The sequence below is a fragment of the Pseudomonas sp. BN417 genome, from assembly GCF_029871205.1.
Classification (GTDB): Bacteria; Pseudomonadota; Gammaproteobacteria; order Pseudomonadales; family Pseudomonadaceae; genus Metapseudomonas.
Genome location: NZ_SSOJ01000164.1, coordinates 1 through 56,159 on the forward strand (window position 1 = coordinate 1; position 56,159 = coordinate 56,159).

Sequence of the window (56,159 nt, forward strand, 5' to 3'; positions counted from 1 at the left end):
CCCGGCGAGTCTCTTTTGGCAGTCGCCCCAAAAGAAACCAAAAGGGCTTGCCCCTGCATCCGGGTTTGGCTTCGCCAAACTTCCCTCGCTCCATCATTGCTCCGGGGGGCCGGCGTGAGGGGCCATCCCTGGCCCCGCACGCCTCTCGCGGCATCCATGCCGCTCGTCCCCCTGCGCAACGCTTCCGCTCGGCCTGCTGACGGGGCAGAGTCGCTGCCCCACCTCTTGTGCACAGGTTCAGGCAATGACCAGGCGTCAGGATTACCGCGCCCTGTCAGGCGCGAGTCACCCCTCGCCCGCTTGCGGGAGAGGGGCTGGGGCGGGCCGCGTTCGGATGAGGGATGTATCAGCAAGCGCGGAGGCCTGAAAGACCCGTGCTAGACACTTCTGTTCGGTATCGCAACAGCTAACGCAGACATAGCCAATTCATTCACTGAGCAGGCCGCGGGCCTGCCTTGTGGACGGCATGAGGGCTGCTGCGCAGCCCTTCGCGATTGAAATCGCCCCCACAGGAAAAGCGGCGCCTCTGCCTGGAAATGCGAAAGGCCGCGCGAGGCGGCCCTTTTCGCTTGCGGGAACCCCTTCAAGGCATCATCGCGAAGCCTACGCCGAAGCGGTTCCAGGCGTTGATGGTGGCGATGGCCAGGGTCAGGTTGACGATCTCGGCCTCGCTGAAGTGCTCGCGCAGGGCGTCGTACTGGTGCTGCGGTGCATGGCGCTCGGCCAACTGGGTCAGGCTCTCGACCCAGGCCAAGGCGGCGCGCTCGCGTTCGCTGAAGAAATCGGTTTCCTGCCATACGACAAGAGTCTGCAGGCGGGCTTCGGTTTCACCGGCCTTGCGTGCGTCGTTGGCGTGCATGTTGACGCAGAAGGCGCAGCCATTGATCTGCGAGGCGCGCAGGCGGATCAGTTCGAGCAGTGAACTTTCCAGGCCGGATTTGGCAAGGGCCTGCTCCAGCCCAGCCATGGCTTTGTAGGCTTCGGGTACCTGTTCGGCCCACTTGATTCGTGCGCTCATCAACCATTCTCCAAGTCGTCCCGCGGGCTGCGGGGAATTGGGCTACGTTAGCCCGGCACCGATTCGCGCCGAATAGCCAATTCAGCCGAAACCTGGCAGGCCAATGGACGACCCTTGGTCGGTTGCACTGGCTCGGAAGGTTCGCTGTGCTATATCCGGAAGTGAGCAAGGCGCGAGCCGACCTTTCGTTGAACTTCCCTGCCACGCCCGCCGGGCCGGCTGACCCCGTGGCCCCGGGCCTTCAACTAAGAGGTATGCCCCATGAGCACCCTGCAATGCGTCCACCGTAACCACACGATATTCGCCGACGTCGTCGAGCATCCGGGCATTCCCACGCCCTATGCCGGCGGTTGCCGGATCACCGCACCCGACGGCCAGACCACCCGCCGCATCGCGCTGCCCATGGAGCACGCCTTCCTCGCTGACCTGGAGAAGGCACAGCACGCCTCCATCGCCCACGGCAAATGGCTGGTGGACCAGTGCCTGGATGCAGGGCGCGAACTCTTCCTGAGCAAGAGCGCCTGAAGCCGCGGGGCAGGGAGGCCCCTTGTCATGCGCGGCTGCGCCCCCATCTTGGTGAGGCGCAGTAAATGCGCGGACAACCTGCAAGGAGCAACCCCCATGACCGATTCCAATCCCGAACTCGCCAGCGTCAACAGCCGCATCCTGGCCGAAGGCGAGTGCCTGCCCGCCGTGACCCTCAAGGACGGCAGCCGCGTCCAGACCGGCACCGTGGCCGCCATGCTGCAGAACGTCGCACGCTACAACCGCGGCGAGCGGGGTGAAGTAGAGCGGGCGCTGGAGCTGGCCGTGCCCACGCTGGTGAAAGTCGGCCTGTTCGAGCTGTTCAGTCCGCAGGAGTGGGCGGCGGGCGACAACCCCGGTCGCCGCTTCGTCGGTCTCAAGGCGCAGGCCTTCCTCGACCGCGGCGAGGCCTGATCAAGCAGCCTCGTCACGAGGTTGATGCTCGCGACAGATCAGTTCGATGGATGGGCGGCTCAGGGGCTCCCGGGTCAGCCCGCAGAAGGGCTCGCCATCCCTGTGCTGGTGGAAGCGGCAGGTCTTGCACAGGCCGAAACCCGGTACCTTGACTTGGCGCTGCACGGTCCGCAGCAACTCGCCCAGCAAGCGTTCCAGCTCCACGGCATCCTGGCCCATCTCGGCGGCGGCCTTGGCCAGGAAGTCCGGCGGCGTCACCGCGGCCAGCAACTCCCGCGCTGCCGGTGTCAGCGCCAGGTGCACGCTGCGCTTGTCGTGAAGGTCCTGGCGCTTCTCGATCAAGCCCCTGGCTTCCAGGATCTTCAGCGATTGCGACACCGTTCCCTTGGTCAGCCCCAGGTACTCGGTGACCGCCAGCGGCGTGTCCGAGTAATGGTTGCAGCGCGCCAGGTATTCCAGGGCGCTGAGCTGCACAGGCTGCAGGTCGGCCAGGAGCGGGTGCTCCCGGTGCCAGATGCGCATCAGGCTGGTCAGTCGTTCGAACAGGTCGAATAGGGTGCTCATCTTTACCTCCGTCGTCAGATAGTATCGAGTAAAAACTATGTTGACAAAGGAGTTCGCTGGGGTAGCCTGATGCATGTATCGATTCGATACTAATTTGACCGGGAGATTGAAGATGACTACCGCTCGCTACTACCACGCCGGATGCCCGGTTTGCGTTGCCGCTGAACACACCCTTCTCGACCTGCTGGCTCCCGAGGTGAAGGTGGAAGTGGTGCACCTGGGCGAAACCTCGGCCCGCGTCGCCGAGGCCGAAGCCGCCGGGGTGCAGTCGGTCCCCGCCCTGGTGGTGGGTGGCCAGGTGCTGCATATCAATTTCGGCGCCGCCCTCGCCGATCTGAAGTAAGGAGCGGGACATGTACCAGCCCCTGGATTGCGACCTGCACGACCTGCTGGAAATCGCCTGTCTCTATCGCTACCTCGTGCGCGTGGAACTGGTGGACGGTGGCGGCTTCGAAGCCAGGGCGCTGACCACCCATACCAGCGCGGAGAAGGAGGAGTTCTTCGTGCTGGAGGTGGAGGATGGCCCCTGTTCCGTGCGTCTGGACAGGCTGCTGGCGATCACGCCGCTCGATCCGGGCGCGCGTTTCGGCCGGGTGGAACTGGCGGGGAAGGTCTGCGCGCTGTAGAGACGGCAACGAGTAGAATGCGCCGCGCGTACCGAGGGGCCGGCACATTGGCCCTGGTGCGCACGGCGCACCCTACAGGGGATCGCCGGTAAGCCTCGCGGGATTGGCTCCGGAACCCGTGCTTGAGCTAGCCTTCGCAGGCCAGCCGCCACAGGACCCGCCGTTGAACATCGATACCCGCATCAAATTCCGTCACCTGCTGTGCTTCCTCGAAGTCGCCCGCCAGGGCAGCCTGGCCCGCGCGGCGGACCAGTTGGCGGTGAGCCAGCCGGCCATTTCCAAGACCCTCAAGGAGCTGGAGGAAATCCTCGACGCCAGCCTTTTCGATCGCGGCAAGGGCGGGGCCAGCCTGACCGAGGCGGGGCTGGCCTTCATGCGCTACGCCGGCCCTTGCGTACAGGCCCTGCGCGATGGGGTGAACAGCCTGCGCGAGGGCGAGTACGCCGCCGGCGCCGTGCGCCTGGGCGTGCTGTCCACGGTGGAAGGCCTGTTGCTGCCGGAAGTGGTGAAGCGCTTGCACCAGCGGCACCCCTCGCTGGTGGTCAGCGTGCTCACCGGACCGGGCGCCTACCTGCTGTCGCAGTTGCGGGTGGGCGAGCTGGACCTGGTGGTGGGGCGGATGACCGACAGCCCGGAAATCCACGGCCTGACCTTCGAGCACCTCTACAGCGAATCCATGACCCTGGTGGTCCGTGCCGGTCATCCCTTGCTGGAGGAGGGCGCCGACCGCCGCTCCCTGGACGGTTTTCCCCTGGTACTGCCGCTGGCCGGCACCACCATCCGCAAGCATGCCGACGGTTTCTTCGTGCAGAGCGGCATCAGCCCGCCGCGCCAGCGCCTGGAAACCCTGTCACTGGCCCTCAGCCGGCGCTACGTACTCAACGGCGATGCCGTGTGGATCGCGCCCCTGGACGCGGTGCGCCTGGACCTGGGCAAGGGCGAGCTGGTCGAGTTGGACCTCGGCTTCAAGGAGCCCGGCGGCTCGGTGGGCATCTGCAGCAACGCATCCCTGCCGCTGTCGCTGGCGGCCCAGTGGGCGGTGGAGACCCTGCGGGAGGCTGCCCTGGACTATCGCGAAGGGCGCCTTGCATAACCATATGGTTATGGGTGGCGGGCAGGATTTCAATTTTCGATCCGCCGCCATTGGACGACACTGCGACCCACGGCCCGCTGCCCTGGTATTGACGGGCCGCCCGACAACTCCAAGAAGAGGAAACCGTGATGTCCGATGCGGAACACAGTCGCTTCGTCATTCGTGACCGAAACTGGCACCCGAAAGCCTTCACCCCCGACTACAAGACGTCCATCGCACGCTCCCCGCGCCAGGCGCTGGTGAGCATCCCACAGTCCATCTCCGAGACCAGCGGCCCGGATTTCTCCCACCTGAAGATGGGCCAGCACGACAACGACCTGCTGCTCAACTTCAACAACGGCGGGCTGCCGATCGGCGAGCGCATCATCGTTTCCGGCCGGGTCTTCGACCAGTACGGCAAGCCGGTGCCCCACACCCTGGTGGAGATGTGGCAGGCCAATGCCGGCGGCCGCTACCGTCACAAGAACGACCGCTACCTGGCCCCGCTGGACCCGAACTTCGGCGGCGTCGGCCGTGCCCTGACCGACAGCGAAGGCAACTACTGCTTCCGCACCATCAAGCCCGGCCCGTACCCCTGGCGTAACGGCCCCAACGACTGGCGCCCGGCGCACATCCACTTTTCCATCAGCGGGCCGTCCATCTCCACCCGCCTGATCACCCAGCTGTACTTCGAAGGCGACCCGCTGATCCCGATGTGCCCCATCGTCAAGTCGATCGCCAACCCCGAAGCGGTGCAGACCCTGATCGCCAAGCTCGACATGAGCATGGCCAATCCCATGGATTGCCTGGCGTATCGCTTCGACATCGTCCTGCGCGGCCAGCGCAAGACCCACTTCGAGAACCGCTGAGGAGAGACCAGCATGCCTATCGAACTGCTGCCGGAAACCCCCTCCCAGACCGCCGGCCCTTACGTCCATATCGGCCTGGCCCTGGAAGCGGCCGGCAACCCGACCCGTGACCAGGAAATCTGGAACCGGATGGCCAAGGCCGACGCGCCCGGCCAGCAAATCCTGCTGATCGGCCGCGTCTTCGACGGCAACGGCCACCTGGTGCGCGACTCCTTCCTGGAGTTCTGGCAGGCCAACCACCAGGGCGAATACGACGCCGCCTTCGACCTGGAAAAGCCGTTCAACTGCTTCGGCCGCACAGCCACCACCTTCGACGCCGGCGAATGGACCTTGCACACGGTCAAGCCGGGCGTGGTGAAGAACGCCGCCGGCGTGCCCATGGCGCCGCATATCAACGTCACGCTGTTCGCCCGTGGCATCAATATTCACCTGCAGACGCGCCTGTACTTCGACGACGAAGCCCAGGCCAACGCCGCCGACCCGGTACTCAACCTGATCGAGCAGCCGCAGCGCCGCGAGACCCTGGTGGCGCAGCGCTGCGAAGTGGACGGCAAGCTGGCCTATCGCTTCGACATCCGTATCCAGGGAGAAGGGGAAACCGTTTTCTTTGACTTCTAGGGAGCGGGAACCCGCATTCGATGCGCTGGACGAAGCCGTCGGCCAGCGCATCGAAAGGCACTTCGAGACCCTGCTGGAGGCCCGGGGCTACCGGGCCGACGCAGCGCAACGCACAGCCATTGCCCGGCTCGGGCAATGGCTGGAGTCGTTTCTGGCGGGGAGAAAGGGCTGGCTGCGGCGTCGGCCCGCAGGCATCTACCTGTGGGGTGGAGTGGGGCGCGGCAAGAGCTTCGTCATGGATGCCTTTTTCGCCGCCGCGCCGCTCAAGACCAAGCGCCGCGTGCACTTCCATGCTTTCCTCCAGGAACTGCAGGCACGCATGCAGGCTTTTGCCGGCCAGCCCGACCCGCTGGCCCTGGCCGCCAGGGCGCTGGCGGTAGAGACGCGATTGCTCTGCTTCGACGAATTCCACGTGCATGACATAGGCGATGCCGTCCTGCTCGGGCGCCTGCTCAAGGTGCTGGTGGAGGAGGGCGTGGGCCTGGTCTGCACCTCCAACTACGATCCTGACGGCCTCTGCCCCAATCCGCTCTACCGCGAACGCTTCAAGCCAGCCATCGCGCTGATCGAGAAGCGCTTCGAGGTGTTCGCGGTGGATGGCGGCGAGGACTACCGCCAGCGCCGTGGCGAGCTGGAATCCTGGGGTCGCTACTGCTGGCCGCTGTCGGGCTTCGCCGCGGGCTGGATCGAGCGCCAGCTGGGCCTGACCACTGCCGCCGACCGGGATGTGGAGGTGGCGGTCAACCACCATCCCCTGAACCTGCGGGCCATGGAGGGAGGGTGCGCCTGGCTGGACTTCGACGAACTGTGCCGCAGGCCGCATTCCAGTGCCGACTTCCTCTGGATCTGCCAGCGCTTCCGCCACCTGGCCATCAGCGATGTGCCCTGCCTGGGGGAAGAGCCCATCGACGTGCAGCAACGCTTCGTCAACCTGATCGACATCGCCTACGACGCCCGGACCCGGCTGCTGCTGGCCAGCGAGGCCAGCCTGGACGACCTGTGCCGAGGCAAACCCCATATGGACTTTTCCCGCACCCGCAGCCGGTTGCAGCAGTTGAAACCGCTGCAGCCGGACGATGGGCACTGAACACTGAAGAGCCCTCAATGCTCCAGATACTTGGTATTACCGCGCCGATCTTCATCCTGATCGGCATTGGCTTCCTGTCCGCCCGTGGGCGGTTGCTGGGACCGGAACAGGTCCTCGGTCTCGGCAGGTTCGTCATCACCTTCGCCCTGCCGGCCCTGGTGATTCGTGCGCTGCTGGAAAAGCCCCTGGACGAAGTGTTCGACGCCACCTACCTGCTGGCCTACGGCATAGGTTCCCAGGTGGTGTTCTGGGGCGGTTTCCTGTTCTCCCGCCTGGTACGCAAGGACAGCCTCAGTGGCAGCGCGCTGAGCGGCCTGGGCATGTCGGTCTCCAACAGCGGCTTCGTCGGCTACCCGATAGTGGCCATGGTGCTGGGCTCCCCGGCGGCGGTGGCCCTGGCCCTCGGGATGCTGGTGGAGAACCTGCTGATGATTCCCCTGGCCCTGGCCATCGCCGAACTGGGGCGGCAGAACGGAGGAGGGCTGCGCGCCGCCTTGCTGGATACCTTCATGCGCTTGTTGCGCAACCCGGTCATCATCGCCATCAGCATCGGCCTGGCGCTGGCCCTGCTCGGGGTTCGCCTGCCCGCCGTGCCGGCCAAGGTGGTGGAGATGCTGGCCGCGGCTTCGGCGCCGGTGGCGCTCTTCGTCATAGGTGCCAGCCTTTATGGCCTCAAGGCCGGCGGGCTGGCGAAGGACGTGGCGCAGCTCGGTATCGGTAAGCTGTTGCTGCATCCGCTGGCGGTTTGGCTGAGCTTTCAACTGTTGCCGCCGGTGGAGCCGGTTCTGCGGGTGGCCGGGGTGCTCTTCGCCTGCGCGCCGATGATGAGCATCTACCCCATCCTCGGTCAGCGCTTCGGGCTCGAAGGCCGCTGTGCCGCGGCGCTGGTGGTCTGCACGGTGCTGGCCTTCGTCACGATCAGCAGCTTTCTCGGATTGCTGGTCTAGTGCCCGACGCGGTTGCCACGCTGACTATCCTCTAAGGGGCATCCGCACGACCGTGCGGCCCACACTGGCAGAAGGAGGCGATGATGAGCAAACGATTGAGCGAGGAAGGTATGGACCTGCTGTTCCGCGAGGCACGTACCTACAGTGCCTGGCTGGAAAAACCGGTCAGCGACGACACCCTGCGCCAGCTCTACGACCTGATGAAATGGGGCCCCACCAGCGCCAACTGCTGCCCGGCGCGCATCCTCTTCCTGCGTACGGAGGAGGCCAAGCGCCGGCTCCTGCCCGCGCTGGCGCCCGGCAACGTGGACAAGACCATGGCGGCGCCGGTCACGGCCATCATTGCCTACGACGTCAAGTTCTACGAGCAGCTGCCCAAGCTCTACCCGCACACCGACGCCCGTGCCTGGTTCGCCGATACCCCGGAGCTGGCGGGCATCACGGCACGGCGCAACAGCTCGCTGCAGGGCGCCTACTTCATGCTCGCGGCAAGGGCATTCGGACTGGACTGCGGGCCCATGTCCGGCTTCGACAACGCGCTGGTCGACCATGAGTTCTTCCCGGCCGACGGCCAGGGCAATGCCTTCCAGCTGGAGCACTTTCCGGACAGCCATGTGAAGACCAACTTCATCTGCAACCTGGGCTATGGCGACCCGTCCAAGCTGCATCCGCGCTCGCCGCGCCTGGAGTTCGACGAGGCCTGCAAGCTGCTGTAGGGCTTGGGAGTTGTGGGGGCGATTTCAATCGCCAAGCAGACCGCAGGTCTGCCCATCGGATTGGCAGGGGCAGCTGCACTGCCCTTGGCGAATGAATTCGCCCCCACATGGCACGCCGGGGTATTGGCTTCTGCCGGGGGAGGGAGGATTGCGGCTGCGCCTCATGAGCGAAGCCGTTGCCGGGCGCCGAGGTACCTGATCAAACCGGGGCGCCGCCAGGCCGCGCAAAAGTACGAGCCGAGGCCGGCAGGGTCAATTGCGATAATCGAACTTTGGTTCGATAATCGGCCGCAGTTGCCGTGACCGCGATCCAGCAAGGACAACAAGAATGACCGAAGAACAGCGTGCCACCCTGCCACCCCTGGCCCCGCCCATCATCGCTTCGCCGGCCAAGCGCATCGAAGCCTTCACCGGCGACCCCAACTTCATGACCTCCCTGGCCCGGGGCCTGGCGGTGATCCACGCCTTCCAGGAGCGCAAGCGCCACCTGACCATCGCCCAGATCAGCCACCGCACCGAGATTCCGCGCGCCGCCGTGCGCCGCTGCCTGCACACCCTGATGAAGCTGGGCTATGTCACCACCGACGGGCGTACCTATTCGCTGTTGCCCAAGGTGCTGACCCTGGGCCATGCCTACCTGTCGTCGACCCCGCTGGCGGTCACTGCGCAGCCAATCCTCGACCGCCTCAGCATCCAGCTCCACGAAGCCTGTTCCATGGCCACCCTGGAAGGCGACGAGATCCTCTACATCGCCCGCTCGGCAACGCCCAACCGCCTGATCTCGGTGGACCTCAGCGTCGGCAGCCGTCTACCGGCCTACTGCACTTCCATGGGCCGCATCCTCCTGGCGGCGCTGGATGACGCGGCGTTGGACGACTACCTGGAACACGCCGACCTGCAGGTGAAGACCAGTCGCACCGTGCATACGCAGGAAGGCCTGCGCGCCAGCATCGAGGAGATCCGCCGCCAGGGCTGGGTGATCATCGACCAGGAACTGGAAATGGGCCTGCGTTCGGTGGCCGTGCCGGTGCGCGATTCCGCCGGCCAGGTGCTGGCGGCCCTCAACGTCGGCACCCATGTCGGCCGGGTCAGCCGCCAGGAGCTGGAAACCCGCTTCCTGCCGGCACTGCTGGAGGCGAGCAAGGACCTGAGCACGCGGTTGTTTCACTAAGCTTCCGCAGGACTGCTTTTTTGTGGGGGCGAATTCATTCGCTAAGGGCAGCGAAGCTGCCCCCTGATTTGCCTCGGGGCAGACCTGCGGTCTGCTTAGCGATTGAAATCGCCCCCACAAGGAGCAGCAATGCCCGACAGGCATCCCCCGGACAAACATCGTTCGACTATCGAACGCTTTGCCGATTATCGAATTGAACCACCCGCCGACTCTTCGTAACGTCTGCACAGCCGTGCCACCAGCCAGCGCGGCCAATAACAACAATGAGAGTCAGCCCCGGCAGCAGCCTGTCGCTTCCGGGCAAGCCCTCATTCCTGTCCAGTCCGAGTCTTCCCCGTCAGAGGCCGCATAGAACGGCCCGCATGCGGAGGAGGGCCCATAACAGGAATCTTGCATGACCAGCCCAGCCCACCTGCCGTCCGCCGGCACACTCGACGTTCAAGCCTTCATCAACGCCCAGCCGCTTTCCGCCTATCAGTGGCGCATCGTGCTGCTGTGCTTTCTCATCGTTTTCCTCGACGGCCTGGATACCGCCGCCATGGGCTTCATCGCCCCGGCGCTGACCCAGGACTGGGGCATCGACCGCGCCAGCCTCGGCCCAGTGATGAGTGCCGCACTGATCGGCATGGTCTTCGGCGCCCTCGGCTCCGGCCCCATGGCCGACCGTTTCGGCCGCAAGGTCGTACTGGTGACCGCGGTCTTCCTGTTCGGGCTGTTCAGCCTGATCTCCGCTTTCAGCGCCAACCTCGAACAACTGCTGGTACTGCGCTTCCTCACCGGCCTCGGCCTGGGCGCCGCCATGCCCAACGCCACCACCTTGCTCTCCGAGTACACCCCCGAACGCCTCAAGTCGCTGCTGGTGACCAGCATGTTCTGCGGCTTCAACCTCGGCATGGCCTCCGGCGGCTTCGTCTCGGCGAAGATGATCCCGGCCTTCGGCTGGCACAGCCTGCTGCTGCTCGGCGGCCTGCTGCCGCTGCTGCTGGCCGTGGTGTTGCTGCTCTGGCTGCCGGAGTCGGCGCGTTTCCTGGTGGTGCGCAACCGTGGCGCGGACAAGGTGCGCCAGGTCCTGGCGCCCATTGCGCCCGGCGAGGTGGCGGTGGCCAGCGGCTTCAGCGTGCCGGAGCAGCAGACCGTACAAAGCCGCAACGTATTCCAGGTGATCTTCTCCGGCACCTACAGCGCTGGCACCCTGCTGCTCTGGCTGACCTATTTCATGGGCCTGGTGATCGTCTACCTGCTCACCAGCTGGCTGCCCACGCTGATGCGCGACAGCGGCGCGAGCATGGAACAGGCCGCCTTCATCGGCGCACTGTTCCAGTTCGGTGGCGTGCTCAGCGCCGTGGGCGTGGGCTGGGCCATGGACCGTTTCAACCCGCACAAGGTGATCGGCATCTTCTACCTGCTGGCGGGCGTCTTCGCCTACTGCGTGGGCCAGAGCCTGGGCGAGGTGACCCTGCTCGCCACCCTGGTGCTGCTGGCCGGCATGTGCGTCAACGGCGCGCAATCGGCGATGCCGTCCCTGGCGGCGCGTTTCTACCCGACCCTGGGCCGCGCCACCGGGGTGTCCTGGATGCTCGGCATCGGCCGCTTCGGCGCGATCCTCGGCGCCTGGATCGGCGCGACCCTGCTGGGCCTGGGCTGGAATTTCGAACAAGTGCTGACGGCGCTGGTGGTGCCTGCCGCCATCGCCACGACGGCGGTGATCATCAAGGGGATGGTCAGCCACGCCGACGCCACCTGAGCCTCGGTCGATGATCTGTAACCGTTTATCTCTACCCGAGGCATGCAGGAGAAGGGTCACATAGAATCGCGGTAACGGTCCGCGGGCGCTTGCCGGAAATGGCCTGACGCCCGCGGCATACAACAACTAGAAGAGTGCCTGCTGATGGATAGTCGCCTGCTGAGTGAGCGCAGTAGGGTGTTCGAGCGTGCGGACCCCTATGCGGTGTCCGGATATGTGAACCAGCATGTCGGCTCGCATTGCATCCGGCTGCCCGCCGCCGGCCATCCCCAGGCCAGCCTGAACCACCGCAAGTTCGCCAACCTCGACCTCTGTCGCATCAGCTATGGCGGCAGTGTGCGGGTCACCTCGCCGGCGCTGGAAACCATCTACCACCTGCAGATCCTTCTCAGCGGCCATTGCCTGTGGCGCGGTCACAAGGAAGAGCACTACCTGGCGCCGGGAGAGCTGTTGCTGATCAACCCCGATGACCCGGTGGACCTGACCTACTCGGACGACTGCGAGAAGTTCATCCTGAAGATGCCGACCACGCTGCTCGATTCCATCTGCGACGAGCAACGCTGGCACCGGCCGAGCTCCGGTGTTCGTTTCCTGCAGAACAACTACCGGCTCGACGAACTGGAGGGCTTCGTCAACCTGCTGGCCATGGTCTGCCAGGAGGCTGAGGCCAGCGAGCCGCTGTTGCGGGTGCAGGAGCATTACGCGCAGATAGTCGCGAGCAAGATGCTGACCCTGATGAAGACCAACATCAGCCGCGAGGGCCTGGGCTGCCAGGCGGCCTCCTTCGATCGCATCCTCGCCTACATCGAGCACAACCTGAAGCAGGACATCAGTAGCGAATTCCTGGCCCGCCAGGCGAGCATGAGCCTGCGTTCCCTCTACGCGCTGTTCGAGCGCCACCTGGGCACCACGCCCAAGCACTACATCCGCCAGAAGAAGCTGGAACGCATCCGCGCCTGCCTGGCCGACCCCAGCTGCAACGTGCGCAGTGTCACCGAGCTGGCCCTGGACTACGGCTTCCTGCACCTGGGGCGATTCTCCGAGAGCTACAAGGCCCAGTTTGGTGAACTGCCGTCGGATACCCTCAAGCGGCGGGGGCTGTAGCTCACAGCTTTCTGTGGGGGCGAATTCATTCGCCAAGCAGACCGCAGGTCTGCCCTGAGACATTGATGGGGCAGCTGCGCTGCCCTTAGCGAATGAATTCGCCCCCACAAGGTTATGAGCCGCACCCCGTACCACCGCCTCGCTACAACCACCACCCTTCTGCAAAAAACGGATAGCGATCTGCAAAAAGCGGATATTGCCGTTCGCCGCGCATCCCTAACCTGACCTGGCCTGAACAATAACAACGGAGGCCCTGGCCATGTCCCTGGGATTCGACTTTCTGAATTCGCTGCTTGATGAAGACAAGGAGAAGGGCATCTACCGCTGCAAGCGGGAGATGTTCACCGACCCGCGTCTGTTCGATCTGGAAATGAAACACATCTTCGAAGGCAACTGGCTGTACCTCGCCCACGAGAGCCAGATTCCCGAGAAGAACGACTACCTCACCCTGACCATGGGGCGCCAGCCGATCTTCATCGCGCGCAACAAGGACGGAGTGCTGAACGCCTTCCTCAATGCCTGCAGCCACCGTGGCGCACAGCTGTGCCGGCACAAGAGCGGCAACCGTTCCTCCTACACCTGCCCCTTCCACGGCTGGACCTTCAACAACTCCGGCAAGCTGCTGAAGGTCAAGGACCCGGCCGAGGCCGGCTACCCGTCCAGCTTCAACTGCGAAGGCTCCCACGACCTCACCAAGGTCGCCCGTTTCGAGTCCTATCGCGGCTTCCTCTTCGGCAGCCTGAACCCCGACGTCAAGCCCCTGGTCGAGCACCTCGGCGAGTCGGCGAAGATCATCGACATGATCGTCGACCAGTCCCCCGAGGGCCTGGAAGTCCTGCGCGGATCAAGCAGCTACATCTACGAGGGCAACTGGAAGCTGACCGCCGAGAACGGCGCCGACGGCTACCACGTGAGCTCCGTGCACTGGAACTACGCCGCCACCCAGAACCAGCGCAAGCAGCGCGAGGCGGGTGAAGAGATCAAGACCATGAGCGCCGGCGCCTGGGCCAAGAACGGCGGAGGTTTCTACTCCTTCGACCACGGCCACTTGCTGCTCTGGACCCGCTGGGCCAACCCCGAGGACCGTCCGCTCTACGAGCGTCGTGACGAGCTGGCCCAGGATTTCGGCCAGGCCCGCGCCGACTGGATGATCGAGAACTCGCGCAACCTCTGCCTGTACCCGAACGTCTACCTGATGGACCAGTTCAGCTCGCAGATCCGCATCGCCCGGCCGATCTCGGTCAACCAGACCGAAATCACCATCTACTGCATCGCGCCCAAGGGCGAGAGTGCTGATGCCCGCGCCAAGCGCATCCGCCAGTACGAGGACTTCTTCAACGTCAGCGGCATGGCCACCCCGGACGACCTGGAGGAGTTCCGCTCCTGCCAGCTGGGCTACCAGGGCAGCCGCGGCTGGAACGACATGTCCCGCGGTGCCGAGCACTGGGTGGAAGGCGCCGACGCCGCCGCCCAGGAGATCGACCTGCACCCGCTGCTCTCCGGCGTGCGCACCGAGGACGAAGGCCTGTTCGTGCTGCAACACAAGTACTGGCAGGAAACCATGCTCAAGGCCGCCGCGGCCGAGCAGCAACTGATCCCCGTGGAGGCCGTGCAATGAGCATCACTTACGACGCCGTGCGCGACTTCCTCTACCGCGAAGCGCGCTACCTGGACGACAAGGACTGGGACAACTGGCTGGAGCTGTATGCCAGCGACGCCACGTTCTGGATGCCGTCCTGGGACGACCGCGACGAGCTGACCGAAGACCCGCAGACCGAAATCTCGCTGATCTGGTACGGCAACCGGGGCGGCCTGGAAGACCGGGTGTTCCGCATCAAGACCGATCGCTCCAGCGCGACCATGCCGGACACCCGCACCTCCCACAACATCAGCAACATCGAGATCCTCGAAGTCGCCGATGGCCTGTGCCAGGTGCGCTTCAACTGGCACACCCTGAGCTTCCGCTACAAGACCGTGGACAGCTATTTCGGCACCAGCTTCTACACCCTCGACGTGCGCGGCGAGAGCCCGCTGATCAAGGCGAAGAAGGTGGTTCTGAAGAACGATTACGTACGTCAAGTCATCGACGTCTATCACATCTAGGGTGGTCGCCATGTCCCATAAAATCGCACTGAACTTCGAAGACGGCGTCACCCGTTTCATCGACGCCAACCCCAGCGAAACCGTGGCCGACGCGGCCTATCGCCAGGGCATCAATATCCCGCTGGACTGCCGCGACGGCGCCTGCGGCACCTGCAAGTGCTTCGCCGAAGCCGGCCGCTACGACATGGGCCAGGACTACATCGAGGACGCACTGAGCGAAGAGGAAGCCGCCCAGGGCTACGTGCTCACCTGCCAGATGCGCGCCGAGAGCGACTGCGTGGTGCGGGTCCCGGTGTCCTCCGAGGTCTGCAAGACCCAGCAGGCCAGCTTCGAGGCCAGCATCAGCGCCGTGCGCCAGCTGTCCGACAGCACCATCTCGCTGTCGATCAAGGGCGAGTCCCTGAGCAAGCTGGCCTTCCTGCCGGGCCAGTACGTCAACCTCCAGGTGCCGGGCAGCGAGCAGACCCGCGCCTACTCCTTCAGCTCCCTGCAGAAGGACGGCGAAGTCAGCTTCCTGATCCGCAACGTGCCGGGCGGCCTGATGAGCAGCTTCCTTACGGGTCTCGCCAAGGCCGGCGACAGCATGACCCTGGCAGGCCCGCTGGGCAGCTTCTACCTGCGCGATATCCGCCGTCCCTTGCTGCTGCTGGCCGGCGGCACCGGCCTGGCGCCCTTCACCGCGATGCTGGAGAAGATCGCGGAAGAAGGCAGCGAACACCCGCTGCACCTGATCTACGGCGTGACCCACGACCATGACCTGGTGGAGATGGACAAGCTCGAGACCTTCGTCGCGCGCATCCCCAACTTCACCTGGAGCGCTTGCGTGTCCAGCCCTGAGAGCAGCTACCCGCAGAAGGGCTACGTGACCCACCACATCATGCCTGCACACCTCAACGAAGGTGACGTGGATGTCTACCTGTGCGGCCCGCCGCCCATGGTGGAGTCGGTGAACCAGTTCATCCGTGACCAGGGCATCGCGCCGGCCAACTTCTACTACGAGAAGTTCGCTGCCAGCGCTGCATGAGTCACCCCTCTCCCTTCAGGGAGAGGGGCCGGGGGAGAGGGTGCTGCCGTTGATGGCTCTCTCCCCAGCCCTCTCCCGCAAGCGGGAGAGGGGGCCAACAACTTTGGGGTGCATTGCCATGAACAACAGATTCCAAGACAAGGTCGCGCTGGTCACCGGCGCGGCGCAAGGCATCGGCCGCCGGGTCGCCGAGCGGCTGGCGGAGGAGGGGGCACGCGTGGTGGTGGTGGACCGCTCCGAGCTGGTCTTCGAACTGCAGGACCAACTGGGGCAGGGGGCCGAGGTGCTGGCCCTGACCGCCGACCTTGAACAGTACGCCGAATGCCACCGGGTAGCCGCCGCCGCCGTCGAGCGCTTCGGCCGCCTGGACATCCTGGTCAACAACGTGGGCGGCACCATCTGGGCCAAGCCCTTCGAGCACTACCAGGAGCACGAGATCGAAGCCGAAGTGCGGCGCTCGCTGTTCCCCACGCTCTGGTGCTGCCATGCCGTGCTGCCCTACATGTTGGAGCAGGCCGCAGGCGCCATCGTCAATGTTTCCTCCATCGCCACGCGCAGCGTCAACCGCGTGCCCTACGGCGCGGCCAAGGGTGGGGTGAACGCGCTGACCGCCTGCCTGGCCTTCGAGAACGCCGGCCGTGGCATCCGCGTCAACGCCACCGCACCGGGCGGTACCGAGGCACCGCCGCGGCGCATCCCGCGCAACGCGGCCGAGCAGAGCGAGCAGGAAAAGCTCTGGTACCAGCAGATCGTCGACCAGACGGTCGACAGCAGCCTGATGAAACGCTACGGCACCATCGACGAACAGGCCGGCGCGATCCTCTTCCTCGCCTCGGACGACGCCTCCTACATCACCGGCGTGACCCTGCCGGTGGGCGGAGGTGACCTGGGCTAAGCAGCAACAGCCAGTCCGTAGGATGGGTGGAGCGGAGCGATACCCATCAAGTCCGCGGCGATGGGTATCGCCGGGCTCCACCCATCCTACGGGTACCACGAAGTTACGGCGGCAAACGATCCAACGGCCGGGCACCGTCACGCGCCCGTCCCTGCGGTTTCTACACAACAAAAACAAGAGACTGATGCCATGCGAAAACTCGACGTACACGAGATCATCGACAATGCGCGCTTCACCCCCTTCCAGTGGATGGTGATGTGCTGGTGCGCACTCCTGCTCATCTTCGACGGCTACGACCTGTTCATCTACGGCGTGGTCCTGCCGGTGCTGATGAAGGAATGGGGCCTGACCCCGCTACAAGCTGGCGCCCTGGGCAGCTATGCGCTGTTCGGCATGATGTTCGGCGCCCTGGTGTTCGGTTCCCTGGCCGACAAGATCGGGCGCAAGAAAGGCATTGCCATCTGCTTCGTGCTCTTCTCCGGTTTTACCGTGCTCAATGGCTTCGCCAGTTCCCCCACGGAGTTCGGCATCTGCCGCTTCATGGCCGGCCTCGGCATTGGCGGGCTGATGCCCAACGTGGTGGCGCTGATGAACGAGTACGCGCCGAAGAAGCTGCGCAGCACCCTGGTGGCCATCATGTTCAGCGGTTACTCCCTGGGCGGCATGCTCTCGGCGGGCGTTGGCATCTACATGCTGCCGCGCTTCGGCTGGGAAGCCATGTTCTTCGCCGCGCTGCTGCCGCTCCTGCTGCTGCCGCTGATCCTCTGGTACCTGCCGGAATCCGTCGGCTTCCTGCTGCGCCAGGGCCGTGTCGACCAGGCTCGCGCCATCCTCAAGCGCATCGACCCGCAAGCCGCCATCGGCGACAAGGACGAACTGGTGCTGAACGAGGTGAAGGTGCAGGGCGCCCCGGTGCTGGAACTGTTCCGTGAAGGCCGTGGCCTGCGCACGGTGATGATCTGGGTGGCCTTCTTCTGCTGCCTGCTGATGGTCTACGCGCTGAGCTCCTGGCTGCCGAAGCTGATGGCCAACGCCGGCTACAGCCTGGGCTCCAGTCTGTCGTTCCTGCTCGCCCTGAACTTCGGCGGCATGTTCGGCGCCATCGCCGGCGGCTTCCTGGGTGACCGCTACAACCTGCCCAAGGTGGTGGTGGCCTTCTTCGTAGTGGCGGCGGTTTCCATCAGCCTGCTGGGCTTCAAGAGCCCGACCCCGGTGCTCTACCTGCTGATCGCCATCGCCGGCGCCACCACCATCGGCACGCAGATCCTGCTCTACGCCACCGCCGCGCAGTTCTACGGCCTGGCCTTCCGTTCCACCGGTCTCGGCTGGGCATCGGGCATCGGCCGCAACGGCGCCATAGTCGGCCCGCTGCTGGGTGGTGCGCTGCTGGGCATCAACCTGCCGCTGCAGCTGAACTTCATGGCCTTCGCCATTCCCGGCGCCATCGCCGCCCTGGCCATGTGCTTCGTTCACCAGGCGCAGTCCAAGGCCGCGCCGCTGGCGACCGCCGCTTAGGGCTGATCCCGTTCGCGACTCTGGCCTGGAGGCAGCATGCGCACCTTGTTCAAGGACTGTTCGTTGTCCGCCGTGGTGGCGGGTTTCATCGCCACCATGATTTCCTACGCCGGTCCCCTGGTGATCGTGTTCCAGGCGGCGGAGAGCGGCGGCATGCCGGCCGAGCTGCTGTCCTCCTGGGTCTGGGCCATATCCATCGGCAGCGGGGTGCTGGGGATCGTCCTCAGCCTGCGCTACCGGGTGCCGGTGATCATCGCCTGGTCGGCGCCGGGCTCGGCGCTGCTGGTGTCCATGCTGCCGGGCATCAGTGCGGGCGAGGCGGTGGGGGCCTATGTAATGGCCAACGCCATCATCCTGCTGGTGGGGCTTTCCGGCGCCTTCGACCGCATCGTCGGCAAGCTGCCGGCGGCGATCTCGGCGGCCATGCTGGCGGGCATCCTGTTCAGCTTCGGCACCCGCCTGTTCACCTCCCTCGAGGACGAGCCGGTGATGGTGCTGGCGATGTTCCTCACCTACCTGCTGGTGCGGCGCCTGTCGCCCCGCTACGCGGTGATGGCGGTGCTGCTGGTGGGCTGCACCATCGCCGCCAGCAGTGGGCAGCTCGATGGCTCGGCCCTGGTGATCGGTTTCGCCACGCCGGAATGGGTGACCCCGGCATTCACCTGGCATGGCCTGTTCAATATCGCCCTGCCGCTGGTGATGGTGGCCCTGACCGGGCAGTTCGTGCCAGGCGTGGCGGTGCTGCGCAATGCCGGCTACCCGACGCCGGCCAGCCCCATCATCTCCGCCAGCGGCCTGGGCAGTCTGCTGCTGGCGCCCTTTGGTTGCCATGGGCTGACCCTGGCTGCCATCACCGCGGCTATCTGCACCGGCCGCGAGGCCCATGAAGACCCGTCCAAACGCTATGTCTCCGGCGTGGTGGGCGGGGTGTTCTACCTGTTGCTGGGCATCTTCGGCGCCACCCTGGTGTCGATCTTCACCGCGCTGCCCAAGGAGCTGATCGCCGCGCTGGCGGGACTGGCGCTGTTCGGTGCCATCGCCGGCGCCCTGGCCGGGTCCATGGAGGTGCCGGAGGACCGCGAGGCAGCCCTGATCACCTTCCTGGTCACCGCGTCGGGCATGTCCTTCCTGGGCCTGTCGGCGGCGTTCTGGGGGCTGATCTTCGGCATCGTCGCCCATCTGCTGCTGACTGCGCGCCGCGCGCCCAAGGCAACTACGGAGCAGGAGGAGGTACTTGGAACCCAATCCCTGACCAAACCCGGCGCCTGACCCACTGCGGGAGCTGTCCGCAGCCGGCGCCAAGCCTCCCCCCTTGCGTGCAGAGCCCCGACAGAGGGCCACGGGGGAGTTTTGTCCCAATAAAAACAAGAGTGACATCATGACCAACAACACGAGCAAGCTGTGTGTACTGCTTTCCGCCGGTGTGGGCGCTGGCCTGGCCCAGGCCGCCGAGTCGGGTTTCATCGCCGACTCCACCGCCACCCTGCAGGCGCGCAATTATTACTTCAGCCGCGACTTCTCTGACATCGTCGGCCCGAACAAGCAGTCCAAGGCCGAAGAGTGGGCCCAGGGCTTCATCCTCAACTTCAAGTCCGGCTATACGCCGGGCCCGGTGGGCTTCGGCATCGATGCCATCGGTACCCTCGGCATCAAGCTCGACAGCAGCCCCGACCGGGTCAACACCGGCCTGTTGCCGGTGCAGGAGGATGGTGAGGCGGCCGACGACTACAGCCGCCTGGGCGTGGCCGGGAAGATGCGCCTATCGAAGACCGAGCTGAAAGTGGGCGAGCTGCAGCCCAACCTGCCGGTGCTGGTGTTCAGCGACATCCGCCTGCTGCCGCCCAGCTACCAGGGCGCCAGCATCACCTCCAGCGAAATCGCCGGCCTCCCCCTGCAGGCCGGCCACCTGAACAGCACCAGCCTGCGCAACGAGGCCGGCGACGACAGGATCCAGGCCATGCTCGGCCACCTGCCGCAGCGCCAGGCCTCCAGCGACGCCTTCAACTACGCCGGTGGCGACTATGCCTTCAACGCCAATCGCACCACCCTGAGCGCCTGGTACGCACAGCTGGAGGACATCTACGACCAGCGCTTCTTCGGCCTCAAGCACAGCGAACCGGTGGCGAACTGGGTGCTCGGCGCCAATATCGGCTTCTTCGACTCCAGCGAGGACGGCAAGAAGCTGATCGGCGAGATCGACAACCAGGCCTTCTACTCGCTGCTCTCGGCCAAGCGCGGCGGCCATACCTTCTATGTCGGCTACCAGGCCCTCTACGGCGACAGTTCCTTCCCGCGGGTGTTCGCCAACGTCAGCCCGCTGGGCAACGAGGTACCCACCTACGAGTTCGCCTTCGCCGACGAGCGTTCCTGGCAGGTGCGCTACGACTACGACTTCGCCGCCCTCGGCATCCCCGGCCTGGTGGCCAGCACCCGCTACATCACCGGCGACAACGTGGATACCGGCCAGGGCTTCGAGGGCAAGGACTGGGAGCGCGACCTGGATATCAGCTACGCCTTCCAGAGCGGTTCCCTCAAGGGCCTGGGCGTGCGCGTGCGCAACGTCACCGCGCGCTCCAACTACCGCACCGATATCGACGAGAACCGGCTGATCCTCTCCTACACCTGGACACTGTTCTAGTTTCGAGCGCCGCTGCCCGGCATGGGCGCGGCCTGCTTTACCTGTAGGGGCGATTTCAATCGCCAAGCGGGCCGGAGGCCCGCCCTGTTCAGGCCCAGAGGGGGCAGCTGTGCTGCCCTTGGCGAATGAATTCGCCCCTACAGACCTTTCTTTCACGCGGCATTGTGACCGTAGGTTGGGCTGAGCTCAGCGAAGCCCAACAGAACCGTGCGCCTTCGTTGGGCTTCGCTCCGCTCTGCGCCAACCTACGAGGAGTTCCCCTGATGTCCCGCAAGTTCCTGGCCACCTTGCTGCTCGGCAGCGGAGGCCTTCTTTGTATCTCCGCCTTCCTGCTGGGCAATGCCTGGCTGTTGGCATTGGCCCTGGCCGGCATCGATGCGCGAGAGGGGATGGAGCATGTCAGCGGCTCCACCCGCGCCGGCCTGGAGAAGTCCGCCGCAGCCCTACAGATAGGCATTCACCCCCGGACAGGGCCAATGTGAGGGCTGGAGGACGGCCGATAGCAAGGCACACATCTGTTCGATAACCGCACGAATAGTCGATTATCGGATTGTTTGAGGGGCAGGGCAGGGGTACTTTTTCCTCACCCGGCGCCAAAACGCCCTGGACAACAACACGAGATCTACCATGGCTGAAATCCTGTCTCTCCGCGAAGCCGTCGAACGCTTCATCAACGATGGCGACAAAGTAGCCCTCGAGGGCTTCACCCACCTGATTCCCACTGCCGCGTCCCACGAAATCATTCGCCAAGGCAAGAAAGACCTGCACCTGGTGCGCATGACCCCCGACCTGGTCTACGACCTGCTGATCGGCGCCGGCTGCGCCCGCAAGCTGACCTTCTCCTGGGGCGGCAACCCCGGCGTGGGCTCGCTGCACCGCCTGCGTGACGCGGTGGAGAAGCAGTGGCCGCGCGCCCTGGAGATCGACGAGCACAGCCATGCCGACCTGGCCAACTCCTACGTGGCTGGCGCCTCGGGCCTGCCGTTCGCCGTGCTGCGCGCCTACACCGGCTCGGACCTGCCGAAGGTCAACCCGAACATCAAGTTCATCAACTGCCCCTTCACCGGCGAGCAACTGGCCGCGGTGCCCTCGGTGCGTCCGGACGTCACCGTGATCCACGCGCAGAAGGCCGACCGCAAGGGCAACGTGCTGCTCTGGGGCATCCTCGGCGTGCAGAAAGAAGCGGCCCTGGCGGCCAAGCGCTGCATCGTCACCGTGGAAGAGATCGTCGACGACCTGAACGCGCCGATGAACGCCTGCGTGTTGCCGACCTGGGCCCTGACCGCTGTCTGCCTCGTGCCCGGCGGCGCCCATCCGTCCTATGCCCATGGCTACTACGAGCGCGACAACCGCTTCTACCAGGCCTGGGACCCGATCGCCCGCGACCGCGAAACCTTCACCGCCTGGATCGATGAATACATCCGTGGCACCGAGGATTTCGCCCAGTTCCAGCAGAAAATTGCGGAGGCCAAGTGATGAGCGCTCAATCCACCCGTGACTACAGCACCAATGAAATGATGACCGTGGCGGCCGCCCGCCGCCTGAAGAACGGCGCCGTCTGCTTCGTCGGCATCGGCCTGCCGTCCAAGGCCGCCAACCTGGCGCGCCTGACCTCGTCCCCGGACGTGGTGCTGATCTACGAATCCGGCCCCATAGGTGCCAAGCCGACCGTACTGCCGCTGTCCATCGGTGACGGTGAGCTGGCCGAGACCGCCGACACCGTGGTCCCCACCGGCGAGATCTTCCGCTACTGGCTGCAAGGTGGCCGCATCGACGTCGGCTTCCTCGGCGCCGCCCAGGTCGACCGCTTCGGCAACATCAACACCACCGTGATCGGCGACTACCACCAGCCGAAAGTGCGCCTGCCCGGTGCCGGCGGCGCCCCGGAGATCGCCGGTTCCGCCAAGGAAGTGCTGATCATCCTCAAGCAGTCCCACCGCACCTTCGTCGACAAGCTGGCCTTCATCACCTCTGTCGGCCATGGCGAGGGCGGCGATCACCGCAAGCAGCTGGGCCTGCCCGGCAAAGGCCCGGTCGGCATCATCACCGACCTCTGCATCATGGAGCCGGAAGCCGGCACCAACGAATTCGTCGTCACCTCGCTGCACCCGGGTGTGACCCGTGAGCAGGTAATCGCAGCCACCGGCTGGCCGATCCGCTTCGCCGCCGAGCTCAAGGAAACCGTGGCGCCGAACGACGAGGAACTGACCGCGCTGCGCGCCCTGGAAGCCCGTACCGCCGCCGCCCACGGCCAGCAAGGGGGTGAGGAATGAGCCGCGAGGTCTACATCTGCGACGCCATCCGTACGCCCATCGGCCGCTTCGGCGGTGCCCTGGCGCCGGTACGCGCCGATGATCTGGCTGCCGTGCCGATCAAGGCCCTGGTGGAGCGCAATCCCCAGGTCAAATGGGATCAGGTGGATGAAGTCTTCCTCGGCTGCGCCAACCAGGCCGGTGAAGACAACCGCAACGTGGCGCGCATGGCGCTGCTCCTGGCCGGCCTGCCGGAAACCATTCCCGGCGTGACCCTGAACCGCCTCTGTGCCTCGGGCATGGATGCAGTGGGCACCGCCTTCCGCGCCATTGCCGCGGGCGAGATGGAGCTGGCGATTGCTGGTGGCGTGGAATCCATGTCCCGTGCGCCCTACGTGATGGGCAAGGCCGACAGCGCCTTCGGCCGTAGCCAGAAGATCGAGGACACCACCATCGGCTGGCGCTTCATCAACCCGCTGATGAAGGCCCAGTACGGCGTCGACGCCATGCCGCAGACCGCCGACAACGTCGCCGACGACTACCGGGTTTCCCGTGAAGACCAGGACGCCTTCGCCCTGCGCAGCCAGCAGCGTGCAGGTGTCGCCCAGGCCGCAGGCTTCTTCGCCGAGGAAATCGTCCCGGTGGTGATCAAGGGCAAGAAGGGCGAGACGGTGGTCGATCAGGACGAGCACCTGCGTCCCGACACCACCCTCGACGCCCTGGCCAAGCTGAAGCCGGTCAACGGGCCGGACAAGACCGTCACCGCCGGCAACGCCTCGGGCGTCAACGACGGTGCCGTGGCGCTGATCCTGGCGTCCGCCGAAGCGGTGAAGAAACATGGCCTGACCCCGCGCGCGAAAGTGCTGGGCATGGCCAGCGCCGGCGTCGCGCCCCGCGTCATGGGCATCGGTCCGGTACCGGCGGTGCGCAAGCTGATGGAGCGCCTGAACCTGGCCATCGGCGACTTCGACGTGATCGAACTGAACGAAGCCTTCGCCGCCCAGGGTCTGGCCGTGATGCGTGAACTCGGCATCGCCGACGACAGCGCCAAGGTCAACCCCAACGGCGGTGCCATTGCCCTCGGCCACCCGCTGGGTGCCAGCGGCGCGCGCCTGGTCCAGACCGCCCTGCACCAGCTGGAGAAATCCGGCGGCAAGATCGGCCTGGCGACCATGTGCGTGGGCGTAGGCCAAGGCCTGGCCCTGGCCATCGAGCGGGTCTGACGCCATTGGTGCGCGCGGCACACCCTACCGTAGGGTGCGCCGTGCGCACCGGCCGTTCCACACCACAAAGGCTGGCCCTGCACAGCCGGCTGCTATAAAACGAATCACCATCCCGATTTCTGGAGCACTGGCTTGAACAGCCCGAGCAACCAACTCTTCGATGCCTATTTCACGGCACCTGCCATGCGCGCGGTCTTCTGCGACCAGGGCCGGGTGCAGGGCATGCTGGATTTCGAGGCCGCGCTGGCTCGCGCCGAAGCGAGCGTGGGCCTGATTCCCGCTGACGCCGTGGCGCCCATTGCCGCCGCCTGCCAGGCCGAACTCTATGACTACGCCGCCCTGGCCCAGGCCATCACCAGCGCCGGCAACTCCGCCATCCCGCTGGTGAAGGCGCTGGGCAAGCGCGTCGCCACCCAGAGCAGCGAGGCCGAACGCTACCTGCACCTGGGCGCCACCAGCCAGGACGCCATGGACAGCGGCCTGGTGCTGCAACTGCGCGCCGCCGCCGAGCTGCTGGAGCAGGACCTCGCCGGCCTGGCCCAGGCCCTGGCCGTGCAGGCCGAGCGCTTCGCCGATACCCCCTTGGCGGGCCGCACCTGGCTGCAGCAGGCCACCCCCGTGACCCTGGGCATGAAACTCGCCGGGGTTCTGGGCGCCGTCACCCGTCACCGCCAGCGTCTGGCCGAGCTGAAGCCGCGCCTGTTCTGCCTGCAGTTCGGCGGCGCCTCCGGCAGCCTGGCCGCCTTGGGCGAACAGGCCTGGCCGGTGGCCGAGGCCCTGGCCCGCGAGCTGGATCTGGACCTGCCCGACCAGCCCTGGCACACCCAGCGCGACCGCCTGGTGGAGTTTGCCAGCCTGCTCGGCCTGATCGCCGGCAGCCTGGGCAAACTCGGCCGCGACCTCAGCCTGCTGATGCAGACCGAGGCCGGCGAAGTCTTCGAACCCTCGGCGCCGGGCAAGGGTGGCTCCTCCACCATGCCGCACAAGCGCAATCCGGTGAGCGCCGCCGTGCTGATCGGCGCAGCGACCCGCGCTCCGGGCCTGGTCTCCACCATGTTCGCCGCCATGCCCCAGGAGCACGAGCGCAGCCTCGGTCTCTGGCATGCCGAATGGGAGACCCTGCCGGAACTCTGCTGCCTGGTTTCCGGCGCCCTGCAGCAGGCGCTGCTGATGGTGCCCGGCCTGGAAGTGGACGCCGCACGCATGCGCCACAACCTCGACCTGACCCAGGGCCTGGTCCTGGCAGAGGCGGTGAGCATCGCGCTGGCCCAGCGAATCGGCCGCGACGCCGCCCATCACCTGGTGGAGCAATGTTGCCGCCAGGCGGTGAAAGAGGGCGCCCATCTGCGCCAGGTGCTAGGCGCCAATGCCGAAGTCACTGCACAACTTTCCGCCGCCGAGCTGGACCGCCTGCTCGACCCGGCCCATTACCTTGGCCAGGCCCGCCGCTGGGTCGAACGCGCCGTCACCGATCACAACAATTTTTCGAGCTAGGAGCTTTCCATGCCTGCCGTACGTCTCGCCGATGGCGACCTGAACTACCTCCTCGAAGGCCCGGCTGGCGCGCCGGTGCTGGTGCTGTCCAACTCCCTGGGCACCGACCTGCACATGTGGGATGCGCAGATCCCGGCCTTCACCCAGCACTTCCAGGTGTTGCGCTATGACACCCGCGGCCATGGCCAGTCCGTGGTCAGCGAAGGCCCCTACAGCATCGAGCAGCTGGGCCGTGACGTGCTGGCCCTGCTGGATGCGTTGGACATCGCCAAGGCGAGCTTCTGCGGCCTGTCCATGGGCGGCCTGATCGGCCAGTGGCTGGCGATCAACGCTCCCGAGCGCATCCAGCGCCTGGTGTTGTGCAACACCGCCGCCAAGATCGGCAGCCCGGACGTCTGGAACCCGCGCATCGACACCGTGCTCGCCGGCGGTGCCCAGGCCATGCGCGACCTGCGCGATGCCTCCATCTCCCGCTGGTTCACCCCTGAGTTCGCCGAGGCTGAGCCGGCCCAGGTCGAGCCCATAGTCGGAATGCTCGCGCAGACCTCGCCCGCGGGTTACGCCGCCAACTGCGCGGCGGTGCGCGATGCGGATTACCGCGAGCAGCTGGGTGCCATCCGCGCGCCGACCCTGATCGTCTGCGGCAGCGGCGACCCGGTGACCACCACCGAGCATGGCCGCTTCATGCAGGAACGCATCCGTGGCGCCGAGCTGGTGGAGTTCCATGCCGCGCACCTGTCCAACGTCCAGGCTGGCGACGCCTTCAGCCGTCGTGTGCTGGATTTCCTGACCCAGTGACCCCGCTGGTGCGCACGGCGCACCCTACCGCGATGTAGGGTGCGCCGTGCGCACCGCGAACTCGATCCGGAGCCGAAGATGGACGAGAAAGAACGCTACGAAGCCGGCATGCAGGTCCGCCGCGCGGTGCTGGGCGACGCCCACGTCGACCGCAGCCTGCAGAACCTGACGCCCTTCAATGAAGAGTTCCAGGAGATGATCACCCGTCATGCCTGGGGCGATATCTGGACACGTCCGGGCCTGCCGCGCCATACCCGCAGCCTGATCACCATCGCCATGCTCATCGGCATGAACCGCGAGGGCGAACTGAAGCTGCACCTGCGCGCGGCGAAGAACAATGGCGTGAGCCGCGACGAGATCAAGGAAGTGATCATGCAGAGCGCGATCTACTGCGGCATTCCTGCCGCCAACGCCACCTTCCACCTGGCCGAGGCCGTGTGGGACGAGCTTGGGGTGGAATCGCTGCAGGGCTGATCCGCCGCAAGACCAGACGCCGCCCGGACCACGCATCCGGGCGGCGTCTTTTGTGTGGGCAAGAGAAGCCTGTGGGGCGCTCATCCCGAGCAGTGATCCTTCCGCGTGCCCGGCCCCTGTAGGAGCGAATTCATTCGCGAAGGACTGCGCAGCAGTCCCATCGGAGCCTGAAGGGCAGGCCTTTGGCCTGCTTTCGCGAATGAATTCGCTCCCACAAGAGGCGCAAGGGCTCAGGCGACCCCGGCCACATGCTTCCCGGCGATATAGCCGAAGGTCATCGCCGGCCCCAGGTTGATCCCGCCGGAGGGGTAGTGCCCACCGAGCACGCTGGCCATATCGGTACCCGCGGCATAGAGGCCGGGAATGGGTCGGCCGGCGATATCGAGCACCCGCGCGTTACCGTCGGTACGCAGGCCGGCGAAGGTACCGAAGCAGCCCGGCTGCACTTTCACCGCGTAAAAGGGACCCTGCTCGATTGGCGCCACGCAGGGGTTGGGGCCGGTATGCAGCGCGTCGCCGTTCCTGCGGTTGAACGGCGTGCTGCCCCGGCGGAAGGCCGGATCCTGGCCCTGGCGGGCATGCTGGTTGAACTCGGCGACCGTATTGGCGAGGCCCGCCGGGTCGATGCCGCATTCACGGGCCAGCTGCTCGATACTGTTGCCACGCTTGAGGTAGCCATTGCGCAGTTGCGGCCAGAGCGGCACGGGCGCCGGGCGGGCAAAGCCCAGCCCGTAGCGGCGCTGGAAGCGGTGGTCGCAGATCAGCCAGGAGCAGGGCTCTTCGCCCTCCGGCACCGCTTCGAGCATGGCGGCGACATAGTCGTAGTAACCGCCGGCCTCGTTGACGAAGCGCTTGCCATTGGCGAGCACGCCGATGATCCCCGGCTTGCCGCGGTCGATGATGTGCGGGAAATGGCCGACCGTGCCGTCGGGGTAGGGCACCCTGGATACCGGTGCCCAGGCCACCGGGGACTTGAGGTCGTCGGCCACCACGCCACCCGCGGACTCACCCAGGCACAGACCGTCGCCGGAGCAGGCGAGCGGGGGCAGGGCGAGGTTGTCGTGGCCGCTGGCATCGCGGGGGAACATGGCCTTGCGCCGGGCGGGGTCGTTGGGGAAGCCGCCGGCGGCGAGCACTACGGCTCCGGAGCGAATGGTCAGTTCGGCGCCATCCCGTTCCACCACTGCGCCGCGTACCTGGCCATTCTCGATGATCAGCCGCCGGGCCGGCGCCGACTCCAGCAGCCGCACGCCCAGGTCGTCGGCGGACTTGGCCAGGCGCGCCACCAGCGCCACGCCATTGACCAGGTGCATGGCGCGGCCATAACGGGCCAGGTGGTAGAGGTGGGCGGTGAAGCGTCGGGTGACATGGGTGAATGCGTGCAGCGAGCGGGTCATGCCGAGGAAGGCGGCGAGGTCGGCACCGGCCATGATCGGCATGCCTATGAAAGAGGTCTCGCGCATGGTCTTGCGCAAGCGTGGCAGCAGGGCGCCGACTTCGCGGGCGTCATAGGGGGCGGCAATCACCTGGTGGCCACCGGTGGCGGCGCCGGGCGTGTCGCCATGCATATCCGGGATGCCGTTGCCGTCGACGAACTGCAGGGCGGTGTGCTGCTCGAAGAAGCCGACCATTTCCGGACAGGCTTCGAGGAAGGCATCCACCATCTCCGGCCGGTACTGCTCACCCAGCTCATGACGCAGGTAGGTGCGTGGCTGTTCGATGTCTTCTTCGATGCCGGCGCGGCGCGCCAACGGGTTGCGTGGCACCCACATCCAGCCGCCGGACCAGGCGGTGGCGCCGCCGAATACCGGATCCTTCTCCACCAGCACCACCTTCTGCCCGTGATGGGCAGCCGTAACCGCAGCGGCAAGGCCTGCCGCGCCTGAGCCTATGACCAGCAGGTCGCAATCGAGGCTGTGTTGGGTAGGTATTTCGGCCGGCATCGCGCTATTCCTTAATTTGTGGAACATGGTTCCATATTCTATGGCTGCCATGGACTGCGACCAAGGTCATTCACCGGCAAGTGGCCGATCAGCGAACACAAAGGCTGGATTCGCGCAGATATCGGTAGGGTGCGCCGTGCGCACCAGCTAGTCCGCGCAGGAACACTGGTGCGCGCAGCGCACCCTACGTGGAGCCGGCCGGCAGAGCCCACAAAAAAGCCCGCCAGATGGCGGGCCGAGGTAGTCGAAGCACGCTTACCAAAGATTCAGAGCAACGAGAGCGGGTAGGAGATGATCAACCGGTTCTCGTCGAAGCTGGTGTTGCTGCCCCAGTCACGGCGCATGCTGGAGTTGCGCCACTTGAAGCTGAGAGCCTTGAAGGCGCCGGACTGTACGACGTAGGCCAGCTCGCTTTCGCGGCCCCATTCCTCGCCATCGCGTACCGCGCCGACATGCACGTTGTCACCGCTGATGTAGCGGTTCATCAGGGTCAGGCCGGGTACGCCGAGGGCGGCGAAGTTGTAGTCGTGGCGCAGTTGCCAGGAGCGCTCGCCGGCGTTGTCGTAGCTGGAGTTGTAGCTGTCGTTGGCCAGGGTGCCGCCGCTGGTGCCGTTGACCCGCATCCAGGCGTCGTCGCCGCTGACCTTCTGCAGGCCGACATAGAAGGTGCTGGCACCGTACTTGGCGGAGAACAGGCCGGACCAGGTGTGGTTGTCCAGGTCGCCGGCGCGGGCCGAGCCGTCTTCCTTGCCGGTGAAATAGCCGAGGGTGGCGCCCAGGGTCCAGTCGCCGATTGGCTGGCTGTGCACCAGTTGGACGAACTGCTGCTCGTAGATGTCCTTCAGTTGGGCGTTCCACAGGCCCACCAGGGTCCGGTCGTCATTGAAGCTGTACTCGCCACCGACGAAATTGAAGCGATCGGAAGTGAAGGCGGCTCGGCCGTTCATGAACATGTCTTCCATGCTCGCGTCATTGCGTGGGCTGTTGCCGCGGAACTGGCCGCCATAGAGGGTCAGTCCGTCGATTTCCTTGGAGGTCAGCTGGCCACCTTCGAAGGTCTGCGGCAGGGAGCGGCCATCGTCGGAGCGCAGGATCGGCAGCACCGGCATCCATTCGCCCACCTTCAGCTCGGTGTTGGAGATGCGCATCTTGCCGGCCACGGCCAGACGGCCGAAGTCGTCGGCGGGGCGGCCGTCGTCATGCACCGGCAACAGCTGCGTGCCCTTGGTGCCACGGCCGCCATCGAGCTTGACCGAAAGCAGGCCGAGCATGTCGACGCCAAAGCCCACCGTGCCTTGGGTGAATCCGGAGCGGGCGTCGAGGATGAAGCTCTGGGTCCATTCCTCGGCCTTGCCCTGGGTAGCGGAGTCGTCGACGAAATTGCGATTGATATAGAAGTTGCGCAGATTCAGGGTCGCCGTGGCGTCTTCGACGAAACCGGCCTCCTCGGCGGCCTGGGCGGGCAGGGTGCCCAGCGCGACTGCGGCGGCGAGGAGGCTCGGGGCATAGCGGAGTGCCTGGCGGCGGCTGGTGGATTTCATGCTCGATCTTGCCTCTGTGATTGTTGTTTTCAGGTGCGCAAAAAGCCCTTCGCGGCGTTTGCGCGAATGCGAGTCGGTCGGGGTTTCGGCGGCGCTAGCGGGCTTTGCGCAGGGCGCTCCGGCGCTGCAGGCAGCGGAGCAGGCGGTCGCGCAGGGAGTCGTCACCGGCCAGTTGGACCAGGTCGATGGAGGCGAACGGCGAGCAGTTGTCGAAGGCATACCCGGAGGCGGGTGGCGAGGCATGGGATGGTTGGGGCTGGAGCATCGCTATGGACCTTTCTTGTATTTATGGCGAGAGGAGCGAAGCGTTGCTGGGGTCGCAGGCTGGTTGCGGCAACGCTTCGAACCTGGGACTGATAGTGAAAGCTGCCGCCGCGGTGTTCAATTCATCCAAAGCGCTTCTGTTCGATAATCGAACTAAAACTAACTGGTCCGTACATTTTGTCCCGAAGCTGGCTGAACGAGCGGCTGCAGTTCCAGGTTTCTAAGGGCAGGGCTTGTCTTCTAGAATCGGCGGACACTCTTCAGGATCATTGCCCATGGCCGGTAGCCAGATCGAACGCGCATTCAACCTTCTCGAACGCCTCACCAGCGACCCCCGCGGGCTGCCCATGCAGAGCCTGGCGGATGAGCTGGATATCCCCAAGAGCGCGACCCACCGCATGCTCGCCGAGCTGATCCGCCTCGGTTACGTGCGGCAGAACGAGGAGAACAGCCGTTACCAGCTGTCCACCAGGCTGGTGGCCATGGCTTTCCGCTATCTGGCCAGCAGCGGGGCGGACATCGTCCAGCCGATCCTCGATCGCCTGGCCCAGGAAACCGGTGAGCTGGTGCGCCTGGGCGTGATCGACGGCGACCGCCTGACCTGGATAGTCAAATCCCAGGGCGCGCGCTCCGGCCTGCGCTACGACCCGGACATGGGCCGCGACGCACCGCTGTTCTACACCGCGTCCGGCCACGCCTGGCTGGCAAGCCTGAGTGATGCCGAAGCCCTGGTGCTGGTGGAGCGCCAGGGCGTGGCCGACCCGGCGGACTTCGGCCCCAACGCGCCGCGTTCCAATATCGAGCTGCTGGAGCGCCTGCGCCAGGCCCGCGAGCATGGCTATGCCTGGGTGGTGGAAAGCTCGGCGGTTGGCACTTCGGCCCTGGCCGCCGTGGTCCGCGACCCGCGCAGTGGCAAGGCCATAGGCGTGCTCAGCGTCGCCGGCCCCAGTGCGCGCCTGCCGGAGGATCGCATGCACGAACTGGCGCCGCATCTGGTGGAAGCCGCAACTGAGCTCTCGGCCGCGAGCCAGGCTTCCGAGTTCTTCGTCTGAGCTCTGCATAGGCGGTGAGACCCTCCAAATTGTGGGGGCGAATTCATTCGCTATGGGCAGCGTAGCTGCCCCCTTGGGGACTGGATGGGCAGGCCTGCGGCCTGCTTAGCGATTGAAATCGCCCCCACAGAGAACCTTCTCCTCCTGCACCTCCTCAGCTCAGGACGCGTGATCGATCCGCAGCTCATTTTTCTCTTGCGATAATCTGGAACCAGGTTCTAAATATTGTAAGTCCAATTGTGGAACTGGATTCCGAGAAGAACCATGACCGATCGCATTTTCTCCCTTGCCGCCCTGACCGTTCTCGAACTCTCGCCACCGGACATGGTGGAAGTGGCCGCGCGCACCGGCTACAGCCATGTCGGCCTGCGCCTGGTGCCGGCCACGCCCGAGGAGTTCCACTTCCCGCTGGTGGCCGACGCCGGGCTGCGGCGCCGGACCCTGGAGCGCCTGCGGGACACCGGTGTACGGGTGATGGATATCGAAATCCTGCGGCTCAAGGCGGAGACCCGCGTGACCGACTTCGAACCCGTGCTGGCGGCTGGAGCTGAGTTTGGTGCCACGGACGTGCTGGTGGCCGGCAACGATGGCGACGAGGCCCGCCTGACCGACAACTTCGCGGCCTTCTGCGATCTTGCCGCCCTCTACGGCATCCACCCGAGCCTCGAGTTCATGCCCTGGACCGATGCCCGCGACCTGACCCAAGCGGTGCGCATCGTCGAAAACGCCGGCCGCACCAATGCTGGAGTGCTGGTGGATGCCTTCCACTTCAACCGCTCCGCCTCGCGGCTGGAAGACCTGGCCGAGGTGGCGCCGGCGCGCCTGCGCTATGCGCAGCTCTGTGACGTGGCCGGGCCGCGCCCGGACGACATGGATGAGATCCTCCGCCAGGCACGCAACGAACGACGCTTCCCCGGCGATGGCGACAGCGACCTGCTCGGCCTGCTGCGCACCCTGCCGGCGGACATCCCGCTGAGCCTGGAGATCCCCACCCGCCAGTTGATGGAGCAGGGCGTCAGCGGCCTGGAGCGTGCCAGGATCGCAATGGAAAAGGCGCGGACGCTTCTCGACCGGATCTGAGATTTCACCCTTCACGCGGCCGGCTGGGCCGCGTTCTTTTGAGACTCTGATGAGCGCCAATACCCCGCTGTCCGGAACAAACCAACCGCTGCGGGGCATCCTGCTGGTGGTCCTGGCCACCTTCCTTTTCGCCGGGCATGACGCCCTGTCCAAATACCTCGGCGGCCTGTATCCGGTGGTGATGGTGGTCTGGGCCCGCTACCTGGTGCACACGCTGCTGATGGCCGGCATCTTCTTGCCCCAGGCGGGTCTTCGCGTACTGCGGAGCCGCCGGCCGCTCCTCCAGGGGCTGCGGGCGTTGAGCCTGCTAAGCACCAGCCTGTTGTTCACCGCCGGGCTGCAGTACATCCCGCTGGCGGAGGCCACCGCGGTCAACTTCCTCGCCCCGGTGCTGGTGACCGCGCTCTCGGTGCCGTTGCTGAAGGAAAGGGTTAGCGCGGGCCAGTGGGCGGCGGTGGTGATGGGCTTCGTCGGCGTGCTGGTGATAGTCCATCCGGGCGGCGAACTCTTCACCCCGGCCATCCTGCTGCCCTTCGGATCGGCCATGGGCTTCTGCTTCTACCAGCTGCTCACCCGCAAGCTGGCCGCCCACGACAGCCCGACCACCAGCAATTTCTTCGCCGGCCTGTGCAACACCCTGGTGATGAGCGCGGTGGTGCCCTTTTTCTGGCAACTGCCGAGCCTGGGCAATGGCCTGCTGATGCTGGCCCTGGGCGGCGCGGGCATGACGGCGCACCTGCTGCTGACCCAGGCTTTTCGCCTGGCCGCTCCGGCACTGCTGGCACCCTTTGGCTACTGCCAGATCGTCTTCGCCGGGCTGCTCGGCTTGTTGATCTTCGCCCACACCCCCGACGCCACCACCCTGGTGGGCATCGCCATCATCTGCCTGAGCGGACTGGGTGCGGCCTGGATGCAGCGTCGCGGATGACGAGCGCTGTTCAGGCCCTGCAGGGTCTGGCGAACAAGAATGCCCGGATCCGCTGGACCCTCCTCGAGTGGCGGTGCCGCTCCAGACTGAGCGGCACCGCCAGCCAGCCTCAGCGAACGCCGTCCTGGCGCAGTTTCGCCGGAGTGAAGTCGCTCGGTTGCAGAGCGATATTGAAGTCGTAGGGGACTTCTTCGTTGGTCAGGGTGCCGATCGTGTAACGGCCGGAGATCAGGTCGTATAGACCAATACCGGCCGACCAGACCAGTGGCTGATCGTAGTAGTTGATGCTAAAGGCTTCGCCAACCCGCCAGAGGGTGTCGCGGTTGTCGTAGTGATCGGAAACCAGGATCTGGTAGCTGTCCTCGTCCAGGTAGAGATCACGCTGCTTGTAGACATGCCGGACGCCCGTCTTCAGGACCCCGCGGACATGCCAGACGCGATGCAATTCGTAGCGCGGCAGGTCCGCATTGACGTGCCCAGGCTTGATGATGTCGCTGTACTTGTTGCTCTTGGCGGCGAAGCGATAGTTGTTGTACGGCACGTACATCTCCTGCTTGCCCACCAGTTGCCAGTCGTAGCGATCCGGTGATCCGGAGAACATATCGCCGTTGTCATTGGTGGCCATCCCGTCCGAGGAAGGGTTGTCATAGGCGTAGTTGGGCATGCGCCGCACGCGACGTTGGCCGGTGTTGTAGGACCAGGCCAGGCGTGGGTTCTTTACCTGGTTGATGGGCTCATGGACCAGGGTCTCCTGCCCCGCCTTGCGGGCCGGGGCGAGGATCGACTGGCGGTAGTAGAGCAGGACGTTTCCGTTCGCCTTGCCGTAGTCGGAGACGTCCCGGTTGAACATGGCGACCTCCATCACCTTGTTCAGCTGATAGTCGCCATTGAGCTGCGGCTGCGCACCGGCGTAGTAGCGTTTGACGCCCTCTCCGCGATATCGCATCAGATGGTTCCACACCAGTTCCAGGCCCGAAGAGGGAATCGGGAACGGCGCAGCGTTCTTGGTATCGGCAACTCCGTTGCCGTCTTCGATCAGCTTGGCGTTGAGCGCATTCTCCTTGACCATTGCGTATACGGCGTCCGGGTAGGAGGCCGAGCGGTGCGTCGGGTACACCTGCATTTTCCGGCTGTTCGGGTAGCGCTTGAGCAGTGCCAACTGACCCGGGCTGAGTTTGTCGCGGTACTCCTCGGCATTGGCGGCCGTGATGGTGAACAGCGGTTTGTCGGCGGCAAAGGGGTCCTGGTAGCCGCCCGCCGGATCCAGCGCATCGTTGCGCTGGGAGAGGCCACCATCCCAGGCCGGAATGGTGCCGGCGGCATTACCCGCCCTCTCCGCACCGAGCGGGGTGAGGTCCTGGCCGAGACGCGCGGCCTGGGTGGTGTCCACCTGGGCTTGCAGCAGCGGGGAAGCCAGCATCGCGACAGCCAGGAGACAGGGATTGAAGCACTTTGAACCGAGCATGATGCCTCCTCAGAAGCTGTACTTGACGTTGAAGGAAAGGAAATCGCGGTCGCCGTTGTCGCCACCGGTGTAGTCGACGTAGCGCACACCGACGGTGAACTGGTCCTGGTAGATGGCGTCGACGCCCAGGGACGTGCTCCAGGCTTCTTCGTTCAGTCCGTTGGTCAAGCTAGGCGCGACGCCATTGAAGGTGCGCCCATGACTCACGCTGGGGACCAGGCTGAAGATGTTGAACACGTTGTTGTAGGTCAGCGAGAGGCCGGCGGTGGCGCCGTAGGCGCTGCTGGTGACTTCGCCGTAGTCGACGTCCGACTCCAGCCCCATCACGCGGCTGGCGACCACTTCGCCCTGCAGGTTGGCCGCGTCGGCGCCCAGCACCGCGCCGATGTTGCGGATGGTGCCCAGCGAGAGCTGGTACATCTCCTTCTCGCGGAAACCGTCGATGTGCGTGCCGGCAGGCCTGCCCGCCGGATTCGACAGGGCTGCGCGCAGGAGCGCCGAGGGCGACAGGGCGATGGGCGCGTTGGGCCGATAGGTCAGCTCACCGAACAGTGACTGTCCGCTGAAGAAACCGTCACCGCCGATCGTGGTGTTGAAGCTGGTGCCGTACAGTTCACGGTGCTCCAGGTACTCGGCATGGTAGGTGGCGGTGCTGGGGATCGGGACGGGCCCCAGCTTCTGCGCCACGGTGGCGCCGACCTGCGGCAGCTGGGCGCTGTAGCGCAGGTGATAGAAACCGAATTCGGTATCGTTCAGCGCCGGAACGTACCAGCGCAGCGCCACGCCGAGTTGCGCTGCGTCGTCGGCATCGACGTCCGACGTACGCGGCACGAACTGGGCGCGCGGTGCGCCCGGCACCGATGGGTTGTCGAAGGCTCCTGCGGCCACGTAGTCGCAGCCCTCACCGATGAAATCGTTGCTGGAGAAATAGGTGCCGCAGACGTCGACCTTGGTTGCCTCCCAGGCCCAGCCTGGCTGGTAGTAGGCTTCCACCGTCAGGCTATCGCTCAGCTCATAGGAGCCGTAACCCATGAAGGTCGGCAGGAACGCCTCCTTCAGCTCCGACCCCGGCGCCCTCAGCGCGCCCAGGTCGAGCGGGTTGGTCGCGCCGATGCCGTTCTGGTAGAAGAGGCCTTCGCCCCAGTTGATGACCTGACGCCCCAGGCGCGCGTTGAGATTGCGCTCACTGACGGTCCAGCGGCCATAGACGAAGGCATCCAGCAGGTCGATGGAGGAGCCGGCCTGGTCCAGGCCATCGCCGGGGATCTGCCGATGACGCCGCTCGTCATCCTCCAGTTCGAAGTCGTAAAAGGCGCGGCCACGGACGAACAGGCCATAGGAATCGCGGTACTTCAGGCCCAGCTCCGAGACGACCTTGGCCACCTGGGAAAAGACTTCGCCCTTGCGAAAGTTGAGATCGCCGTCGTCCTTGTTGATCTTGTCGCCATTGGCGCCGGTGCCGCCGTTGGCCCGCGCGATCAGCTTGCTGTCCTGCCCTTCTGCGCGGTAGCTCACACCATAGGAAAGCGTGGTATCCAGGGAGCCGGCCCAGTCCTCCGAATGGAACTGGAAGGCCTGCGCCACCCCAAGAGGCAAGGCCAGCATTGCCGCCCCCGCCAGGGAGACGCCCATCAACTTCCCATTGCACCTGCGCAGGGCGAGCCGGCCGAAGTCGACCGACTTGCCATCAATCAACGCATTCATCGTCACTACCTTTATTTTTATTGTCGATTTGCAGGCCGATGCCTGCATGGATGTCGTGTTCAGGGGACGCCGTGGCGAGGGGAAGGATTGCGGGTCACGAATCTCGTCCCAAGAGAAACTATCCGACTGGATAAATATGCGAATTGCCCGCTACCTTGTCAATGCCGCTGTCGCGAAAGGGGGCTCCGAAAGCTGCCGATGCGCAGAAAGAAATTTCGCGATACGCGCGCCGGCAGCGGGAGCAGTCCTCGGACGACTTTGAGGTTGCTATTGCTTGAGGCTCTGCAAGACAAGGTCAAAACGCGGCGGGGCTTTGCTGATCGATTGCTCGAATGCTTCCGCATTCTTGAGCAGGCGCTGAACGATGGCCGGCTCCTTCGCGGCCTGGTCGTATTTCTCGCCCGGGTCGCTGCCCAGGTTGTACAAGGTCGGGGGATTCAGCTTCCCTTCATGTCCGCCGATACGCGCGCTCGATTCGTGGATGTTGAGTTTCCACTCACCCTCTCTCCAGGCCATCAGCTTGCCCCCAAGGTAATAGGGCAGGGTGGTGCGCGGGCTCTCGCGTCGGCCCTTGAGCGTTTCGGAAAGATCGATGCCATCCAGCTCGATCGCCGGAACCTTGGTCCCGGCCAGCGCCGAGAAGGTAGGTAGCAAGTCGTACGCAGCCCCTATGCCGTGTACCACTGCAGGCCTGATCACTCCGGGCTGCCAGAAGATCGCGGGAACCCTGACGCCACCCTCGTAGGTCGACTTCTTGCCCTCCCGCAAGACTCCCGCCGAGCCCACCAGCTTTTCAAACCGCAGCCAGGGTCCGTTGTCACTCACGAACACCACCAGCGTGTTCTTGTCGTTGCCACTCCGTCGCAATGAGTCGAGCACCCGTCCGACACTGTGATCGAGTTCGGCAATCGCATCGCCCAGTCGGCCACCTTTGCTGGTTCCTTCGAATTCAGGGCCGGCGAAGTGAGGGAGGTGCGGCTTCTCGTAGCCCACCCAGACGAAGAAGGGTTGCTCATTTGGTTGGCTGACGTAGTCGACTACTTGATCGGTCAGTCGCCTGTTGTAGGTCTTCTGGTCGATGGGGCGTTCGAGCACCTGGTCCTCGAACCGAACCTGACCGTCGACCTCCACCCGGTCGCTCTTGACCAGGGGAATGTTCCACATCCCGCTCTTGGGGTCGGTAAAGCTCGCCGTCGCCTGGGCCAGGTATTCGGCATACAGCTTCTGCGGCGACTCGCCGGCCAGGGCGCGTTTGCGCAGCTCCTCGGGCGTCACGCCACCGATGAAGTAGCCGTCGTTGGACATGGGGGTGCCCCACCAGGTGTCGAAACCTGAGCGGGTCGGATAGGCCGCAGTGGAGTCGCCCAGATGCCATTTGCCGAACAACGCCGTGCGGTAGCCGCTGTCCTTGAGGAGCTGCGCGAGCGTCACCTCCTTGTCGAGGAAGGTGTTCGGATCGTTTTCGATGACCACGTTGTTATGGACACCGTACATACCCGTTCGCGTCTCGACACGGCCGGTCAACATCGCCCCCCGGCTTGGCGAGCAGACCGGCGAGCTCACGTAGAAATCGGTCCAGCGCTGTCCTTCCTGGGCCATCCGATCGAGGTTCGGGGTTTCGAGCACGGGGTTGCCATAGCTGGCCAAGTCCCCCCAGCCCATGTCGTCGGCGACCAGCAGGATCATGTTGGGGCTGCCGGTGGAAGGAGTCGCTTGCGCCTGCATCGAGCTCAGCGCACAGATACTCAACGCCGCCACTGCGGTGATGAGCCTGCGTTTTATGTGCAGAGGTGGCAGTTGCCCCGCGAGTGGCCGGGCGAAAGAGGCAGAGTGTTTCATCCTTTGGATTCCTGTTGTTTCGACATCACTTGATCGTGGGTTCTGGCCGTATCCCCGCAAGGTTCAGCCCACCCATTTCTTCCAGAGCAATCGCCAGAACTGGTAGACGGGATAGGAGGGTTCGTAGCGCCCCTCCAGCACCGCTTCCAGATAACGACCGGCGCTGCGCAGGTACTCCTGATCGCTACCCGCCATGCGCTTGATCGCCGGCAATGCGGCCTTGGCCTGTTCGCCGATGAAGGTCAATGCATTGAGCGACTGGAGTTGCACCTGCCAGGGTGACGATTCGCTGTCGATGATCCCCGCCAACACCTCGACCGCTTCGGGCGTCGGCATCGACAGGGCCACGGCCTCGGCGGCGACTACACGGTTCTGAACCAGTGCGTCCCCGCGCATCTGCAGCAACAGTCGCTCGCGGCCCGGGAGCGATGCCTTCCCCAGCATCAGCAGCCCTTGCAGAGCCCAGTGGCGTATCAGCGGATTGGCGTCATCCAGGTGGTTCAGCAACACCTGAAGGTTGGTGTCCTCGCGCTGAGCGGCGAGCTGACCCAGTTGCATCAGGCGGGGCAGGGGATAGGCTGCGGGATCACGGCTGGGCAGATAGCCTTCGATCGTCATCCATTCGGGAATGAAGCCGTTGTCGTTGATCGCCAGCATGTGCTCGTCCAGCGCACCACGCATTTCAAGCAGGCGCGCAGCGTGCTCGGGAAGGGCTGCCAGGTTGTGCAGTTGATCCGGATCCTGCAGCAGGTCATAGAGCTCCTCGAACGCCCTCGGCCCCGCGAAGAATCGGGCCTGGGCCTCATTCAGGCGCCCCGCCAGGTACTCGCGCTCCAGACTCTGATAGCCGCCGGTCAACCATTCGAATGCCCCGTGCTGCCCCATCGGCCGGTGCGGGCTGTAGTTGCGTACGTAATGAAATCGGCCGTCGGAGACCGCCCGAACAAAGTCGTAACGCTCCGCGATGCGGTTGCGTCCAGCGAAGACATAGCGCCGTACCGGCGCCAGATGCCCGCCAAGGAAGGCGCGGCCCTGCATCTGGGGCGGCGTGGCGATTCCGGCAATCGAGAGGACGGTAGGGGAGAGGTCGACGAAACTCACCGGCGCGTGGACTTCCGTGCCCATCCTGTCCGGCGACAGGTGCGCCCACTTGGGCGGCACATAGACCACCAGTTCACAGCGCAACCCTTCATCGGTGCAATAGCGCTTGCCTCGTGGCATGGCGCCGCCGTTGTCGGAGAAGTAGAAAACGATGGTGTCGTCGGCGACACCTTCCTCCTCCAGTTCGCGGAGCCACTCGCCGACTTCGGCATCCATCTTCGCTATCGCGTTGTAGTAGTTCGCCAGGTCCTCGCGCAGCTCCGGGGTATCGGGTAGATAGGCGGGCAGCTGGACCGCCGCCGGCTTCACCAGGCCGGATACGGATCGCAACAGCTTCGACTCATGGGTCGTCATGCTGTTGAACATCGCCATGAAGGGTTGGCCTTTCGGGCGATTCTTCCAGTGCGCCCTGGACCCGACATCATCGAAGATGGCTGCCGGGTCGACAGTGCAGTTGAAGTCGGTCTTGTTCGCGTTGACGCAGTAGTAGCCGGCCTTGCGCAGGTACTGGGGCCAGGTGCCGATGATCTGCGGCAGCGAAGCTTCTGCACGCATGTGATTGGCCGGGGCGTTGCTCTCGGCATGCATGCCGGTCAGGATGGCGAAGCGTGAAGGTGCACAGACAGGCGCCGCGCTGAAGGCATTGCGGTAGATGACGCCTTTTCTGGCGAGCGCATCGATGGATGGGGTATGCGCCAATGGATCTCCGTATGCCCCGTACATCGGCCGGTGATCTTCGCTGACGAGCCAAAGAATGTTCGGCCGGGTCTGCCCGGCTTGGGCGCTGTCGGCAAAACGACCGGCCAGCCCCAATGCGGCCAGCCCCGCCACGCTCTGCTTGAGAAAGGTCCGGCGAGAAGGGCCATCGGGCCTGGTGCCGGCTGGCGCGACCTCGATCGCAATATCCTGTTTCTTCATGACTTACTCCTGGTCGACTCAGTCCATCCCGGAGCGCTCGATTGATGACCCGCCGGCGCACAGGGACGACGCTCCACGACCCCCATCGGCAGGCCGAGGGGGTTGATGCAATGTTGGTGTTCAAGGGAGAAACGAGTGGGGCGACTCCGCCGTCGCCTTATGCAGGGGGAATGCGCTGGACGCAGCGAAACCCGACATGGCTCGTCGTTGTGTCTATCGGCTGTGGAATCCGGGCGGCCGGGCGATAGCGCTGGCAATAGTTCGGTGCGCAGAGGTGGGAGCCGCCTTTCAGGACCTTGCGCCCTACCGGCATTTCGGGCATCGCCGGGTCGTAGCTTTCCGCTTCGCCTCCCCCACGCGGGTTGGAAGGCACGCAACAGCTCGCTGCCGACTGGGCTGACGGCAAGCGGAACCAGTCGGCGGTCCACTCCCAGACGTTGCCGATCATGTCGAACAGGCCGTGGCCATTGGCGGGAAAGGAGCCCACGGGCGACGTTCGCTCCCAGCCGTCGTGCATGAGGTTCTCCCAGGGGTACCGACCCTGCCAGTAGTTGGCGAGCATCCTGCCTTCCGGCGCCAGGCTGTCGCCCCAGGCGAATTCCCTCAGCTCCAGCCCCCCGCGTGCGGCGTACTCCCATTCGGCCTCGGTCGGCAGCACCTTGCCGGCCCAGGCCGCGTAGGCCTCCGCGTCTTCATAGGCGACGTGAACGACCGGATGATCATCCAGTCCAGCGATGGAGCTTCCGGGGCCCAAGGGCTCCCGCCACCATGCCCCCGGCTGGAACCGCCACCATTGGGCGATATTGCCCATGTCGACCGCTCGTGCTGGTGGCACGAAGACCAGCGAACCTGCGACGGCCATCTCCGGCGGCATGCCTGGGTAGTCGGCAGGATCAGGCGCCCGTTCGGCGAAGGTCCGGTAACCCGTCGCCGCCACGAAAGCAGCAAACCGAGCGTTAGTGACCGGACCAGCATCGATTAGAAACGGATCGACCTTCACCTTGCGAATCGGCCGCTCCTCCGGATAGAAGCGTTCGGAGCCCATGTAAAAGATCCCGCCAGGCAGGTGCACCATGGCGTCTGAACCACCCGTGTGGGTCAGCATCGTCACGACTCCTTGCCAAGAGTGACAGCCAGGCTGCCGAGTAATCTTTCCACTTCTGCCACCTTTTTATTGTTGTGGGTCTGCAGGGAAGAACCTGCGTCCGCCTCAGGGTCGGCCAGCGCTGATCAGGCAGCCGAAGAAGTCCCTCTCAGGGAGCCAGCGAGGTCTCTGCTAAAACAATCCAATTGGATAAATATGCAGGTTGCTCATCACGCTGTCAACGCTGACGACCGAGCGCAAAGGATGTGCCTCAGCAGCGGACAGCCTCGGCCATTCTGCGACCCAAGCGGTCTGGAAATAGCGAGGTAGCCGGCCGTGGAGCCAGTGCAGGAGTTTCGAGGGGGGCCAGGCTATCGGAATTGAGTAAGGCAGGCGGGGCGGGTGGTACGCAGGGGGAGGGGATGCGGAGGCCCGGGCGGGCCTCCGCGAGGGTGGATCAGCCTTGGGCCTGCTCGATCTTGCGCGGGGCCATGAAGTACAGCCAGGTCAGGGCGATGAAGTACATGGCCGGGATCATGGTGAAGAGCACGGCGTAGTTGTTGTTGGTGGCGGTCAGCACGCCGCCGACTATCTGGGTCATGAACATGCCGCCGATCGCGGCGCACATGCCGCCGAAGCCGAACACGGTGCTCATCAGGTGCTTGGGCGTGTAGTCCATCACCAGGCTCCAGATGTTGGCGGTCCAGGCCTGGTGGGCACCCACGGCCAGGGCGATGGCCAGCACCGCGACCCACAGGCCGCTGGCGTTGGCGGCGAAGACCACGCCGACTATGGTGCAGGCGAAGATCAGCATGGACGCCAGGCGTGCGGTGATGGCTTTGACGCCGCGGCCGATCAGCCAGGAGCTGAGGATGCCGCCGCCGACGCTACCGAAGTCCGCGGTCAGCCAGATCAGGATCAGCGGGATACCCATCTGGGTCACGCTGATGCCCAGGCCGTACTGCTGGTTTAGGAAGGGCGGCAGCCAGTAGAGGTAGAACCAGAACACCGGGGCGGTGATCGAGTAGGCCAGGGCGAAGGCCCAGGTGCCGCGCATGCGCAGGATGCGGGAGAAGGGCACCTTGACCGGCTCGGGCTCGACAGCCTGATTGATGTAGTCCAGTTCGCTCTGCTTCACCCGCGGATGTTCTTCCGGGTTGAAGTAGTTGATCGACCAGAACACCAGCCAGACGAGGCCCAGGCAGCCCATGCCGATAAAGGCGGCCTGCCAACCCCAGACGCTGAGGATCAGCGGCAGGAGGGCCGGGGTGACCATGGCTCCGACGTTGGTGCCGGCATTGAAGATGCCGGTGGCCAGGGCGCGTTCGCCGGCCGGGAACCAGATGCGGGTGGTCTTCACGCAGGCCGGGTAGTTGGCCGCTTCGGTCAGGCCGAGGATGAAACGGCAGACCATGAAGCCGGCGGCTGAAGTGGCCAGCCCGTGGGCGCCAGTGGCGAAGCTCCAGAACAGAACCGCGAGGAAGAAGGCACGTTTGACGCCGACCTTGTCGATGAAGCGGCCCTGGAGGAGGAAGCCGATGGCATAGCCGACCTGGAACCAGAAGTTGATGTTGGCGTAGTCCATCGCCGTCCAGCTCATCTTCTCGGCGAGGATGGGCTGCATCACGCCGAGGGCGGCGCGGTCGATGTAGTTCAGGGTGGTGGCGAAGAACACCAGGGCGAGCATGCCCCAGCGCATCTTGCCGACGGCCATGGCGCTGCGGACCTTGCCGAACATGCCGCCCTGGTGGAGGGCGGGATCAGGAGCGATGCGGGTGCTTTGAGACTGGATCATTGTTGTTTTGCCATCCGTTCTGTGACTGGTACGCCAGTCGGTCTTCGACTCGTCGCGGCTGCCGGTTCTTCGAATCGCAGCACCTTCATGGCGGTGTGCGAAGGGGCGATCTGCGCCAGGGGCTGGCGGATCATCCTTGAAGTTGTGGAAGCCGATTGACCGGGTTACTGCGCAGGAGCGCTTGCAGGACCCGGGTTATTCAGAGTGCGGCGCGGCGGCACGCGGACTGCGCGCCAGGGCCGAAACGACCGGCGACGCTGCAGAAGGACAGCGGGAAGGGGGAGTGCAGGCTGGTGGAACGTTGAGTGCGAGCATGAGCAGGTACCCGTTTCTTGAAATTGTTATGTCGTGACGCTTGGCGTGCTAGCGCAGGGCCTTCCGGATGACTGGGCTGGCAGTGATGCCATCCGGTGGGTTGCCTGCAACCTGGGGTTCATGTTGCGCAGCGATCGAAAAAGCGTCAATTCGATAACCGGCCTTTTGTTCGTTAATCGAACACAAAACTAACTGGTTCGTACATTGTGAATTGCTGCGCTGACTTTACGCGCGAATAATCAATCCAGCCACGAAAACGAAGCCCTTTGTATTTCGTTGTGGGGGCGAATTCATTCGCTATGCAGACCGCAGGTCTGCCCTGCGGTACCTCCAGGGGGCAGCTGCGCTGCCCATCGCGAATGAATTCGCCCCCACAGGTTTTCTGTCCGCTTCACTGCCGCTGACCGCAGAGCCGGCGCCCACCCACAAGGAGCTCAAGCATGCAGCGTTCCATTGCCACCGTCTCCCTGAGCGGTACCCTGCCGGAAAAACTCGAGGCCGTTGCCGCCGCCGGTTTCGACGGTGTCGAGATCTTCGAAAACGACCTGCTGTACTACGCCGGCAGCCCCCGTGAAATCCGCCAGATGTGCGCCGATCTTGGCATCGCCATCACGCTGTTCCAGCCCTTCCGCGACTTCGAAGGCTGCCGCCGCGACCGCCTGCAGAAGAACATCGACCGCGCCGAGCGCAAGTTCGACCTGATGCAGGAACTGGGCACCGACCTGGTGCTGGTGTGCAGCAACGTCCAACCCGACGCCCTGGCGGATGAGGAAATCCTCGTCGATGACCTGCGCCTGCTGGCCGAGCGCGCCGGCGCGCGCAACCTGCGTATCGGCTACGAGGCCCTGGCCTGGGGCCGCCATGTGAACAGCTGGCAGCAGGTCTGGAAGCTGGTGCGCCAGGCCGACCATCCGGCCCTGGGCGTGCTGCTGGACAGCTTCCACACCCTGTCGATCAAGGGCGACCCGAGCGGCATCGCCGAGATTCCCGGCGACAAGATCTTCTTCGTGCAAATGGCCGACGCGCCGCTGCTGGCCATGGACGTGCTGGAGTGGAGCAGGCATTTCCGCTGCTTCCCCGGCCAGGGCGAGTTCGACCTGCCGGGCTTCCTCGCACCCATCATCCGCAGCGGCTACAGCGGTCCGCTGTCGCTGGAGATCTTCAATGACGGCTTCCGTGCCGCGCCGCCACGGGGCAATGCCGCCGACGGCCTGCGCTCGCTGCTGTACCTGGAAGAGAAGACCCGCAAGCTGCTGGCCAAGGACCCGACGCCCCCGGCCAACCTCGATATCCTCTTCTCGCCGCCGCCGGCCAGCCGTTACGACGGCGTGGAATTTCTCGAATTCGCCGTGGACGAGGCCCAGGGCGCCAAACTCGCCGGCTGGCTGGAGCGCCTGGGCTTCGCCCGCGCCGGCCAGCACCGTTCCAAGGACGTGAGCCTGCTGCGCCAGGGCGACATCAATATCGTCCTGAACGCCGAACCCTATTCCTTCGCCCACGGCTACTTCGAAGCCCACGGCCCGTCGCTCTGCGCCACGGCGCTGCGGGTCAAGGACAGCGCCAGTGCCCTGGAGCGCGCCCGCGAGTTCAAGGGTCAGCCCTATCGCGGCCTGGTGGGACCCAACGAGCGGGAAGTCCCCGCCGTGCGGGCGCCGGACGGCAGCCTGATCTACCTGGTGGAACAGGCGCCCGCCGGCCAGACCATCTACGACAGCGACTTCGTCCTCGACCCGGCGGCCAGCGAAAGCGGCCAGCTGCAGCGCATCGACCACATGGCCCTGGCATTGCCGGCCGACGGGCTGGACAGCTGGGTATTGTTCTACAAGAGCGTGCTGGACTTCGAGGCCGATGACGAGGTGGTGCTGCCGGACCCCTATGGCCTGGTGAAGAGCCGTGCCATCCGCAGCCGCTGCAGCAGCATCCGCCTGCCGCTGAACGTCTCGGAGAACCGCAACACCGCCATCTCCCATGCGCTGTCCAGCTACCGCGGCTCGGGCGCCCACCATATCGCCTTCGCCTGCGAGGACATCTTCGCCGAGGTGAGCCGCGCCAAGGATGCCGGCGTGCCGCTGCTGGACATCCCGCTGAACTATTACGACGACCTGGCCGCGCGCTTCGACTTCGACGACGAGTTCCTCAGCGAACTGGCCTACTACAACGTGCTCTACGACCGCGATGCCCAGGGCGGCGAGCTGTTCCACGTCTATACCGAGCCGTTCGAGGGGCGCTTCTTCTTCGAGATCCTGCAGCGCAAGAACGGCTATGCCGGCTACGGCGCGGCCAACGTCGCGGTGCGCCTGGCGGCCATGGCCAAGGCGCGCAGCGGTGTCGCCGCCAAGGCCAGACTGTAGACCGCGGGGAAGCCTGGTGCGGCGCCCGCGCCAGGCTTCCTAACGGCCGCCGCCCAGCCCATAATCGATCCAGTTTCCGCTGGCCGTGAGCCCAAGATGACCATTACCGCCGAACTCCAAGACCTGCCCGCAGAGGTCCCCCGCAAAGGGCGCAAGAACAATCCGGAGAAAACCCGCGAGAACATCCTCCAGGCGGCCATCGCCGAGTTCGTCCAGCAGGGCCTTTCCGGCGCCCGGGTGGACGCCATCGCCGAGCGCATGCACACCTCCAAGCGGATGATCTACTACTACTTCGGCAGCAAGGAGCAGCTCTACGTCGAGGTGCTGGAGAAGCTCTACGGCGACATCCGCAGCACCGAAGGCAAGCTGCACCTGGCCGAGCTGGAACCCCGCGACGCCATCCGCCGGCTGGTGGAGTTCACCTTCGACCACCACGACCGCAACGTGGACTTCGTGCGCATCGTCAGCATCGAGAACATCCACCACGGCGAGTACGTCAAGCAGTCCACCGCCATCCGCTCCATGAGCACCACCGTCCTCGACGCCCTCGGCGAGATTCTCCGCCGCGGCGAGGCCGAGGGCGTGTTCCGCGCTGGCCTGAACGCCCTGGATGTGCACCTGCTGATCAGTTCCTTCTGCTTCTACCGCGTCTCCAACCGCAACACCTTCGGCGAGATCTTCCAGATCGACCTCACCGACGAGCAGGTCAAGGCGCGCCACAAGGAGATGATCTGCGAGTCGCTGCTGCGCTATCTGCAGGCCTGACAGCCTCGGCCGCGAGCGCCAGTCCGGCGAGGTAGCCGAAGGTCATGCCCGGCCCCAGGGTGATCCCGCCGCTGGGGTAATGCCCGCCCATCACGCTCGCCATATCGTTGCCCACCACGTACAGGCCGGGTATCGCCACGTCCCGGCCATCCAGCGCCCGCGCCGAGGCGTCGGTACGCAAGCCGGCGAAGGTGCCCAGGCTGCCGGGCACCAGCTTCACCGCATGGAAAGGCCCTTTGCGCAGCGGCCCGAGCGACGGATTGGGGCCGTGCCGGGCCTCGCCCTGGGCGCGGTTGTAGGCCGAGGCACCGCGGCTGAACTCCGGGTCCATGCCGCGCTCGGCGTTGGCATTGAAGGCCGCCACCGTCGTCTCCAGTTGCCGTGCATCCAGGCCGCATTGCCTGGCCAGTTCGCCGACGGTGGTGGCGCTGTGCAGGTAGCCCTTGCGTACGCCGGCGCGGGTCGGGAAGGGAAAGGGCCGGGCCCAGCCGATTCCGTAGCGGCGTTGCGCGCGGTGGTCGCAGATCAGCCAGGCGGCCGGCTCTTCCCCGGCCGGCGTCGCGCGGAACAGGGCATTCATGAAGTCGTGGTAGGAGTCGGCTTCGTTGGTGAAGCGCCGGCCGTTGCGCAGCACCGCGATGAAACCGGGTTTGGCGCGTTCCATCAGGTGCGGGAAGCCGCTGAAGCTGCCGTCTGCCCGTGGCACCCGCGAGACCGGCGCCCAGGCGGCGGGGCTGGAGAGATCGGTGGCGACCCGGGCGCCCACCGCTTCACCCAGGCGCAGGCCGTCGCCTGTGTTGGTCGGCGGCGCGGCGGAATGATGCCTGTGGCCGAACAGCTCGCCGATGCGTTGCCGGTCATGGGGAAAGCCGCCGCAGGCCAGCACCACGCCACGGCTCGCCCGAACCTTGATCCGCTTGCCAGCCATCTCCAGTTCCGCGCCCACCACCCGTTCGCCTTCGCGCAGCAGTGCCAGGGCCGGCGCATTGGCTTCCAGGTCCACGCCAAGGTCCAGGGCACTGCGCAGCAGGCGGGCCACCAGCGCATTGCCGTTGACCAGGTGCAGCCCACGGCCATGCAGCAGGCGGTCGCGCCAGTGCCGCAGCAGGCGACCGGCGGCGTACAGCGCCGAGCGAGGCGAGCGGCTGGCGTCGAGAAAGTGCGCGAGGTCGGCGCCGCCGGCTATGCCCATGCCGCCGAGGCTGATCAGGTCCAGCGGCGGGCGCATGGCATCGAGCCAGGGCCCGAGCTGGCGGCCGTCGAAGGGCAGGGCGCAGAGGGAACGGCCTCCGCGCGCCGCGCCGGGCGAGTCGTGCATGTCCGGCATGCGGCTGCCCGATTGGAACTGCACACGGGTGTGGCGCTGGAAGAATTCCACCATCTCCGGGCCGTGGCGGAGAAAGGCTTGCAGGCGCTCGTCCAGTTGCTCCGTGCCCAGTTCGGCGCGCAGATAACTTTCCACCGCCGCCTCCGAGTCCTCCAGTCCCTCGGCCAGCGCCAGCGGGTTGCGCGGTATCCACAGCCAGCCGCCGGACCAGGCGCTGGTCCCGCCGAACTGGCCGGCCTTCTCCGCCACCAGAACCTTCAGGCCCTGGTGGGCAGCGGTGACCGCCGCCGCCAGGCCCGAGGCGCCGGAGCCGATCACCAGCACGTCGCAGTGGTGCTCGTTCAGGGCGTTCATTGCAGCGGGGAGAAGCCGGTGGGGCGCATCAGGCGCGATTCCAGATGCACCACGGCATCCAGTTCCCTGTTCAGGCGGCCGAACTCCGCCCAGCGTGGGTCGGCGGCCATGGCGGCGCGCCGGGCCGTGCGGTCGTCCAGGCTTTCGTAGGCCCAGATGTGCACCACCTGGTTGGCCTCACCGATCTCGGTGGTGAAGAAACCCACCAGCTGGCCCAGGTGTTCGGTCTGCAGTTCGAGGCAATGGCTGCGGTAGAGGGCAAGCCAGTCGGCCAGCCTGGTGGGCTTGATGGTGTAGGTGCGCAGTTCGTAGTACATGGTGCTGTCCTCAGTGGTTGGATTGCAGGCGCCCGGCCGCATGGCAGGCGGCGAGGTAGCCGAAGGTGAGGCCCGGGCCGATGGTGATGCCGGGACCGGGATAGGTGCCGTCCATGATCGAGTTCATGTCGTTGCCGGCAGCGTAGAGACTGGCGATGGGCTGGCCCTGGCGGTCCAGGACATTGGCATTGGCGTCCGTGACCAGTCCGCGGGCCGAGCCCAGGTCGCCGGTATGGATGCGGATGGCGTACCAGGGCGCCTTGGTCAGCGGCGCCAGGCAGGGGTTGGGCTGGTGGTGCGGATCGCCCAGGGACTGGTTGTAGCTGGTGGCGCCCTTGGCGAACTCGCGGTCGACCCCGACGCGGGCATCCTCGTTGTGCCGCGCCAGGGTGGCGGCCAGGCCTTGCGGGTCGACGCCCATGACGCGGGCCAGTTGCTCCGGGGTCTCGGCGCGGAACAGATAGCCGGCTTCCATCAGCGCGCGGTTGTCCACCGGGCGCGGTCGCGCCAGGCCCATTCCGTAGCGGCCCATCGCTTCGTCGTCGCAGATCAGCCAGCAGGGCGCATTGCCTTCCCGCTGCATGGCCTGGACGAAGCTGTGGTAGGAGTTCGCCTCGTTGGTGAAACGCTGTCCGGCCCGGTTGACGGCGATGATGCCCGGCTTGGCGCGGTCGGTGACCAGGTGCGGGAAGCGCTCCCGTTCGCCATTGGGACGTCGCAGCTCCGATACCGGTGCCCAGAAGAAGTTGGCGGCCAGACCCGCGCCGGCGGCCGCATCCACCGCCGAGCCAAGGGCCAGGGCCGCGCCGTCGTTACCGGGCGGAGACATGGTGAGGTGCTCGCTACCGGTGTCCGGGCGATAGTTCGCGGCCTGCTCGCCGGCGGCGAAGCCGCCCATGGCGCAGACCACACCGCAGCGGGCATGCAGGTCGACCAGCCGGCCATGCTTGCGTACCCGCACGCCGCAGACGCGGCCCTGGTCGAGGATCAGCGATTCGGCACTGCTGTTGAGCGACAGCTCGACACCCTTGGTAAAGGCGGTGGTGGCCAGGCGCGCGATCAGCGCGTTGCCTACCGTCAGGCGCGTGCCGCGCTCGAAGCGCAAGCGGTCCAGGCCATAGCGGGCCAGCAGCTTCAGGCAATGCCAGAGTGAGCGGGGTGAGCGTCGCAAGCTGAGGAAGTGCTGGATATCGACGCGGTTCACCATCATGCCGCCGAACAGCAGCATGCCTTCCGGCGGCCGGCGAAGGTCCTTGAAGCGTTCGCCCAGGCGGCGGCCGTCGTACTCCACCATCTCCAGGGCGCGGCCACGGTCGGTGGCGCCTTCCTCCAGCGGGTAGTAGTCCGGCGAGAAGGGACGCAGGGCGTAGGCCAGGTCCGTGTGGGTTTCGAGAAAGCGCAGCGCTTCGCGGCCATGCTCGATGAAGGCGTCCACCAGCTCGGCGTTGTAGCCGGAACCTATGGTCTTGCGCAGGTAGGTGCGGATGGCCTCCGGACTGTCCTGGATGCCGGCGCTGCGGGCCTGGTCGCTGTCGTGGATCCAGACGGCGCCACCGGATATGGCCGAGGTGCCGCCGAAGCTGGCGGCCTTCTCCACCATCAGTACCTTGAGGCCCTTGCAGGCCGCGGTGGTGGCCGCGGCGAAACCGGCGGCGCCGCTGCCGAGGACGATCAGGTCGTAGGTGACCGCACTGTCGGCGCGGGGAGGCTGGACGGCTGTATTCATGGGGCTCTCCTCAGGCATCCAGGGGCATCACGCCCATATGGGCGCCGAGGTTGCCCATCTGCGCGCGGGCCATCTCCGGGCCGGTCTGGATGCGGCAGCCGAGGTCGCGGGCGAAGTCCAGGAAGGGCGTGACGACCGGGTTGGTCACCACATCGGCCACCAGGGCGCCGGGACAAAGCGTTTCCAGCAACTGGCCGGGCAGGGGCATTTCGCCAGTGCCGCCCATGCCCACCGGCGTGGCGTTCACCACCAGGTCGAAGGCTTCCAGGGTCGGGTACTGGTTGCCGATCTCCAATTGCGGGAAGGCGCCGCGCAACAGGTTGGCCAGGGCTTCGGCGCGGGGTTTGTCGAGGTCGGCGATCACCAGCTGACGCACGCCGCCTTCGCAGAGCGAATAGGCAATGGCCGCGCCGACGCCGCCCGAACCCACCACCAGCGCGCGCCGTCCGGCAGGCAGGAAATCATGGGCGCGGGCGGCCTTGAGAAAGCCTTCGCCGTCGACGTTGTCGCCCAGCAGGCGGCCATCGGCCTCGCGACGGATCACGTTCACCGAGCGCAGCGCGGCGGCGCGGGGGCTGAGTTCATCGAGGCGGCTGGCCAGCACCTGCTTGTAGGGAACGGTCACCACACAGCCGCGCAGGTTATTCCAGCCGCGCAGTGCATCGATGAAGGCGGGCAGGTTCTGTTCGGCCATGTCCACGGCGATCATCGCCAGGTCCTGGTCGTTGCTTGAGAACCAGGCGTTGAAGTTTTCCGGCGATTTCACCTGGGCGATGGGGCTGCCGATGATGGCCACCAGTTGGGTCGAACCACGGATCATGCTGATCTCCTGGGCTTGTTGTTGTGCCGGCAGTATTGCCAGCGGCCCGGGGGCAGCCAATGAATCCGAAGTTCGTTTTGATTGAAGATCGCAACGGCGCTGCGATAATCGCACTATTCGGCAAAATGAACGCCCCTTGTAGGGTGCGCTGCGCGCACCGCAACTCCTGCATGGGGTCTGTGGTGCGCACGGCGCACCCTACGGATCGACAACGCAGCACGAGTAGAGGATTGGGGAGTAGGAAATGAAGACGCCGACCATCCACCAGCGCGACCTGATTGTGGGGCTGCAGAAAGGCCTCGCATTGATGCAGCTGTTCAGCGAGGACCATCCGCGCCTCAGCGTGCCCGAGGCGGCGGCGATGTCGGGCCTGACCCAGAGCGCCGCGCGGCGCTTCCTGTTGACCCTGGTACACGAGGGCTTCGCCGAGACCGACGGCCGCCAGTACTGGCTGACCGCCAAGGCCCTGCGGATCGGCCAGGCCTACGTGGATTCGGCGCAGCTGCCGCGCATGCTGCGGCCCATAGTCGAGCAGGTGGCGCGGACCACCCAGGAGCATGTGTCGGTGGGGCTACGTGATGGCGATGACATCGTCCACATCGTGCGCAGCCGCTACAGCCATATCGCGTCGCTATCCATCCGCCCCGGCTCGCGCATGCCCATGTACTGCACTGCCAGCGGGCGCATCTGGCTGGCGGCATTTTCAGAGGGGGAGCTGGACGCCTACTTCGCGCGGGTGGAACCGCGCCAGCGGACGCCCTTTACCCGCACCAGTATCGAGGAGTTGAAGGAAGAGCTGCGCAAGGTGGCCGCTCAGGGTTACTCGGTAGTCGACCAGGAATATGAAGCGGGCATGTGCGTCCTCGGCGTGCCGCTGACGAACCGCAAGGGCGAGCTAAAGGCCACCCTCACCATCACCACCCATGCCTCGCGCATGAGCGGCGACGAGATGCGCCAGCGCTACCTGACGCCCCTGTATGAGGCGCAGGCCTTGTTGAAGCCGGTGCTGGATTGAGCGGGAAGGGCGGGCCTGCGGCCCGCATCGCGAATGAATTCGCTCCCACAGGAATGGGAACCGAGGGATCGGTAGGGTGCGCCGCGCGCACCGGAACTTTCGCGCGGATTGCCTGGTGCGCACGGCGCACCCTACGGGACTGGCGGTGAGGGAGGACGATCAGCCATTCATGCTGGCGAAGTGGGCCATCATCCGCGGTGCGTCCGCGGTCACCCCGCTGAAGAGTTCGAACGCCTTGACCGCCTGGAACACCGCCATGGTGCCGCCGTCCAGGGTGCGGCAGCCGAGGGCGCGGGCGTCGCGCAGCAGTTCGGTTTCCAGCGGGAAGTAGATGATCTCCGCCACCCATAGCTCAGGCCGCAGCAGTTCCGCCGGCACCGGGGTACCTGGCAGCTTGGCCATGCCGATGGGGGTGGTGTTGACCAGACCGTCGGCCTCCAGCATGGCGCTGGACAGGTCAGTGCCGAGGGCGGCGCGGCCGGCGCCAAAGTGCTGGTTGAGGTTGTCCACCAGGGCCTGGCCACGGACGGCGTCCACTTCGAACAGGGTCAGGCGCTCGACGCCTTCGGCCAGCAGGGCGTGGGCCACCGCGGAGCCGGCGCCACCGGCACCCATCTGCACCACCTGGCGGCGTTGTACTTCAGGCAGGCCACGGCGGAAGCCCTCGCCGAAGCCCAGGCAATCGGTGTTGTGGCCGACGCGCTTGCCGTCCTTCAGCACCACGGTGTTCACCGCGCCGATGCCGGCGGCTTCGGGCGAGAGTTCGTCCAGCAGCGGGATGATCGCCTGCTTGCAGGGGAAGGTGATGTTCAGCCCGGTGTAGCCCATGCGCTCGGCGGCGCCGAGCAGGTCGGGGAGGGCGCTGCTGTCCAGTTTCAGCTGATCCAGGTCGATGAGGCGATAGAGATAGCGCAGGCCCTGGGCGTCGCCCTCATGCTCGTGCATGGCGGGGGTGCGGGAAGCCTGGATACCGGCGCCGATCAGGCCGGCGAGGATGGAGTTCTTGCTCTGGGACATGGCGCTCACCCCTTGTTGAACAGCTGGCCGAAGTGTTGCAGCCCCAGGCTGTAGCCCTGGCTGCCGAGACCGCAGATCACGCCGACGGCGATGGCGGAGACGAAGGAGTGGTGGCGGAATTCCTCGCGCTTGTGCACGTTGGACAGGTGCACTTCGATCACCGGCAGCTCGCTGGCCACCAGGGCGTCACGGATGGCGACCGAGGTGTGAGTCCAGGCGGCGGGGTTGATCAGGATGCCGGCGCAGCGGCCGCGCGCCTGGTGGATCCAGTCGATCAGTTCGCCTTCATGGTTGGTCTGGCGGAAGTCCACCTCGAAGCCCAGCTCGGCGGCGGTGCGGCTGCACAGGGCGGAAATGTCGGCAAGGGTTTCATGGCCGTAGGTGGCGGGCTCACGGGTGCCGAGCATATTGAGGTTCGGGCCGTTGAGGACCAGGACAGTGCGAGTCATTACAGCGGTATCTCCATTGTTGTTCTGGCCCGGCCGGGAAGCCGGGACGGTCTGACAATGAAAATGTACTAACTAGTTACTTAGGTCAATTTGCCGCAGGGATTAGCGTGCGGTTATCGGACGGGAATAGGGGGATTGGCCAGGGGCCGGCAGAGCTTCGAATCATGCCGTAGGGTGCGCTGCGCGCACCGGAACCTCTGCGCGAGCGCTTTGGTGCGCGCGGCGCACCCTACGGACGGGTCATGCCCCCTGCTTGAACGCCAGGCGGAAGCGGTGCAGCAGCGGCTCGGTGTAGCCGCTGGGCTGGGCGAAGCCTTCGAAGACCAGGGCGCAGGCGGCCTGGAAGGCGATGGAGGCGTCGAAGTCCGGAGCCATCGGCCGGTAATTCGGGTCGCTGGCATTCTGCTGGTCCACCACCTTCGCCATGCGCTGCAGCACCTCCAGCACCTGCTCGCGGCTGACCACGCCGTGGCGCAGCCAGTTGGCCATGTGCTGGCTGGAGATGCGCAGGGTGGCGCGGTCTTCCATCAGGCCCACGTCGTGGATGTCCGGCACCTTGGAGCAGCCGACACCCTGTTCCACCCAGCGCACCACATAGCCGAGCAGGCCCTGGGCGTTGTTCTCCAGTTCTTCGCCTATGGCGTCCGTACTCCAGTCGGGCTTCTCGGCAACCGGCACCGTCAACAGACCGTTCAGCAGCCCGTCGCGCTCGGCGGCAAGGTCGATACGCTCCAGCTCCCGCTGCACTGCCTGTACATCTACCTGGTGGTAGTGCAGCGCGTGCAGCGTCGCGGCGGTGGGAGAGGGCACCCAGGCGGTGTTGGCGCCGGCCCTGGGGTGGGCGATCTTCTGCTCCAGCATGGCTGCCATCAGGTCCGGCATGGCCCACATGCCCTTGCCGATCTGCGCCCGGCCGCGCAGCCCGCAGGCCAGGCCCACCAGGACATTGTTGCGCTCGTAGGCCTGGATCCAGGCGGTGGATTTCATATCGCCCTTGCGCAGCATGGGGCCGGCTGCCATGGCGCTGTGCATCTCGTCGCCGGTGCGGTCGAGGAAGCCTGTATTGATGAAGGCGACCCGCGCCGAAGCGGCGGCGAGGCAGGCCTGCAGGTTGACGCTGGTGCGCCGTTCCTCGTCCATGATGCCCATCTTCAGGGTGTGGCGCGGCAGGCCCAGCAAGTCTTCGACACGGCCGAAGAGTTCGTCGGCAAAGGCGACTTCGGCCGGACCATGCATCTTCGGCTTGACGATGTAGATGGAGCCGCGTCGCGAGTTGCGCCGGCTGTTCAGGTCATGCAGTGACGCCAGGGTGGTGATCACGCCGTCGAGTATGCCCTCGGGGATCTCGCGTCTTTCGCCGTCGAGGATCGCCGGATTGGTCATCAGGTGGCCGACATTGCGCACGAACATCAGCGACCGGCCGGGCAGGGCCAGGGCCGAGCCGTCGGCGGCGGTGTAGTTGCGATCCGGATTGAGGCTGCGGGTGATGGTCCTGCCGCCCTTGCTGACGGTTTCTGTGAGGTCGCCCTTCATAAGGCCCAGCCAGTTGCGGTAGACATGCACCTTGTCGGCGGCGTCCACCGCGGCCACCGAATCCTCGCAATCCATGATGGTGCTGAGGGCAGCCTCCAGCAGCAGGTCCTTAATTCCGGCAGCATCGGTCTTGCCGATCGGGTGACCAGCGTCGATCTGGATCTCGAAATGCAGGCCATTGTTCTTCAGCAGGATGGCGCTGGGCGCCTCGGCCGCGCCCTGGTGGCCGACGAAGCGCTGCGGATCGCGCAGGCCGCTCTGGCGGTTGCCGAGGCTGACCTGCAGCCGGCCGTCCTCCACCCGGTAACCGGTGGCCTCGGCGTGGGAGCCTTCGGCCAGCGGCGCGGCCTGGTCGAGGAAGGCGCGGGCGAAGGCGATCACTCGCGCGCCGCGCACCGGGTTGTAGCCGGCGCCTTGCTCGCTACCCTTGTCTTCGGCGATGGCGTCGGTGCCGTAGAGGGCGTCGTAGAGCGAGCCCCAGCGGGCGTTGGCGGCATTCAGCGCGTAGCGCGGGTTGGAAACCGGCACCACCAGCTGCGGTCCGGCCTGCTCGGCGAGTTCCGGG

Annotated in this window: 51 protein-coding genes (1 of these 51 running past the window's edge); 33 read left to right on the forward strand and 18 right to left on the reverse strand. The window is 65.7% G+C overall.

All coding sequences use genetic code 11. The annotated features are described in order from the left end of the window. Window positions 1–583 precede the first annotated feature (583 nt). The gene (locus E8F11_RS28735; protein WP_280292313.1) at window positions 584–1,018 is read right to left on the reverse strand and encodes a carboxymuconolactone decarboxylase family protein; all 435 of its coding nucleotides are present in this window, start codon (window positions 1,016–1,018) and stop codon (window positions 584–586) included. A gap of 261 nt (window positions 1,019–1,279) precedes the next feature. Here E8F11_RS28735 and E8F11_RS28740 point away from each other — a divergent pair, with 261 nt between their 5' ends. Further along, window positions 1,280–1,543: a hypothetical protein gene (locus E8F11_RS28740; RefSeq protein WP_280292314.1), complete on the forward strand. Its 264-nt coding sequence runs from the start codon at window positions 1,280–1,282 to the stop codon at window positions 1,541–1,543. Between the two features lie 96 nt (window positions 1,544–1,639). Beyond that, complete coding sequence (locus E8F11_RS28745; protein WP_280292315.1) at window positions 1,640–1,957, forward strand: hypothetical protein; 318 nt, start codon at window positions 1,640–1,642, stop codon at window positions 1,955–1,957. Here the strand turns inward: E8F11_RS28745 and E8F11_RS28750 are convergent, their stop codons facing one another. Continuing rightward, complete coding sequence (locus tag E8F11_RS28750) at window positions 1,958–2,521, reverse strand: MarR family winged helix-turn-helix transcriptional regulator (RefSeq protein ID WP_280292316.1); 564 nt, start codon at window positions 2,519–2,521, stop codon at window positions 1,958–1,960. A gap of 112 nt (window positions 2,522–2,633) precedes the next feature. On the opposite strand from E8F11_RS28750, the gene E8F11_RS28755 reads away from it, so the two are divergent. From E8F11_RS28755 to pcaC, 25 genes are all read left to right on the forward strand, one after another. After that, complete coding sequence (locus E8F11_RS28755; RefSeq protein WP_280292317.1) at window positions 2,634–2,864, forward strand: glutaredoxin domain-containing protein; 231 nt, start codon at window positions 2,634–2,636, stop codon at window positions 2,862–2,864. 10 nt (window positions 2,865–2,874) lie between these two features. Next, the gene (locus tag E8F11_RS28760; protein WP_280292318.1) at window positions 2,875–3,147 is read left to right on the forward strand and encodes a Rho-binding antiterminator; all 273 of its coding nucleotides are present in this window, start codon (window positions 2,875–2,877) and stop codon (window positions 3,145–3,147) included. A gap of 163 nt (window positions 3,148–3,310) precedes the next feature. Further along, window positions 3,311–4,240: a pca operon transcription factor PcaQ gene (gene pcaQ, locus E8F11_RS28765; protein ID WP_280292319.1), complete on the forward strand. Its 930-nt coding sequence runs from the start codon at window positions 3,311–3,313 to the stop codon at window positions 4,238–4,240. 128 nt (window positions 4,241–4,368) lie between these two features. Next, a complete protein-coding gene (pcaH, locus tag E8F11_RS28770) occupies window positions 4,369–5,088 on the forward strand; it encodes a protocatechuate 3,4-dioxygenase subunit beta (RefSeq protein WP_280292320.1) in 720 nt (239 codons plus the stop codon). 12 nt (window positions 5,089–5,100) lie between these two features. Then, on the forward strand, window positions 5,101–5,706 hold the full coding sequence (pcaG, locus tag E8F11_RS28775; RefSeq protein WP_280292321.1) for a protocatechuate 3,4-dioxygenase subunit alpha: 606 nt from the start codon (window positions 5,101–5,103) through the stop codon (window positions 5,704–5,706). Then, window positions 5,696–6,793 carry a cell division protein ZapE gene (gene zapE, locus E8F11_RS28780; protein ID WP_280292322.1) on the forward strand — a complete coding sequence of 366 codons (1,098 nt, stop codon included), beginning with the start codon at window positions 5,696–5,698 and terminating at the stop codon, window positions 6,791–6,793. The genes pcaG and zapE overlap by 11 nt, the downstream gene beginning before the upstream one ends. Window positions 6,794–6,810: 17 nt before the next feature. After that, window positions 6,811–7,740 (forward strand): AEC family transporter, encoded by a 930-nt coding sequence (locus E8F11_RS28785; protein WP_280292323.1) that lies wholly within the window; start codon window positions 6,811–6,813, stop codon window positions 7,738–7,740. Window positions 7,741–7,823: 83 nt separating this feature from the next. After that, window positions 7,824–8,456 carry a malonic semialdehyde reductase gene (locus E8F11_RS28790; RefSeq protein WP_280292324.1) on the forward strand — a complete coding sequence of 211 codons (633 nt, stop codon included), beginning with the start codon at window positions 7,824–7,826 and terminating at the stop codon, window positions 8,454–8,456. Window positions 8,457–8,784: 328 nt separating this feature from the next. After that, window positions 8,785–9,627, forward strand: coding sequence for an IclR family transcriptional regulator C-terminal domain-containing protein (locus tag E8F11_RS28795; RefSeq protein ID WP_280292325.1), 843 nt, complete (start codon window positions 8,785–8,787; stop codon window positions 9,625–9,627). A 394-nt stretch (window positions 9,628–10,021) separates the two neighbouring features. Further along, window positions 10,022–11,371 (forward strand): MFS transporter, encoded by a 1,350-nt coding sequence (locus tag E8F11_RS28800; protein WP_280292326.1) that lies wholly within the window; start codon window positions 10,022–10,024, stop codon window positions 11,369–11,371. A 144-nt stretch (window positions 11,372–11,515) separates the two neighbouring features. Continuing rightward, complete coding sequence (locus E8F11_RS28805; RefSeq protein WP_280292327.1) at window positions 11,516–12,475, forward strand: AraC family transcriptional regulator; 960 nt, start codon at window positions 11,516–11,518, stop codon at window positions 12,473–12,475. Between the two features lie 259 nt (window positions 12,476–12,734). Further along, a complete protein-coding gene (gene benA / locus E8F11_RS28810; RefSeq protein ID WP_280292328.1) occupies window positions 12,735–14,093 on the forward strand; it encodes a benzoate 1,2-dioxygenase large subunit in 1,359 nt (452 codons plus the stop codon). Next, a complete protein-coding gene (gene benB / locus E8F11_RS28815) occupies window positions 14,090–14,578 on the forward strand; it encodes a benzoate 1,2-dioxygenase small subunit (RefSeq protein ID WP_280292329.1) in 489 nt (162 codons plus the stop codon). Before benA ends, benB begins: the two co-directional genes overlap by 4 nt. A gap of 10 nt (window positions 14,579–14,588) precedes the next feature. Beyond that, a complete protein-coding gene (gene benC / locus E8F11_RS28820; protein ID WP_280292330.1) occupies window positions 14,589–15,602 on the forward strand; it encodes a benzoate 1,2-dioxygenase electron transfer component BenC in 1,014 nt (337 codons plus the stop codon). Between the two features lie 118 nt (window positions 15,603–15,720). After that, window positions 15,721–16,497 (forward strand): 1,6-dihydroxycyclohexa-2,4-diene-1-carboxylate dehydrogenase, encoded by a 777-nt coding sequence (locus E8F11_RS28825; RefSeq protein ID WP_280292331.1) that lies wholly within the window; start codon window positions 15,721–15,723, stop codon window positions 16,495–16,497. Window positions 16,498–16,686: 189 nt separating this feature from the next. Beyond that, on the forward strand, window positions 16,687–18,012 hold the full coding sequence (locus E8F11_RS28830) for an MFS transporter (RefSeq protein ID WP_280292332.1): 1,326 nt from the start codon (window positions 16,687–16,689) through the stop codon (window positions 18,010–18,012). 36 nt (window positions 18,013–18,048) lie between these two features. Then, window positions 18,049–19,281, forward strand: a complete 1,233-nt coding sequence (locus E8F11_RS28835; protein WP_280292333.1) for a benzoate/H(+) symporter BenE family transporter — start codon at window positions 18,049–18,051, stop codon at window positions 19,279–19,281. Between the two features lie 109 nt (window positions 19,282–19,390). Beyond that, the gene (locus tag E8F11_RS28840; RefSeq protein WP_280292334.1) at window positions 19,391–20,650 is read left to right on the forward strand and encodes an OprD family porin; all 1,260 of its coding nucleotides are present in this window, start codon (window positions 19,391–19,393) and stop codon (window positions 20,648–20,650) included. A gap of 263 nt (window positions 20,651–20,913) precedes the next feature. Continuing rightward, window positions 20,914–21,132: a hypothetical protein gene (locus E8F11_RS28845; RefSeq protein WP_280292335.1), complete on the forward strand. Its 219-nt coding sequence runs from the start codon at window positions 20,914–20,916 to the stop codon at window positions 21,130–21,132. Window positions 21,133–21,277: 145 nt separating this feature from the next. Continuing rightward, window positions 21,278–22,126 carry a CoA transferase subunit A gene (locus E8F11_RS28850; protein ID WP_280292336.1) on the forward strand — a complete coding sequence of 283 codons (849 nt, stop codon included), beginning with the start codon at window positions 21,278–21,280 and terminating at the stop codon, window positions 22,124–22,126. Further along, window positions 22,126–22,923: a CoA-transferase subunit beta gene (locus E8F11_RS28855; RefSeq protein WP_280292337.1), complete on the forward strand. Its 798-nt coding sequence runs from the start codon at window positions 22,126–22,128 to the stop codon at window positions 22,921–22,923. The genes E8F11_RS28850 and E8F11_RS28855 overlap by 1 nt, the downstream gene beginning before the upstream one ends. Further along, entirely contained in the window at window positions 22,920–24,125 is a 1,206-nt protein-coding gene (gene pcaF, locus E8F11_RS28860) for a 3-oxoadipyl-CoA thiolase (protein WP_280292338.1), read from the forward strand. The genes E8F11_RS28855 and pcaF overlap by 4 nt, the downstream gene beginning before the upstream one ends. A 132-nt stretch (window positions 24,126–24,257) precedes the next feature. Then, a complete protein-coding gene (locus E8F11_RS28865; protein WP_280292339.1) occupies window positions 24,258–25,619 on the forward strand; it encodes a 3-carboxy-cis,cis-muconate cycloisomerase in 1,362 nt (453 codons plus the stop codon). A gap of 9 nt (window positions 25,620–25,628) precedes the next feature. Then, window positions 25,629–26,417 (forward strand): 3-oxoadipate enol-lactonase, encoded by a 789-nt coding sequence (gene pcaD / locus E8F11_RS28870; RefSeq protein WP_280292340.1) that lies wholly within the window; start codon window positions 25,629–25,631, stop codon window positions 26,415–26,417. A 78-nt stretch (window positions 26,418–26,495) separates the two neighbouring features. After that, entirely contained in the window at window positions 26,496–26,891 is a 396-nt protein-coding gene (gene pcaC, locus E8F11_RS28875; protein ID WP_280292341.1) for a 4-carboxymuconolactone decarboxylase, read from the forward strand. A 230-nt stretch (window positions 26,892–27,121) separates the two neighbouring features. On the opposite strand, the gene E8F11_RS28880 is transcribed toward pcaC, so the two are convergent. The 3 genes from E8F11_RS28880 to E8F11_RS28890 form a co-directional block, all read right to left on the reverse strand. Next, the gene (locus E8F11_RS28880) at window positions 27,122–28,834 is read right to left on the reverse strand and encodes an FAD-dependent oxidoreductase (RefSeq protein ID WP_280292342.1); all 1,713 of its coding nucleotides are present in this window, start codon (window positions 28,832–28,834) and stop codon (window positions 27,122–27,124) included. Between the two features lie 266 nt (window positions 28,835–29,100). Further along, window positions 29,101–30,375: an OprD family porin gene (locus E8F11_RS28885; protein WP_280292343.1), complete on the reverse strand. Its 1,275-nt coding sequence runs from the start codon at window positions 30,373–30,375 to the stop codon at window positions 29,101–29,103. Between the two features lie 94 nt (window positions 30,376–30,469). Continuing rightward, window positions 30,470–30,640: a hypothetical protein gene (locus E8F11_RS28890; RefSeq protein ID WP_280292344.1), complete on the reverse strand. Its 171-nt coding sequence runs from the start codon at window positions 30,638–30,640 to the stop codon at window positions 30,470–30,472. Between the two features lie 274 nt (window positions 30,641–30,914). Between E8F11_RS28890 and E8F11_RS28895 the strand changes: the two genes are divergently transcribed. From E8F11_RS28895 to E8F11_RS28905, 3 genes are all read left to right on the forward strand, one after another. Then, window positions 30,915–31,691 (forward strand): IclR family transcriptional regulator, encoded by a 777-nt coding sequence (locus E8F11_RS28895; RefSeq protein ID WP_280292345.1) that lies wholly within the window; start codon window positions 30,915–30,917, stop codon window positions 31,689–31,691. Window positions 31,692–31,955: 264 nt separating this feature from the next. After that, on the forward strand, window positions 31,956–32,771 hold the full coding sequence (locus E8F11_RS28900) for a sugar phosphate isomerase/epimerase (protein WP_280292346.1): 816 nt from the start codon (window positions 31,956–31,958) through the stop codon (window positions 32,769–32,771). 49 nt (window positions 32,772–32,820) lie between these two features. Further along, the gene (locus E8F11_RS28905) at window positions 32,821–33,699 is read left to right on the forward strand and encodes a DMT family transporter (protein ID WP_280292347.1); all 879 of its coding nucleotides are present in this window, start codon (window positions 32,821–32,823) and stop codon (window positions 33,697–33,699) included. A 109-nt stretch (window positions 33,700–33,808) separates the two neighbouring features. Here the strand turns inward: E8F11_RS28905 and E8F11_RS28910 are convergent, their stop codons facing one another. The 6 genes from E8F11_RS28910 to E8F11_RS28935 form a co-directional block, all read right to left on the reverse strand. Next, window positions 33,809–35,164, reverse strand: coding sequence for a DUF1329 domain-containing protein (locus E8F11_RS28910; protein ID WP_280292348.1), 1,356 nt, complete (start codon window positions 35,162–35,164; stop codon window positions 33,809–33,811). 9 nt (window positions 35,165–35,173) lie between these two features. Further along, the gene (locus E8F11_RS28915; RefSeq protein WP_280292349.1) at window positions 35,174–36,868 is read right to left on the reverse strand and encodes a DUF1302 domain-containing protein; all 1,695 of its coding nucleotides are present in this window, start codon (window positions 36,866–36,868) and stop codon (window positions 35,174–35,176) included. 267 nt (window positions 36,869–37,135) lie between these two features. Further along, entirely contained in the window at window positions 37,136–38,707 is a 1,572-nt protein-coding gene (locus E8F11_RS28920; RefSeq protein ID WP_280292350.1) for a sulfatase-like hydrolase/transferase, read from the reverse strand. Window positions 38,708–38,770: 63 nt separating this feature from the next. Beyond that, entirely contained in the window at window positions 38,771–40,726 is a 1,956-nt protein-coding gene (locus E8F11_RS28925) for a sulfatase-like hydrolase/transferase (protein WP_280292351.1), read from the reverse strand. Window positions 40,727–40,883: 157 nt separating this feature from the next. Then, on the reverse strand, window positions 40,884–41,831 hold the full coding sequence (locus E8F11_RS28930) for a formylglycine-generating enzyme family protein (protein WP_280292352.1): 948 nt from the start codon (window positions 41,829–41,831) through the stop codon (window positions 40,884–40,886). A gap of 436 nt (window positions 41,832–42,267) precedes the next feature. Further along, complete coding sequence (locus E8F11_RS28935) at window positions 42,268–43,605, reverse strand: MFS transporter (RefSeq protein ID WP_280292353.1); 1,338 nt, start codon at window positions 43,603–43,605, stop codon at window positions 42,268–42,270. Between the two features lie 755 nt (window positions 43,606–44,360). Here E8F11_RS28935 and quiC point away from each other — a divergent pair. Then, entirely contained in the window at window positions 44,361–46,271 is a 1,911-nt protein-coding gene (quiC, locus tag E8F11_RS28940) for a 3-dehydroshikimate dehydratase QuiC (protein ID WP_280292354.1), read from the forward strand. Between the two features lie 96 nt (window positions 46,272–46,367). Next, entirely contained in the window at window positions 46,368–47,036 is a 669-nt protein-coding gene (locus E8F11_RS28945) for a TetR/AcrR family transcriptional regulator (protein WP_280292355.1), read from the forward strand. Here the strand turns inward: E8F11_RS28945 and E8F11_RS28950 are convergent. From E8F11_RS28950 to E8F11_RS28965, 4 genes are read right to left on the reverse strand one after another with little or no spacing between them, the layout of a single operon-like run. After that, complete coding sequence (locus E8F11_RS28950) at window positions 46,978–48,717, reverse strand: FAD-dependent oxidoreductase (RefSeq protein ID WP_280292356.1); 1,740 nt, start codon at window positions 48,715–48,717, stop codon at window positions 46,978–46,980. The genes E8F11_RS28945 and E8F11_RS28950 overlap by 59 nt on opposite strands. Next, the gene (locus tag E8F11_RS28955; protein ID WP_280292357.1) at window positions 48,714–49,034 is read right to left on the reverse strand and encodes an NIPSNAP family protein; all 321 of its coding nucleotides are present in this window, start codon (window positions 49,032–49,034) and stop codon (window positions 48,714–48,716) included. The genes E8F11_RS28950 and E8F11_RS28955 overlap by 4 nt, the downstream gene beginning before the upstream one ends. Window positions 49,035–49,044: 10 nt before the next feature. Further along, entirely contained in the window at window positions 49,045–50,760 is a 1,716-nt protein-coding gene (locus E8F11_RS28960) for an FAD-dependent oxidoreductase (RefSeq protein ID WP_280292358.1), read from the reverse strand. A gap of 10 nt (window positions 50,761–50,770) precedes the next feature. Continuing rightward, complete coding sequence (locus tag E8F11_RS28965; RefSeq protein WP_280292359.1) at window positions 50,771–51,580, reverse strand: shikimate dehydrogenase; 810 nt, start codon at window positions 51,578–51,580, stop codon at window positions 50,771–50,773. 244 nt (window positions 51,581–51,824) lie between these two features. Between E8F11_RS28965 and E8F11_RS28970 the strand changes: the two genes are divergently transcribed. Next, window positions 51,825–52,595, forward strand: a complete 771-nt coding sequence (locus tag E8F11_RS28970) for an IclR family transcriptional regulator C-terminal domain-containing protein (protein WP_280292360.1) — start codon at window positions 51,825–51,827, stop codon at window positions 52,593–52,595. Between the two features lie 159 nt (window positions 52,596–52,754). Here E8F11_RS28970 and E8F11_RS28975 read toward each other — a convergent pair whose 3' ends face one another. From E8F11_RS28975 to E8F11_RS28985, 3 genes are all read right to left on the reverse strand, one after another. Beyond that, a complete protein-coding gene (locus E8F11_RS28975) occupies window positions 52,755–53,612 on the reverse strand; it encodes a shikimate dehydrogenase (protein ID WP_280292361.1) in 858 nt (285 codons plus the stop codon). A gap of 5 nt (window positions 53,613–53,617) precedes the next feature. Then, window positions 53,618–54,061 carry a type II 3-dehydroquinate dehydratase gene (gene aroQ / locus E8F11_RS28980; protein WP_280292362.1) on the reverse strand — a complete coding sequence of 148 codons (444 nt, stop codon included), beginning with the start codon at window positions 54,059–54,061 and terminating at the stop codon, window positions 53,618–53,620. Between the two features lie 240 nt (window positions 54,062–54,301). Continuing rightward, window positions 54,302–56,159: the 3' portion of a malate synthase G gene (locus E8F11_RS28985; RefSeq protein WP_280292363.1), read on the reverse strand. It continues 317 nt past the right edge of the window; the window shows 1,858 of its 2,175 coding nt (coding positions 318–2,175); the start codon falls outside the window, past its right edge — the gene reads right to left on this strand; its stop codon occupies window positions 54,302–54,304.

Bases quoted from the DNA above. Each gene is read 5' to 3' on its own strand.
- pcaC (WP_280292341.1), top strand. From the start codon at position 26,496: ATGGACGAGAAAGAACGCTACGAAGCCGGCATGCAGGTCCGCCGCGCG.
- E8F11_RS28800 (WP_280292326.1), top strand. From the start codon at position 10,022: ATGACCAGCCCAGCCCACCTGCCGTCCGCCGGCACACTCGACGTTCAA.
- E8F11_RS28845 (WP_280292335.1), top strand. From the start codon at position 20,914: ATGTCCCGCAAGTTCCTGGCCACCTTGCTGCTCGGCAGCGGAGGCCTT.
- E8F11_RS28950 (WP_280292356.1), bottom strand. From the start codon at position 48,717: ATGAACGCCCTGAACGAGCACCACTGCGACGTGCTGGTGATCGGCTCC.
- pcaG (WP_280292321.1), top strand. From the start codon at position 5,101: ATGCCTATCGAACTGCTGCCGGAAACCCCCTCCCAGACCGCCGGCCCT.
- E8F11_RS28930 (WP_280292352.1), bottom strand. From the start codon at position 41,831: ATGCTGACCCACACGGGTGGTTCAGACGCCATGGTGCACCTGCCTGGC.
- E8F11_RS28895 (WP_280292345.1), top strand. From the start codon at position 30,915: ATGGCCGGTAGCCAGATCGAACGCGCATTCAACCTTCTCGAACGCCTC.
- E8F11_RS28840 (WP_280292334.1), top strand. From the start codon at position 19,391: ATGACCAACAACACGAGCAAGCTGTGTGTACTGCTTTCCGCCGGTGTG.
- quiC (WP_280292354.1), top strand. From the start codon at position 44,361: ATGCAGCGTTCCATTGCCACCGTCTCCCTGAGCGGTACCCTGCCGGAA.
- pcaF (WP_280292338.1), top strand. From the start codon at position 22,920: ATGAGCCGCGAGGTCTACATCTGCGACGCCATCCGTACGCCCATCGGC.
- E8F11_RS28910 (WP_280292348.1), bottom strand. From the start codon at position 35,164: ATGCTCGGTTCAAAGTGCTTCAATCCCTGTCTCCTGGCTGTCGCGATG.
- E8F11_RS28830 (WP_280292332.1), top strand. From the start codon at position 16,687: ATGCGAAAACTCGACGTACACGAGATCATCGACAATGCGCGCTTCACC.
- E8F11_RS28960 (WP_280292358.1), bottom strand. From the start codon at position 50,760: ATGAATACAGCCGTCCAGCCTCCCCGCGCCGACAGTGCGGTCACCTAC.
- benC (WP_280292330.1), top strand. From the start codon at position 14,589: ATGTCCCATAAAATCGCACTGAACTTCGAAGACGGCGTCACCCGTTTC.
- E8F11_RS28970 (WP_280292360.1), top strand. From the start codon at position 51,825: ATGAAGACGCCGACCATCCACCAGCGCGACCTGATTGTGGGGCTGCAG.
- E8F11_RS28885 (WP_280292343.1), bottom strand. From the start codon at position 30,375: ATGAAATCCACCAGCCGCCGCCAGGCACTCCGCTATGCCCCGAGCCTC.
- E8F11_RS28795 (WP_280292325.1), top strand. From the start codon at position 8,785: ATGACCGAAGAACAGCGTGCCACCCTGCCACCCCTGGCCCCGCCCATC.
- E8F11_RS28945 (WP_280292355.1), top strand. From the start codon at position 46,368: ATGACCATTACCGCCGAACTCCAAGACCTGCCCGCAGAGGTCCCCCGC.
- E8F11_RS28825 (WP_280292331.1), top strand. From the start codon at position 15,721: ATGAACAACAGATTCCAAGACAAGGTCGCGCTGGTCACCGGCGCGGCG.
- benA (WP_280292328.1), top strand. From the start codon at position 12,735: ATGTCCCTGGGATTCGACTTTCTGAATTCGCTGCTTGATGAAGACAAG.
- E8F11_RS28935 (WP_280292353.1), bottom strand. From the start codon at position 43,605: ATGATCCAGTCTCAAAGCACCCGCATCGCTCCTGATCCCGCCCTCCAC.
- aroQ (WP_280292362.1), bottom strand. From the start codon at position 54,061: ATGACTCGCACTGTCCTGGTCCTCAACGGCCCGAACCTCAATATGCTC.
- pcaH (WP_280292320.1), top strand. From the start codon at position 4,369: ATGTCCGATGCGGAACACAGTCGCTTCGTCATTCGTGACCGAAACTGG.
- E8F11_RS28745 (WP_280292315.1), top strand. From the start codon at position 1,640: ATGACCGATTCCAATCCCGAACTCGCCAGCGTCAACAGCCGCATCCTG.
- E8F11_RS28805 (WP_280292327.1), top strand. From the start codon at position 11,516: ATGGATAGTCGCCTGCTGAGTGAGCGCAGTAGGGTGTTCGAGCGTGCG.
- E8F11_RS28855 (WP_280292337.1), top strand. From the start codon at position 22,126: ATGAGCGCTCAATCCACCCGTGACTACAGCACCAATGAAATGATGACC.
- E8F11_RS28785 (WP_280292323.1), top strand. From the start codon at position 6,811: ATGCTCCAGATACTTGGTATTACCGCGCCGATCTTCATCCTGATCGGC.
- E8F11_RS28835 (WP_280292333.1), top strand. From the start codon at position 18,049: ATGCGCACCTTGTTCAAGGACTGTTCGTTGTCCGCCGTGGTGGCGGGT.
- E8F11_RS28965 (WP_280292359.1), bottom strand. From the start codon at position 51,580: ATGATCCGTGGTTCGACCCAACTGGTGGCCATCATCGGCAGCCCCATC.
- E8F11_RS28975 (WP_280292361.1), bottom strand. From the start codon at position 53,612: ATGTCCCAGAGCAAGAACTCCATCCTCGCCGGCCTGATCGGCGCCGGT.
- E8F11_RS28905 (WP_280292347.1), top strand. From the start codon at position 32,821: ATGAGCGCCAATACCCCGCTGTCCGGAACAAACCAACCGCTGCGGGGC.
- E8F11_RS28915 (WP_280292349.1), bottom strand. From the start codon at position 36,868: ATGAATGCGTTGATTGATGGCAAGTCGGTCGACTTCGGCCGGCTCGCC.
- E8F11_RS28755 (WP_280292317.1), top strand. From the start codon at position 2,634: ATGACTACCGCTCGCTACTACCACGCCGGATGCCCGGTTTGCGTTGCC.
- E8F11_RS28750 (WP_280292316.1), bottom strand. From the start codon at position 2,521: ATGAGCACCCTATTCGACCTGTTCGAACGACTGACCAGCCTGATGCGC.
- E8F11_RS28890 (WP_280292344.1), bottom strand. From the start codon at position 30,640: ATGCTCCAGCCCCAACCATCCCATGCCTCGCCACCCGCCTCCGGGTAT.
- E8F11_RS28790 (WP_280292324.1), top strand. From the start codon at position 7,824: ATGAGCAAACGATTGAGCGAGGAAGGTATGGACCTGCTGTTCCGCGAG.
- E8F11_RS28735 (WP_280292313.1), bottom strand. From the start codon at position 1,018: ATGAGCGCACGAATCAAGTGGGCCGAACAGGTACCCGAAGCCTACAAA.
- pcaD (WP_280292340.1), top strand. From the start codon at position 25,629: ATGCCTGCCGTACGTCTCGCCGATGGCGACCTGAACTACCTCCTCGAA.
- E8F11_RS28850 (WP_280292336.1), top strand. From the start codon at position 21,278: ATGGCTGAAATCCTGTCTCTCCGCGAAGCCGTCGAACGCTTCATCAAC.
- E8F11_RS28740 (WP_280292314.1), top strand. From the start codon at position 1,280: ATGAGCACCCTGCAATGCGTCCACCGTAACCACACGATATTCGCCGAC.
- E8F11_RS28920 (WP_280292350.1), bottom strand. From the start codon at position 38,707: ATGAAACACTCTGCCTCTTTCGCCCGGCCACTCGCGGGGCAACTGCCA.
- E8F11_RS28925 (WP_280292351.1), bottom strand. From the start codon at position 40,726: ATGAAGAAACAGGATATTGCGATCGAGGTCGCGCCAGCCGGCACCAGG.
- E8F11_RS28880 (WP_280292342.1), bottom strand. From the start codon at position 28,834: ATGCCGGCCGAAATACCTACCCAACACAGCCTCGATTGCGACCTGCTG.
- benB (WP_280292329.1), top strand. From the start codon at position 14,090: ATGAGCATCACTTACGACGCCGTGCGCGACTTCCTCTACCGCGAAGCG.
- E8F11_RS28900 (WP_280292346.1), top strand. From the start codon at position 31,956: ATGACCGATCGCATTTTCTCCCTTGCCGCCCTGACCGTTCTCGAACTC.
- E8F11_RS28760 (WP_280292318.1), top strand. From the start codon at position 2,875: ATGTACCAGCCCCTGGATTGCGACCTGCACGACCTGCTGGAAATCGCC.
- E8F11_RS28955 (WP_280292357.1), bottom strand. From the start codon at position 49,034: ATGTACTACGAACTGCGCACCTACACCATCAAGCCCACCAGGCTGGCC.